Consider the following 57,671-nt stretch of genomic DNA (forward strand, 5'->3'; position numbering starts at 1 on the left):
AAGCCAGTCACTAAGACTTCACCTGCTTTTAAGCCTTGACTGCGTAATGCTTCAATCGCACCTAGCGCCATATCATCATTCGCTGAAATAATCACATCTGGTTTTTCTTTTAAAGTTGGCAATACGCTTTCTACAATACGTAAGCCTTCTGAACGTAACCAGTTACCAGTTTGATCGACGACAATTTTGTATTTACCGTCACCCGCCGCTAACTCATCACGAATCCCTTTGGTACGCTCAATGTTTGATGTTGAACCTGGCTGACCAGTTAATAAAATCACTTTCGCACCCTCTGGGTATTTTGCTTTCACCGCTTTCGCTACTTCTTGGCCACCAGTGTAGTTGTTCGCACCAAAGTGTGGAACTGGTTTACTGCTTTCCACTTTACGGTCAAGCGTTGCCGCTGGAATTTTCTCAGCAATAATTTCTTCCACCGCAGCTGAAATTGCATTCACATCATTTGGCGAAATGATCACACCTTTTGCACCACGAGTAATCGCATTTTCTAAGTCAGACGCCTGTTTGGTTGAAGAGCTCTGACCGTCTAACACTTGCAGTTTCACGTCCAGTTTTTTACCCGTTTCCAACGCTACTTTTTGGAGCTGCACTTCAAATGGGCTGGATAAATTCGGTAAGCTAAACACAACCAATTCATCTTTGGCAAAGCTGCTTATCGCTAGGCCCAGTGTTAAAGCACTTAATGCAAATTTCAAACGCTTATTCATCATAAAAATCCTCTTGTTAGATGGGAATTGGTGGCAAGAAATTGCCAACTTTACTTCAAACTTAGAAGGAAAAATGAAGTTTCATTTCAAAAACATTAATAAATGAAATAAATTTTTCAAAATAAAATATAGCATTCGGAATTTTTCGCTCCAACAACTTTGTTTCAATTTTGTTAATCAGATCACACTTTTGCCCTAAATTTCTCGTTTTAGAACAAATCGGGCATTGCAAGCGGGCAGAATAGAAGCATTTTTTGCAAAAAATTGGGGAAATTTGACCGCTTATCTCCCTTATTATTTAGCTGATAGAGAGCACAAAAAAAGCGGTGATTTCTCACCGCCAAATACTCAAAAAGGAAGAATACTTATTATAAAGTTGGGAAATTAAATGCAGCTTGGCTGCGAACACTGCTGTCTGGCCAACGGGTTGTGATGGTTTTCATACGAGTATAAAAACGTACACCATCTGTACCATATACATTAAGTGGTCCGAAAATAGAGGCTTTCCAACCACCAAAACAATGAAATGCCATCGGCACTGGAATTGGGATATTCACGCCCACCATACCGGCTTGTACATCTTGGGTAAATTGACGGGCAGAATCGCCATCTGCGGTGAAGATCGCACTGCCGTTGCCGTATTGGTGGCTATTGATAATCGCCATACCTTCGGCGTAATCTTTTACACGCACCACGGACAACACTGGTCCGAATATCTCTTCTTTCCAAATCGTCATTTCAGGGGTGACGTTATCAAATAACGTACCGCCAACAAAATAACCATTCTCGTGTCCTGACACTTTGTAGCCACGACCATCAACACAAAGTTTCGCCCCTTGTGCCACACCTTGATCGATATAGCCTTCAATTTTTGCTTTATGTTCTTTTGAAATCACAGGTCCCATATCGTTCTCGGTTTGACCTTCTGGTAATAAGCCTGCACCAATTTTTAGCGCTTTCACTTTTGGAATCAGCTCTTCAACAATTTTATCCGCCAACTCATTGCCCACGATCACCGCAACCGACAACGCCATACAACGCTCACCAGCGGCTCCAAATGCCGCACCAAGTAAAGCATTTACCGTATTTTGTACATCCGCATCTGGCATAATCAACGCGTGGTTTTTAGCACCACCTAAGGCTTGAACACGTTTACCATTTGCTGAGCCTTTTTCGTAAATATATTGAGCAATTGCTGTTGAACCGACAAAACTGACCGCTTGAATACGAGGATCAGTTAAAAGAATATCTACCGCTTCTTTGTCACCTTGTACAACGTTAAATACACCATCAGGTAAACCGGCTTCTTTTAGTAATTCCGCTAAACGAATAGAAACACTTGGATCTTTTTCAGAAGGTTTTAAAACAAAGGTATTACCACAAGCAAGAGCAACAGGAAACATCCACATCGGCACCATTGCTGGGAAATTAAACGGCGTAATACCAGCTACCACACCTAATGGCTGTTGAATTGAGTGAATGTCGATACCACGCCCTGCATTCGCTGAAAATTCACCTTTTTGTAAATGTGGAATACCCGTTGCAAATTCCACAACCTCTAAACCACGTGTTAATTCACCGATAGCATCAGAATAAACTTTACCGTGTTCAGCACTAATAAGACGAGCTAATTCATCAAAATTTACTTCAAGTAACTCTTTGAATTTAAATAAAATTCTAGCACGACGAAGTGGAGATTGCTGAGACCAGCTCTTGAATGCAACATCAGCTGCAGCAATCGCTAAATCTACTTCGGTAGCAGTACTTAATTTCACTTTTTTTGTTTCTTCACCCGTTGCTGGATTAAATACAGAAGTAATGCGTTGGCTTTGGCTTTCAACCGTTGCACCATTAATAAAGTTTTGCACAAATTGGCTCATTGAAAACTCCTTATCAGATTATGAATCGAGGATAGACAAAATACAGCCCATAAATTACTCCCAAAAATAGAAAATATCAATACAAATAGAACAAAAATGAAAAATTTATTTCATTTTTGTGATCTGGATAACAACTTTGAAGATTGCTTATCCCCAAAAACGATCATCTGAGTTATAGTAGATTATCGATCTTATGAATACACACAGGAGATATTATGAGCGTTTTACTTTCTAAACCCCAGGCACAGCCAAACGGTTTAATTCAGGATATCACACCGCAAAATGCTAACTGGGAATATGTTGGCTTTGCAGCTTACCAGTTAGAGAATCAATCTATTACATTAGAGAGTGGCGAAAATGAGCTTTGTCTTGTTTTAATAGCAGGTAAAGGTTCAGTGTTTGTTGATGAACATCGTTTTGAAAATATCGGCAACCGCACTAGCCCGTTTGAAAAAATCCCGCCTTATTCAGTCTATGTTCCGCCACGCAAAAAAGTAAAAGTGGAAACAAGCGGTCAATTAGAGCTTGCAGTGTGCAAAGCACCAAGCCAAGGTAACTATCCTATACGTCTGATAACCCCAAATGATGTGGGTGTTGAAAAACGTGGCGTGGGCAATAATCAACGCTTAGTACATAACATTCTTCCTGAAACCGAGCCAGCAGACAGCCTACTCGTGGTCGAAGTTTTCACGGATGAAGGCAATACCAGCTCTTATCCAAGCCATAAGCACGATAACAAAAACTCCGAACAAGAAACTTATTTAGAAGAGACTTACTACCACCGTTTCGATCCACCGCAAGGTTTTGCTCTACAACGGGTTTATACCGACGACAGAACGCTTGATGAATGTATGGCAGTGTATGACAAAAATGTGGTCAAGGTGCCAAAGGGCTATCATCCTGTAGCGACTATTGCTGGTTATAACAACTATTATCTCAATGTAATGGCAGGCCCAGTTCGCCAATGGAAATTTACTTGGGAACCCGATCATTTATGGATCAATAGCGAAGCCTATAAATCCAAATTTAAATAGAAAAAATAAACAATGAAAAATCAAACATAAACATAACGCCTCTTTTCTTTTCACAAAAAGAGGCGTTATCTCATCACTTTATTACTTATTACTTCGACTAAGTACTAACTTCTTACCCCCAAATTCCACCGTTATCCATTTCGGTGCCGACACCTTCTCGTGAGATATCGCTATCAAATTTCCGTGCTTCTCCATTCGTTCAAACTTCCCTTTCACATCAAAATCTGACACGTCCATCTCTTGATTAAATATCAAAAATGTCCCTATCGGCGTTACCTTCACCGATTCCAATCCATCAAACTCTTTCTTGCTTAATTTGTATTTCGGCGCTTTCTTTCGCTTGTATTTCGACAGCAACCCTTCATCTGTCGCCCTTGCCACAAGCTCATTCAATCCCTTCTCTTCCTGACTTATCTCTTTTGTCTCTTCCTTTTTCGCTGTTATATCAGCTTCTACGGCTTTTTTACTTCGCTCACCTCTTGAGCGGCTTGAATAGCTTGGGTTGGCGCTTTCTTTACCTCTTCTGGCATAGCCTCTTTCGTCTCTTTGATTACCTCTTTAGACTCCGTCTCTTCAAAGATAACTTCTCCTACCTCACTTTTACTATTTGTACTATCTGTGCTATTTGTTGTATTTGTGCTATCTTCAAATATCACTTCGCTCACAAATTCCTCATTCCTTAATTTTAACGGCTCTTTGTGGCTTACCGCATTGATAAATATATTCTCACCTATACGTTCAAATTTTATCTCTAAATCAGGCACCTGCGATTCAATATTATCTAATAAATCCGATACCCTTATGAACTCTCCGCTCTTGATGCTCACTGGCTTCTTAAAGTCTATTTTGTATGTGAGATAACCCACGCCTAAACGGTTCGCCAGTAATTGTAATAAATTACCCACCTCACCTTCATACGTTAACTTTAATTTGGCTTGTTCATAACGCTTAAACTGCGCCGATTTGTCTACCTCGCTAGCAAACACATTGCTCGTGATACCATACGCCAATAACGCGCTGATGACCGCTTTTCTTAAATACTTCATCTTTAACCTCAATTCCTGTTATTTCATTTAAAAAAAGACGCTTGTAAGCCATCTTTCTCTCCTTTGATTGCTTACAAGCGGTCTTATATACAGACTTCTTTGCACATCAATTAGAATTTAAATCCAACTGATGCCCCTCCGCCTACATCGCCTTTATTGCTCGCTGAGCCTATCAATTTCAGCGATACTTTACCATTATCTGATACTCTTGAATACCCCAATGCCACTGCCGTTGCCCCATTAAAGGTACCTGTACCGACCGATAGCATACTGTCTCCTGCACCCGGTGCATTGATTAAACTTGCCGCCGCATACGCCCCAGCAATCCCTGAACTCATCCGTTTTTCTGTGCGGGCTATCTTGTTCTCTAACTGATTCACTTGCCCCCCTAACGCATTCATCCCTCGGGTGAATTGCCCCATATTAACCGCATCGGTCTCCGATACCCCCTCTGCCACATTGGTGATTCGGCGTGTAACATTGGCATTGGCATTACCTACCGAGAATTCATTGTCGCTCATCGCCACCGAACCAGCGCCTACTGCAACGCTATTGCTGCCTTTCGCGACACTATTAGCACCGATTGCAACACTCTCCGCACCCTCTGCCTTCGCACTATTGCCTGTGCTATTTACAGAAACATATTTCGTATTTTGAGCTGCTGCATTTAACGCCGTTTTCACATTATTCGTCGTCTTCTTCTGCCCTTTCTCGTAGTAGTCGTATTCCGCTGTCAGTAAACCATCTGTCGTCACCGTCGCACCTAATATCTCTGCCACACGGGTTAACTTAACATTGACCTTCTCAGCTTCACCATCTAACTGACCTTTGTTGACGGCGTCATTTTTCGCTAAGCCGTCTGATACCTGAGTGATTCGTCGCGTTAACTCTAGCTCCGCATTACCCACTGCAAATTCGTTCTCTCCCAATGCCTTTGAGTTTGAGCCTACCGCAACGCTGTTTCTGCCTAATGCCTCGCTATTACCCCCCATCGCTACGCTCTCTTCTCCCGTCGCCTTTGAACCTTGCTCCGCATTCGTCTTCGCATTAAAGTGCTTGCTATTTTCCGATATGCCTGACAACGCCGATTTGACATCATTTACTGTCTTCTTCTCGCCTGCTTGGTAGTAATTGTATTCCACCTCTACCAACCCGTCTGCGGTTACACTCGCACCTAGCACCTTCGCAAGATTGTTCGCTTTCGTGTCTACTTTCCCTACTTCTGAGGCTATTTTGTCGTTCACTTTACCAATTTCAGCATCTACTTTTTGAGCAACGCCATCAATGCGAGTGTTTACTTTGCCAATTTCCGTATCCACTTTTTGGGCAACGCCATCAATACGAGTGTTTACTTTGCCAATTTCCGTATCCACTTTTTGGTCAACACCATCAATGCGAGTGTTTACTTTGCCAATTTCCGTATCCACTTTTTGAGCAACGCCATCAATTCGAATATTTACTTTTTCGGCTACACCGTCAATACGGGTGTTTACATTGCCAATTTCCGTATCCACTTTTTGGTCAACACCATCAATGCGAGTGTTTACTTTGCTAATTTCCGTATCCACTTTTTGGTCAACACCATCAATGCGAGTGTTTACTTTGCCAATTTCCGTATCCACTTTTTGGTCAACACCATCAATGCGAGTGTTTACTTTGCCAATTTCCGTATCCACTTTTTGAGCAACGCCATCAATACGGGTGTTTACATTGCTAATTTCAGTGTCTATTTTTGTATCCACCGCTTGGATTTGGTCTTTCACGTCTTTCAGTTGTGAAACGTTTACCGCATCTGTATCTGCCTTGCCTGCTGTCACATTCGTGATTTTTCGGGTAAATTCAGCTTTACCTAAATCATTTTCACCCACGCCCACCGAAACCTCATTCTCGCTAACTGCTAAAGAACCTGCACCTAACGCAACCGAGTTTATGCCTTTAGCCATTGCATTGCTGCCAAATGCGACTGCGTTTTCAGCTGTGGCTTGAGCTTCATTGCCTAAGGCTACCGCATTGTTACCTGTGGCTAAGGTATTTGCCCCATACGCAATCGCGTTTTCACCTGAGGCAAACGCATTTGCACCTTCTGCGAGCGAATTTTTACCGATATTTTTAATCGGTGAATTCGCTAACTGTTGGTTTAACTGCGCTAATTCCGCTTGTTTAGTAGCAAGATCTTCGTTTTGCTTTTCCAGTTCAGCTCTACGCTGATTTAACAGTTGCTCTTGCTCTCGTTTGCGATCTGCTAATGTTTCATCATCTGGCGATAAACCTAAACGGGAAATTTGTTCAATAAGTTGGTCAATATCGTTCTGTGTGCGATTTACTTTATTTTGAGCATCTGTTACCGCTTGCTTTAACTCTTTAGATTTTTCTCTTGTTAATTTAATTAACGTATTATTTTCATCATAAGTTCTAATATGATCTCTTGTTTGATTATATAACTCCTCCATTATATGTTGAACTGTGCTAAAGTCTTTTTTAATTACTTCATTTTTATATTCTAGAGTAAAACTACTAAAGTACCTTTCTTCATTAGATTTTTCTTTATCTATAAATTCTTTCCTTATCAGTAGATTTTTATTAATTCTATCTATTTCTATCTTGTTTTGCTCACTTAAAGGCTTCGATAATTCTGTTTTTAGCTTTGCCTGTAAGTTTAAGAAATCTTCAACAGCATTATTAAATTCTATAATCCTATCCATCTTTAACTTATAGTCACTTAAATCAAACCACCAATTATTATTAGAATAATCTACATAAGTAAGAAAATCTTTTAGAGATTTATTTGTAGAAATAAACCGATCTACATAACTCTTTTCTCCGCTTAAAACATTTTCAATGGAATACTTACTAATACGATTATCAAATAAATTTGAACTAAATGAATACACATATTTTCTATTTACTGGTGGTAGTCTCTCAAAATGATCATAACGAATATTTTGGTAATTATTAATAATATGATGAGAATTTGTACCACTAACTTTTGCTGAAAAATAAAAATAAAGTAACGACTTTAATTCTTTAACCGATGAAGGATCAGCTCTATTTGCGACATCTAAACCAATTAAATAAAAACCGTAGTCTGTATTAAATTTTGGTAACTCATTCGGGAGTTCAAGATCATCTTTAGTTCTGAAAAGATTTCTATATACACTTGGCTTTGATAGTATATATATACCATCCCCGTTATCCTGTACTGAATAGCCTAAGTTATCTTTTATTACCTTATTTAAATATTGAGCACTCACATCTGCTGTTACATTTCTAGCAACATACCCATCAATCAACTCTTTATATTGTAAATCTGTGAAACTGCCTTTTAATTCAGGAAAATCAGCTTCTATAATGGCTTTAATATCAGTAGTTAATTCATTTCTCCCATTACCTGACGGTTCGTCTAATTTTTTCCAGTCTAATTTATTAAATACATTATCATAATTAACATAAATACTATTGCCGCTACTATCTTTTGATAAACGATTATAGGCATTATTCGCTTGTTGTAATTGGTTTTGCTGTTCAATTAAATTATCTTGAATAACTTTTTTCTGGTTTTGCAAAGCGGTACGCCGCTCAATTAAACGAGCAACCTCAGTTTGGCGTTGGTTGATATCCGTAATACGACGTTCAATACTATCAATGAGGCTTTGAACAGAGGAAATTTGAGCATCAATTGTGTTGATTTCATTCTGTTTTTCGCCTAGTTGGCGTTCAATGTCTTCCACTGCTTTACGGCGTTCAGTAAATTGTTCACGGCTCATTCCCTCGCCTGTCGCAATCGCATTATGCCCTGTGGCAACACCATTTATTGAGGTGGCATAACTGCCCGGCCCATTCGCCGTTGAATTTGTGCCTACAGCGTAACCATTGCCAGACGCATACGCCGAGCCTGAAATCAGCACCGTAAGTAGCAACGAGGCTACACTACGCCGTGAGTGAGTGAGTGAGTGAGTGAGTGAGTGAGTGAGTGAGTGAGTGAGTGAGTGAGTGAGTGAGTGAGTGAGTGAGTGAGTGAGTGAGTGAGTGAGTTCATCATATAATCTTTTCTTTCTCTGTAAATAAAAAAATGCGATTTTAATCTATTTTTTGTGCTATTAACACTAAAATTTTAACCTGTGGATGGGAATTCTAGCGATAAAGCTCAAATTAAACAAGCGGTCTTTTTCTAGCCACTATTTGCAATATTTTTACTAAAAAAGACCGCTTGTTTATTTTTATTTACTCGTTCATATTTACATCAGATAAATGCAACGCCATTTCCATTGATTTTTTTAGATTATTGAGCATTTCATAACGCTTACGGTACATTGAACGTTTTTTGCTCGGAATATCTTCCATTGCCTTACTTTCCAATTCAAGCGGTAATTGCCAATATTTCCCTAAAATGCCATTAGCCTCAGCAAAAATCGCATCATAATCTACAACATAACGTTTACTTTGTACCCAGCGAGATTTATTTTGATATTTTTGCGGAATACCAAGTAAATGCTGATAACCTAATACGGCCGTTAAGGCTTTCATTGCTTCTACCATTAAATATGCAGGACGTAAGCCATAGCAATCTTTGGTTAATTGCTTAACAAGCTCTTTTGAATTTTCAAAATTAGGCCCTTGAATAACGGCAATTAGTAATGCATCATCTAATTTGCCAAAAGTCAGCAAATAAACTAATTGTTGGCTTGGCTTATAACGAAGTTCTAAAGCCCAAAAACCTTCCATTGGCTGGTGTTCATTAATGTTTAAAAGCAATTCAAAATCGGGAATGATTTCGCCAAAATTTACCGATTGTTGCCATAATGGTGGTAAATGGCTGAGTTTTTGCGGTAAAAACAGTAAATTTTCACAAATCTGCGCTAACCGTTGCGTTGCGGTAAAACGCTTATCTAGAAAGCGGTGAGCAAGCGGGTAACTATAACTAGGTCTTGCATTTAAAAGCGAGATTAGTTGGGGGTTCTGGGCAATAAATTGTTCAAATTTTTTAATTTGAATATGGTGCAGCCAAGAGCGGAGTTTATAACGCAAACGTTTTCCTGCATACGATTTTTTGCCACGATTAGGGTAAAGAGAGCTTGCAGCTGGCCATTTGTATTGATTTTTCATTTTGTCACTACCTTAATTATAAGAATGACAAGCGGTCAAATTTACAAAAAAATTTGCAAAAATAACCGCTTGTAACACTTACAACACTTATAAAATAAACCGACTTAAATCTTCGTTTTCCACCACCTCATTTAACGCCTCGTTCACATAATGCTCATCAATCACGATTTTCTCGCCTCGTCGTTCACTCGCATCAAAAGAAATGCCGTCCATTAAACGCTCCAGCACCGTGTGTAAACGTCTGGCTCCGATGTTTTCCGTTTTTTCATTCACCCGAAACGCACTTTCCGCAATGCGACTAATGCCTGCTGGCGTAAATTCAATCTCCACCCCTTCCGTTTTCATCAGCTCGCTATATTGTAAGGTTAATGACGCATTCGGCTCCGTTAATATACGCTCAAAATCCTCTTTCGTTAGCGAGTTTAATTCCACTCGAATCGGTAAACGTCCTTGTAATTCCGGTAATAAATCTGACGGGCGAGAGACTTGAAATGCGCCCGAGCAGATAAACAGAATGTGGTCGGTTTTTACCATTCCGTGTTTGGTATTAACCGTTGAGCCTTCAATAATCGGCAGTAAATCTCGCTGCACCCCTTCTCGAGATACCTCCCCGCCTGAGTGTTCACCTTTCTTACAAATTTTGTCAATTTCATCAATAAATACAATGCCGTGCTGTTCCACCGCTTCAATCGCTTGCTGTTTGAGCTCTTCAGGATTAACCAGTTTTGCCGCCTCTTCGTCTAACATCAACTTTAACGCCTCTTTAATCTTCAGTTTGCGTTTTTTCGTTTTGTTTGGCGACATCCCCTCAAACAGTGATTGCAGTTGCGAGGTCATTTCCTCCATACCCGGTGGGGTCATAATTTCAACGCTGACTTGTGCAGCCACATCAATCTCAATCTCTTTATCGTCAAGCTGACCTTCTCGTAATTTTTTCCGAAACGCTTGGCGTGTGGTTTGATTGTCCGTTTCTTGCACATTTCCCCATTGGTCTTTTGCTGGCGGCAGTAAAACGTCTAATATACGGTCTTCCGCTGCATCTTGTGCACGCATTTTGTTTTTTTCGACCGCTTGTTGGCGAACCAATTTCATCGACACATCCGCTAAATCACGAATAATCGACTCCACCTCTTTGCCCACATAGCCCACTTCAGTAAATTTAGTAGCTTCTACCTTAATAAAAGGTGCATTCGCCAATTTTGCCAAACGGCGGGCAATTTCTGTTTTGCCCACGCCCGTTGGACCAATCATTAAAATATTTTTCGGGGTCACTTCTTGACGAAGGGCTTCGGGTAGCTGCATTCTTCTCCAGCGGTTACGTAATGCTATCGCTACCGCACGTTTTGCCTCTTTTTGACCGATAATATGAGCATCTAACTCTGAGACGATTTCACGAGGGGTCATTGACATAAATTATTCCTTAAATTGATTACCCCCTCCCACAAGGGGAGAGGGTATTAAATGATTAAACTTCTTCAATTACGTGATGGTGATTGCTATAAATATCAATATCTCCCGCAATCTTTAAGGCTTCAGACACTATCTCTTTTGCCGATAAATCATTCTCGGTGCGAAGTAACGCCAAGGCTGCCGCTTTTGCATAATTACCGCCTGAACCTATCGCTAGCACCTCTTGCTCGGGCTCAATCACATCCCCTGAGCCTGATATTAATAAACATTCACTCTTATTCGCGACTATCATCATCGCTTCCAAACGGCGTAATGCTCGCTCTGTTCGCCACTCTTTTGCCAACTCCACCGCAGCTTTCACTAAATGACCTTGATGTAATTCAAGTTTCTTCTCAAATAAATCACGCAAAATAAACGCATCTGCCGTAGAGCCTGCAAAACCTGTCACGACGCTATCTTTATACAAACGACGCACTTTTTTCACGCTCCCTTTCTCAATGCTGTTGCCTAGCGTTGCTTGTCCATCACCGCCTAATGCGATTTTTCCGTCTTTGCGGACGCATACAATCGTTGTCATTTTATATCCTTTATGTTTAAACACTTTCGCTTATATGGGTATCATTATTGCGTTTTCAATTACAAGCGGGTGGGATTGATTAAATAATGGCAATGTTGATTTAATCGCATACCTTGTGGTTTGCCGTTTTCTAAAATCATTTCTACTTTATAAGTTAAGACTTTAACCTGTTGATTTTTCGCCACTTCCAACAATTCAGCGTAGTTAGGATCGATCTGTTTTGCCACTTCAAATGCCTGAATGCCAGTATGCAAAATAGCGAAAAAAATGACCGCTTGTTGCCCTTGCTGTGCGATTTTAGTCAGCTCTCGTAAGTGCTTCTGCCCCCGCTTGGTTTTAGCATCGGGAAACATACCGATGCCATTTTGGGTTAAGAGCGTGGTAGATTTCACTTCTACAAAACAATCCTGCAAGCGGTCAGATTTCAGTAAAAAATCGACACGGCTGTTTTCAGTGCCATATTTTTGTTCAGGTAAAATGTCTAGGTAAGCCGAAAGCTCCTTAATCCATTGATTTTCCAACGCTTCTTGCACAAGCTGGTTTGCCCTTAACGTATTTACACAAATAAAATCTCCAGCTTGGGTTTGGGTCAGTTCCCAAGTATGAGCATATTTACGTTTTGGGTTATTAGAAGTTGAAAACCAAACTGTATCGCCTGTGTTGGCACAGCCTGTCATCGCCCCCGTATTCGGGCAATGAATGGTCATTTTCTCGCCATTTGGGAGCTGAATATCAGCCAGAAAACGCTTGTAACGGCGAAGTAAAATGCCACTAGAAAGAGGAGGAAATTGCATTTCATTTTTCTCAATATGTAAAATTTTTGGCAAAAACAACCGCTTGCAGTATGATGATTTCTTTTTTCAATTTCAAGATTTTTAATGAGTAAGGATTCTGCACAATATCCATTGGCACAAGCGAAAGTGTCTGACCCATTTGCACAATCTGTATTGGCTTGGTTTGAGCAATATGGACGCAAGCATTTGCCTTGGCAACAAAATAAAACATTATATAAGGTTTGGCTATCAGAAGTGATGTTGCAACAAACCCAAGTGGTCACAGTTATTCCTTATTTTGAACGTTTTATTGAACGATTTCCAACTGTTACTGACTTAGCTAATGGCTCTATTGACGAAGTGTTACATTTATGGACGGGTTTGGGCTATTACGCTCGAGCGAGAAATTTACACAATGCGGCAGTGCAAATTCGAGATAAATTTGGTGGCGAATTTCCCACTCAATTTGATGATGTTCTGGCGTTGTCTGGCGTGGGAAGAAGTACAGCTGGAGCGGTGTTGTCTTCAGTGTTAAATTCCCCACACCCCATTTTAGACGGCAATGTAAAACGCGTGTTAAGTCGCTACTTTGCCGTTGAAGGCTGGGCTGGCGAAAAAGCGGTCGAAAATCAACTTTGGCGGTTAAGTGAACGTGTTACTCCCACCAAACAAGTGGCCGATTTTAACCAAGCAATGATGGATTTGGGGGCGATGATTTGTACTCGCACTAAACCGAAATGCCTGCTCTGTCCGCTACAAGAAAATTGCCAAACCAATGCAAGACAAGCGTGGGATAAATTCCCCGCAAAGAAACCGAAAAAAACCTTACCCGAACGCAAAGCCTATTTTTTAATTTTAAAAGCTGGCTCAAAAGTATTATTACAAAAGCGTGAAGAAAAAGGCATTTGGGGCGGATTATTTGCCTTTCCGCAATTTTCTAGTTTGGCAGAATTAGAAAAATGTGAACTTATGAATGATTTGAGCATTTCACAGCAATTAACTACATTTAGGCACACATTTAGCCATTTTCATTTGGATATTACTCCGATTTTAGTCGAGGTCAATTTGCAAAAAAAAGATAAAAAACTACCGCTTGTTGCCCAGGAAAACGCAGGAAATTATCTCTCGAGTATATCTTCAAAGGCTGATTATTGGTATGATTTCGGCCAACATAATGAAATAGGTTTAGCCACGCCAGTTAAACGCATTTTAGATGAGCTGGCGTTTAGCGTAACAAACAAAAATTAAGGATTAAATTATGGCTCGTACCGTATTTTGCGAATACTTAAAACAAGATGCCGAAGGCTTAGACTTTCAACTGTATCCAGGAGAACTCGGCAAACGTATTTTTGATACTATCAGTAAACACGCGTGGTCTGAATGGATTAAAAAACAGACGATGATTGTGAACGAGAAAAAACTCAATATGATGAATCCTGAGCATCGCAAGCTGCTTGAAGAGGAAATGGTGAATTTTTTATTTGAAGGTAAAGAAATCATTATTGAGGGCTATAAGCCAATCGCATAATTCAAGGTTAAATTCAAAATGAAAAAATATGCAAAATATTTGCCAATGCTGGCAATTATTCCCTTTCTTGTGGCTTGTGGTAGCAATAAGTCCTCAAGTGACAAGAGAACAAAATCTACCCGCATAGATTATTCAAAAGATACAAATGGCTTAGATATTTTAACAGGTCAATTTTCGCATAATATTGATGATATTTGGGGAAGTAGTGAGCTATTAGTTGCAAGTAAGAAAGACTATGTAAAATATACCGATAAATTCTACACACGTAGCCATATTTCTTTTGAAGAAGGGGTGATTACGATTGAAACTTTAGGCAATCAAAACCATCTTCGCAACTCCATTGTTCATACATTATTAATGGGTAGGGATCCTAGAGGGATCGACTTGTTTTCATCAGGCGATGTGCCTATTAGCACAAATCCTTTCTTAAAAGGCCAGGTAAGAGATCAATTTTCGCGTGATATTACGAATGTAGCACTTGCAAATGATTTTGCTACCTATTTGCTACAAAATAAACTACAAACTCGCCGTTTAAAAAATGGTCAGACGGTAACTTATGTGACCATCAAAATGGTGGCGTGGCACGTTGAAGTACGTGCAAGACAATATTTACCACTTGTGCGTAGAATGGCTAAACGATATGGCATTGAACCAAGCCTCATTTTAGGGATTATGGAGGTGGAATCTTCTTTCAATCCTTATGCGGTAAGTTATGCTAATGCAATTGGTTTAATGCAAGTAGTACCCCGCACGGCAGGGCGTGATATTTTTGTGCGTAAGGGTATGAGCGGACAGCCTAGCCGTGAATACCTCTACAATCCATCAAATAATATTGATGCAGGAACACTCTACTTAAAGATTTTACGTGATGAATATCTAGATGGTATTGCCGATCCATTAGCGAAACGCTATGCGATGATTTCAGCCTATAATAGTGGTGCAGGAGCGGTATTGCGTGTGTTTAATTCAGACAAATACGCTGCAATCAATAAAATTAATGATCTTTCAGCCGATGCGGTTTATCGAATTTTAACGACCGCCCATCCTTCATCTCAAGCACGTAATTATTTAAGAAAAGTAACAACTGCGAGAGAGAAATATCAAAATATTCGATAACACATAAATTATGCTGTTTTTTAGCCGAAAAGTATAAAAAAAAAACACTTAAACCCAAGTTTTTTTAAATTCAGTAAAAAATGTTTGACGTTAGCAGGTGAAATCAGCATAATGCACTCCGCAAATGACGAGTTGCCTCGATAGCTCAGTCGGTAGAGCAGGGGATTGAAAATCCCCGTGTCGGTGGTTCGATTCCGCCTCGAGGCACCATCTATTCCTCCTTAGTTCAGTCGGTAGAACGGTGGACTGTTAATCCATATGTCGCAGGTTCGAGTCCCGCAGGAGGAGCCATATTACAAGCCCTGATGAGCAATCATCAGGGTTTTCTGTTTAGGAGTTTTGAAGCAAATTGCTCAATTTTTAGTATGATGTAGTCAAAAGTTAAATTTCCATTTGACGAAGCCTAAAAAAATCAGCATAATGCACTCCGCAAATGACAAGTTGCCTCGATAGCTCAGTCGGTAGAGCAGGGGATTGAAAATCCCCGTGTCGGTGGTTCGATTCCGCCTCGAGGCACCATCTATTCCTCCTTAGTTCAGTCGGTAGAACGGTGGACTGTTAATCCATATGTCGCAGGTTCGAGTCCCGCAGGAGGAGCCATATTATAAAGCCCTGATGAGAAATCATCGGGGCTTTAGCTTTTCTCTCGTTTTATAAAAATTTAAATCATTTTGTGATTTACTTCTCATTTCTAATACAAATTTGCAAATATCACTTCACTTTTATCTATAACTCGGAGTATCATTAACACACATTATAACAAGTAATAATGATTCCTCGAATATCGTCAAATTTTACGGCATAGCGTTAGGTTATGCCGTTTTTTTATCTCTATAATCCACTCACTTTTTTCTGTATAATGTTCGCAATTTATCGCTTACAAGCGGTTCTTTTTTCTAAAAATTTGCAAATTGAGACAATAATCATGTTTGAAAACTTATCCGATAAACTTTCCAAAACGCTACGTCAGATTACAGGTAAAGGCCGCCTAACCGATGATAATATTAAAGATACGTTGCGTGAAGTGCGTATGGCATTGCTTGAAGCAGATGTGGCTCTCCCTGTGGTGCGTGATTTTATTAACAAGGTTAAAGAGCGTGCGTTAGGCGTTGAAGTTAATAAAAGTTTAACCCCAGGTCAAGAGTTCTTAAAAATCGTTCAACGTGAATTAGAAGTCGCAATGGGCGAATCAAATGAAGAACTTAACCTTGCTACACAACCGCCAGCTGTTATCTTAATGGCAGGTTTACAAGGTGCAGGTAAAACAACCTCTGTTGGAAAATTAGCAAAATTCTTAAAAGAAGGTCACAAGAAAAAAGTATTGGTGGTTTCTGCCGATGTTTACCGCCCTGCCGCAATTAAACAGCTCCAAACCTTAGCTGAAGCGTTAAATGTTGATTTCTTCCCAACCGAAACTAGCCAAAAACCAGTGGCAATTGCAGAAGCGGCACTTAAGCACGCAAAACTAAATTTCTTTGATGTATTGATTGTCGATACGGCAGGTCGCTTGCACGTTGATGGCGAAATGATGGCAGAAATCCAGCAGATTCACGCCGTCCTTAATCCAGTAGAAACGCTCTTTACTGTTGATGCAATGACAGGTCAAGATGCGGCAAATACCGCCAAAGCCTTTAACGAAGCCCTGCCATTAACTGGGGTAATTTTAACCAAAGTTGATGGCGATGCGCGTGGTGGTGCGGCACTTTCTATTCGTCAAATTACAGGCAAGCCAATTAAATTCTTAGGTGTGGGCGAAAAAACCGATGCTTTAGAGCCTTTCCACCCTGATCGGGTGGCTTCTCGCATTCTAGGTATGGGCGATGTGATGTCTTTAATTGAAGATATTCAGCGTTCAGTCGATCAGGAAAAAGCCGAGAAAATTGCGGCTAAATTCAAGAAAGGCGATGATTTTACCCTTGAAGATTTCCGCGAGCAGCTTATTGAGATGAAAAAAATGGGCGGTATGATGTCAATGCTGGATAAGTTACCTGGTGCAAAAAATCTGCCCGAACACGTTAAAAATCAAGTTGATGATAAGATGTTCGTTAAAATGGAAGCCATCATCAACTCTATGACGTTAAAAGAACGTGCTCATCCTGAGATTATCAAAGGTTCACGTCGTCGCCGTATTGCATTAGGTTCTGGCACACAAGTGCAAGATGTGAATAAACTGCTCAAACAGTTTGACGATATGCAACGTATGATGAAAAAAATGCGTAAAGGTGGAATGGCTAAAATGATGCGTGGTATGAAAGGTGCTCTCGGCGGACTTGGCGGTGGCGGTTTGGGCGCACTCGGCGGAATGTTTGGAAAACGCTAATCATCAACAAGCGGTTGATTTTGTAAAAAATATTGCAAAATCGACCGCTTGTATTATATAAATTAGAAAATTGCTTCTAAACGTAAAAATGTGTGAGCAAAGTGCTTACGATTTCCATCTTTATTATTGTAGAAGCTGATTTCTGGTTGAACAAAAACCCAATTACTCCAGAGTGGCTGGCGATAGGTAACAAATGGCCCCCAATAATTCAGTTTGGATACATTTTTATCTAAACGCCCCCCCATACCAATACCATAAGTGATATGTGTAAGTGGCTTTAAGCTGTGCTGGCGGTAGAGACTATTTCCCCAGCTTTTCTCTTCATCTACATCGTGACGATATTCAAAATTAGTATGATTCATAATGAAAGTCGTCTCATTTTCTGTATATTTATTTTCAAAGTTGGTGCGTAAATAATGCTTACTTTCCGTACCGTAACGGTAGATTTGTTCTAGGCGAGTGCTAAATTGATCGGTAATTTGCCAATTTTTGCTGATGCGTAAACGTCCGAAAATATCACTACCTGAACGAATTCCCGCATCTAAATCAGTATCAATTCCTAACGATTTAATACCATCAGACCAGCGTAGTCCAATTGATGCGTTGGAATCACGTGCTTCGCGAGAATTATAATGTTTTTTAGGATCCACATTTTTGTATAATTTTCCAACGTAGTTTTTATCTGTTAATTCGTTATCCAGCTCGTCATCACCAAATACCACATTTAAATGTTTCTTTAAAACAGGCAGTTTGATTTTACCACGCACACGAGGCTTAGCTGAAAATTTATCGAATTTATTCCAACTGCTATCTAATATCACACGCAAAGAAGCCGTGCCAGGTTTATCCGGATCGGCATCACCTAGCCAACTATTAATATTATTTGCCCAATGATCTAATGTATTGCTGGCTTTGGTATGTTGTTTGTCTATCCAAGTTGTATTATTTTGTGCAGTGGCAAACACTGGTGCCAGAGCAAGTAATGAAACAAGATATTTTGTCTTCATTGTAAGTCCTCCTTTAAGGTAGCCACATCATAATCCAATTTATTTGCTATGACAAAGGAAATCACACCTCAACTTGAGGGTAGTAAACTTCACTTAACTTAACAAATTCTGATAATGAAATGGTATGAAATTCAGAAAGTAATGGTTGCAGCCCTCTTGCGATAACATCTTTCTCTAAAAGATAACAACGGGGCAAATTTGCAAAAAATTGTGGATTTTTGACCGCTTGTAACACGCCATCTTGCCATAAAATAACAGCATCGTTGTCATTTACATAATTTAATAAACTCAGCGTTTCATCATTATATTGTGCTTTGGAGAGCGTATAAAGCATCGGTATTCCTTAAAAAGTCATCACTTTTTCTGCTTGGCTAAGTAATATAAGTATTTCAGATTGTGTTTTAAATTGAAGATGTGGCAATACCCAATTCGCATGCTCTAATCTACGCAAATTCACGCTCTCTTGGCATACAAAACACTCATTAAGATCGTAGAGATCTAATAATTTAAAAGTAGAAATATGATCTTTTTGCAAAATTTGCTCTGGCTGCTGGTTTGAAACCAAATTAAATACACCATCATTTATAAAGCAGATAGCGATCTCTTGCTCATCACAAAACGCACTCGCCGCAAGTAGGGCATCTAATCCTTCACGGCTCATTGCCGATCCAAAAGGGGGCCGTGTAAATAGAAAAGCGATTTTATATTTTTTCATTTTAAAATGTGAGCACTCTGTCGGCTTTTAATACAGCTTGGCTGAATTCGCCCAGTCCTGCAAGGGTAAATCCTTGAGCTAAATTGGTTGTTGAAATAGCTGTAGTTTGTTCATCCACCACGCCCCTACGTTGAGCAGCAGCAATACATAAATGCAGTTGCAAGCGGTGTAATTCGGCTAATTTTTTCCATTTTAGGACTAAATTAATTTCATCACTTGCTGGATTAACCAACGCATTAGCATTGCTCACCCCTTCTTGAAAAAAGAATACTTGGCGAATGATATGTTTTGCTTGCAATAACTCTTCCGCCACTTGATAGGCTAAAAACGCCCCTTGCGATCCATAAACGGGTGATTTTACCGCTAGAACATACTCCATTAATCGCTATCTCCATTTTCTGGCTGCTTGATTTGGCGAATATAGAGATAAACCGTATGGCGAGAAATCGCTAATTTTTCTGCCACTTGGTTAATTGCATCTTTAATATCAAAAATGCCTTTTTCAAACAGCGAAATCACAATTTGGCGATTTTTATTATTGTTGGAAGTATTGCGATCTACCATAACATCATCAATGGTTGTTTGAATCGTTTGAGCAACTAAATCTTCTATTGAGCTTGCAAAAGTCACATCTGCAGCTTCATCTTGTGGGGCAATAAAAGAAGCCAGAAATTGCGAAGTCGGCACGTCTAAATTGATATTAATGCACAATAGTCCGATAACGTGCTGCTTACCGTTACGAATAGCCACCGTGATAGATTTCATCAACACACCACCTTTCACCTTCGTGAAATAGGGTTTAGAAACGCTATCGGTTGCCATATGATGCAATGATTTTAGTGCTCGATCGTTAATGGGCGAACCAATTTTACGATTGGTGTTATGTCCGTTTGCTATGTAAATAGCGGAATGTTCAAGAAATTCTAATGAATGCAACACTATCTCGCAATGCTCACCAATAAGCGCGGCAATGCCATCTACAATCGGAAAATAGGACGCCAGAATGGCATGATCTTCATCAGAAAAAGGGGTGAATTTTTTGGTCATAATACAAATTACAAGCGGTTAGTTTTATTACATTTTTTGCAAATCTTATAATAAATCTAACCGCTTTTGTAGGTTCAATGATTAGGCTTTTATGCCAAATTATTTTTTAGCTTCTGCTGCTTTGAAATCTAATAATTCAATTTCAAATTTTAAGGTTGAATTTGCTGGAATTTTGCCAGCTGTACGCTCGCCATAACCCAATTTAGGTGGAACAACAATTTCCATTTTGCCACCTTTTTTCAACATTGGGATGGCTTCAATCCACGCAGGAATTAATTGATTTAACTGAAATTCAATCGGTTCGCCACGCTCATAAGAGCTATCAAAAACAGTGCCATCTGTTAAAGTGCCTTTATAGTGAACTTTAACCACATCTTGTGGTTTTGGCGATTCGCCTTCGCCTGCTTTTTCAATTTTGTATAACAAGCCCGAAGATGTTTCTTTCACACCTGACTGTTTTTTATAATCTGCACGGAATTTATCACCTGCGGCAACAGTTACTTTAGTTTTTTCTTCATTAATTTGAGCTTCTTTTGCTGATAAATAAACATCTAAAGATTTTAACTGCTTTTGTAAATCTTCATCCGTCAATTTACCTGTTTTCTTTAACGTATCTTGTACACCATCTAAAATTCTATCTTGATTATAGGTAAAAATTTCTTTTTGTGATTCAATTACACCATCGATATTTTTACCCATTAATACGCCAACCGCATAAGATGACTCATCAATAAACTTTGGGTTAGCTTTTTCTTCAGCCATTGCATTTGTTGCCAAAACAGCACTTGCAATAACGGCAATTGCAGATAACTTAGTTTTTAACATAATTTTTCCTTATAAAAATAACTGTTAAGAAGACGCTAGATAGGGTAAAGTGTAATTTCATTTCACACAACCTTTTTTTCACTAAAATGGATAATAATCGTACATTATCGGCAAGAATTACCGAGTTGGAAACGAAAGTTGCCTTCCAAGAACAGATTATCGAGGAATTAAATCAAGCATTAATTGAGCAACAATTTTCGATAAATAAACTACAAACCCAAATTCGCCATATTGCTGAAAAATTAAAAGGGGTACAGATAAGCCCAGTTGCCTCAAGAGCCGAAGAAACGCCCCCGCCTCACTATTAATATGGTTAAAGTAGCATTTTTAATTAAATAAGAAGTATAGAGAAAACGAAATAATGAAAATTGGTATTATTGGTGCAATGGCACAAGAAGTTGAAATTTTACGCAATTTAATGGTCGATCCGAAAACGACTGAATTAACCAACTGTAAAATTTATGAAGGAAATATAAATAACACTTGTATCGCATTATTACAATCGGGCATTGGTAAAGTATCTGCAGCAATGGGAACAACCTTACTTATCCAACTTACTCAACCCGATATAATTATTAACACAGGATCTGCTGGTGGCTTGAATCCAACCTTAAATGTGGGTGATATTTTAATTTCAACCGAAGTACGCCATCACGATGTTGATGTAACCGCATTCGGCTATGAGATCGGACAATTACCACAAAATCCCGCAGCATTTAAACCAAATGAACAATTAGTCAAATTAGCCCAAAAAGAAGCCAAAAAAGCAGGCTTTAACGTCGTTTCAGGTTTAATTTGTAGTGGCGATGCCTTCATTAATGGCAACGAAAAAATCAACGAAATCCGCCAAAATTTTCCAAATGTGGTGGCAGTGGAAATGGAAGCCGCAGCAATTGCACAAGTTTGCCACGGCTTTAATGTGCCATTTGTCATTGTTAGAGCTGTTTCTGATGTGGCAGATAAAAAATCTCATCTTTCCTTTGAGGAATTCTTACCTTTAGCCGCAGAGAAATCATCTGCTATTGTGCTGGCAATGCTTAACGATATTGATTAACTATTTGCAAAACTTTATTAAAAAATAACCGCTTGTTATCGCTATTTGCGGCAAATTTTTGTAAAATCTCGCTCGTTTTTTGCCTACAAGACAAAAGTTGTAGGCATTTTCTTTTTTAATTGTTGAGAGTTATATGAGTGATTCCCCAAATATTGGTTTTATCAGCTTAGGCTGCCCTAAAAATTTAGTTGATTCCGAACGTATTTTAACCGAGCTACGTGCTGACGGTTACAACATTATTCCAAGCTATGAAGACGCGGATTTAGTGATTGTAAACACCTGTGGTTTTATTGATTCTGCAGTGCAAGAATCACTTGAAAGCATTGGCGAAGCATTAGAAGCAAATGGAAAAGTGATCGTAACTGGCTGTTTAGGGGCAAAAGAGAACCAAATTCGCGAAGTTCACCCCAAAGTGTTGGAAATTACAGGCCCACACAGCTATGAAGCGGTAATGACTCACGTCCATAAATATGTACCAAAACCTGAATTTAACCCATACACCAGCCTTGTGCCAAAACAGGGGGTGAAGCTCACGCCGAAACATTACGCCTACTTAAAAATTTCAGAAGGCTGCGATCATCGTTGTACTTTCTGCATTATTCCCTCAATGCGTGGTGATTTGGCAAGCCGCCCTATCGTGCAAGTGTTAGATGAAGCCAAACGCTTGGTTGATGCTGGTGTAAAAGAGCTGTTAATCGTCTCTCAAGACACTTCAGCTTACTCATTAGATCGTAAAAAAGAGGCTGCAACCAAAACCGTTTTCTGGAATGGTATGCCAATAAAAAGCAACTTAATGACACTGTGTGAGCACTTAGGCTCAATGGGGGTTTGGGTACGCTTGCATTATGTTTATCCATATCCCCACGTAGATGATTTAATTCCTCTGATGGCGACAGGAAAAATTTTGCCGTATTTGGATATTCCACTGCAACACGCTAGCCCGAAAATTTTAAAAGCGATGAAACGCCCAGGCTCAATTGAAAGAACGCTTGAACGTATCAAAAAATGGCGTGAAATCTGTCCAGAATTAACGCTACGCTCAACATTTATTGTCGGCTTTCCAGGTGAAACAGAGGAAGATTTCCAACTGTTACTTGATTTCTTAAAAGAAGCACAGCTTGACCGTGTCGGTTGCTTTAAATTCAGCCCTGTAGATGGTGCGGTTGCAACCGATATGCAAGATCAAGTGCCCGAAGAAGTAAAAGAAGAACGCTTTCACCGCTTTATGCAATTACAACAACAAATTTCAGCCAAACGTTTACAAACAAAGATCGGCAAAACGTTACAAGTCATTATTGATGAGATTGATGACGATGGTATTGTAGGACGCTCAATGGCGGATGCCCCAGAAATTGATGGCATGGTCTATGTGGATAACCTTGAAAATAAAGCGGTAAGCGTTGGTCAAATTATATCCGTCACTATTACCAATGCAGATGAATATGATCTATGGGGAACGCTTAACTAAAAAGAAATGATGAAGATTGTAATTGCTCCCGACTCATTTAAAGAGAGCCTGACCGCTTTAGAGGTGGCGAAGGCTATTCAAACGGGGTTTTCCCGCATTTTCCCGAATGCTGATTATGAGCTTGTACCGATGGCAGACGGTGGCGAAGGCTCGGTACAATCGCTGATTGATGCTACCAACGGCAATTTGCAAAAAATCAGCGTAAAATCACCGCTTGTAAACCAAGTTGAAGCCTTTTTCGGGCTATCAGGTGATAAAAAAACGGCTTTTATTGAAATGGCCGCGGCAAGTGGCTTACATCTTGTGCCAAATGAACAGCGAAATCCACTGATTACCACCAGCTACGGCACAGGCGAGCTGATTAAAGCAGCGCTCAATTGTGGCGTGGAAAAAATCCTTCTCGGCATTGGTGGCAGTGCGACAAACGATGGCGGAGTAGGCATGTTGCAAGCCTTAGGGGTAAAATTCCTCAATGCGAAAAAGCAAGAAATCGACTTTGGAGGCGAAGCATTAAGTCAAATCCAGCAGATTGATTTAAGCGGCTTAGACAAACGTTTATCTCAAGTCGCTTTTGAAGTCGCCTGTGATGTAGATAATCCGTTATGTGGCGAGCAAGGGGCTTCTGCCATTTTCGGACCGCAGAAAGGGGCAACGCCTGAAATGGTGGAAACCTTAGATAATGCTCTCCGCCATTTTGCTGAGCAAGCTCAAACACAACTTGGCGTTGAAATTGCGGATAAAGCAGGAGCAGGGGCAGCAGGTGGAATGGGTGGCGGTTTATTACTGCTACCAAATGTTACACTTCGCTCAGGCGTGAACATTATTATTGAAACCACTCATCTTGCCGAAAAAATAGCTGATGCGGATTTAGTGATTACAGGTGAAGGCAGAATGGATGCCCAATCCATCGCAGGTAAAACCCCGATTGGCGTTGCCAAAATCGCCAAGCAGTTTAATAAACCTGTAATTGCGATTGCAGGCTCACTGAGAGAGGATTATCCTGTGGTTTATCAACACGGCATTGATGCGGTTTTCCCGATTATTCGCCAACTCAATAGCCTTGAAGAAACCCTCAAGCTCGGTAAAGAAAATCTGATTTCAGCTAGCGAAAATGTAGCAAGAGTATGGAAAATGGCAACTGCTAAATAAGCCCATTTTCAAGGAATAAAAAATTGAGTTCTAGCAGATAGTTAGAACTCAATTTCTTTTATAGAGTCTCATTAACTCCAGTATTTATTGATTTCAGCACGAATTGCCTCGGCAGTTTGTTTACCCTTTTCACCCACTAAAGCACGACCTGCAATAAAGGCTTTGGCATTTTTGATCTCTTTGAATAAGTGAATATCTTCTGGCACGATACCGCCAGTAATAGAGACTTCAATGCCTAAGTCAGACAACTGTTTCATCAATTCAATATCTTCATCTGTCCAGCTTTTACCTGCAAGCTCTGCATCACGGGAACGGTGGTAGATAGCTTGAGTAACACCTAACTCCACCCACTCTTTGGCGTCTTTTTCGACTGTCCAGTTACCATAGATTTCAATTTGGATCTCTTTTTTCACTTTAAGTTCTGGGTAATAGGTATTGAAGCTATTTGGTGTTTTTTATTAATTTTTTGTTTAAGAAATGTAATTTTTATGTTGATTTTTTGTTCCTCTGGTATTAGCATCTTGGTACTATCGCTAATTAAGGGAACAATTATGAAGAAAATACTTATTATTGATTCTATTTATGAAAAACATTTTAGTGATTTACAGATAGAGAAAGACATATTACATGGTTATGATTTAGATTTATTACATGTGAAAAGTTTAATGGATATACCAATAAGTTTACTTTCCCAAGCTGATGCATTATTTTATGGGGTTGTGCATCTAGTATTGATTTGAATAGTAAAATTATTGATATGTTGGAAAAATGTAAGATTATTGTAAAAGCAGCAGTTGGGTTTGAAAATATTGATATTGATTATGCGAGATTCAAAAATATTCCTGTTTATAATATTCCAGATTATGGTACAGAAGAAGTTGCTGATCATGCAATGGCATTACTACTTTCATTAAATAGAAAAATTACTTTATTAAACTCTCATGTTAAAGAAAATATTTGGGAATGGATAAATGCTAAAGAAATTCCAAGGTTAAGAGGGAAAAGTCTAGGGATTATCGGTTTTGGTAGAATAGGTTAAGCTCTTGCATTAAGAGCGAAGCCATTTGGATTAAAAATAGGTTTTTATGATCCTATTGTAAATAGTGGTATAGATAAATCTCTAGGCGTATTTAGATACGAGAATATAGAGAATTTACTATCAGAGTCAGATTTTATATCTATTCACTGCTCTTTGAATCAAAGCTCATATCATTTGATAAATACGAATAATATAGAATGTATCAAAAAGGGGGCTGTTCTTATAAATACTGCTAGGGGTGCTATAGTTTCAACAAGTGCATTAAAATTGTTATTAGAAGAAGAAATTATTTCTTTCGCTGGTTTCGATGTACTAGAGAATGAACCAAATGTAGATCTAGATATTGTTAATCATAAATCTGTAGTAGTAACTCCACATTCTGCATTTTATTCTTCGGAGGCGTTTTTAGAAATGAGACAGAAATCATCAAAGTTATTACTTGATTTTTATAATGGTAAATGTCTTAGAGATAAAGTTAATTAAAAAATAGGTATGTATGAAAAATATTGATGTTAAATTTTTAGATGATACAAGATTTGCAGAAAAATTAACTCCTTATCTTAAGAAGCTGTCTGAAAAAAGTGAAGCTATTCGAGAAATGTACTATTTTAATGCTGAATATGAAAATATTCATGCTGATCTTAGTGTTGATTTATTAAATGAAAAGAAATCATCTCCTGTATTTGGTACAGTGAAAAAATATGATGGGCAAATATTAGTACTACTATCGTATACTTGTGCAGCTAACTGTAGATATTGTGAGAGGCAGGATCGAGTTGGTGTAGGATTAGATGTCGAAGGACGGCTAAGATTAGAGCAAATAGATGATATTGTAGAATATATCAAAGACGATCCATCAATTTATGAAGTTATTGCTAGTGGCGGAGATCCTTTAACTAACCCACATGGATTAAAATATTTATTTGAGAAATTAAAAGATATTGAGCATGTTAAGGTTCTTAGAATACATACTAGATTCCCTCTACAAAATCCAGATAAAGTTAGGTTAGATATATTAAAAGATATAGCTAATTGCAAACCAACAATGTATTTAAGCTTACATATTGATCATCCTGATGAGCTTCAACCAGAGGTTATAGAATTAATATCACAATTTAGACGTATGGGATATATATTATTATGCCAAACTGTCTTTCTTAAAGGCATAAATGATAGTGTTAGTATATTAAAAAAGCTATTTTTGACACTTTTCCAATTAGGAGTCAGACCATATTACATATATCATGGTCAGGAAGTTACTTCAACTACTAGATTTGTAATGTCTATTCAAGATGAAATCGATATTATGACTGTATTAAGAAATGAGTTATCTGGTTTAGCATTTCCTCAACATGTAATAGATATTCCAAATGCCTCAGGAAAAGTTGTTTTTCCTAGTAATCATTGGAAATATGATACAAATACTGTTGTAGATTTTTTAGGGAAAAAGATCAGTACTTTGAATTGGCAAGAGGAAAAATAGCATGAAATTAATGATTGTTTTGCAAGATCTTGTGATTTTCCGCTCAAATTGGGCAAATCTGGTTTCAGAAGATCAGCACATCTTGTTGATTACAAGTAATACAGGGTTATTATCTTTAGGTAGTAATAAACCTTATTTTAATAATATTATCGTTGCTGAACCTTACTTATTTGAAAATATTTCACAAAACTTATCGGATTTTTTATCTACCCATTCTTATTCTCTTGATAATATTCGTATTCTCTGTAATGACGAATATTTACTCCCTTTAGCTGCTAGAGTTAGAGATAATTTTAATATTATCGGTGATAAATTAATTGATATTTTAAAGTTTACCAATAAAATTACAATGAAGGAGAAAATTGCTGATCAGATTAAATTACCTAAATATATTCAACATACCTCACAAAAATACCATTCATTAGAAAGTTATCTCACTGAAATTATTAATTATCTTTCTTTGCCAATTATCGCAAAACCAACAAACTTAGCCGCTTGTGATGGTGTAGTTAAGATAACCTACAAAGAAGAACTTGAAAAATGGCTATTAGAAAATAAAGAGTCTGAAAACTATGAATTGGATGAATATGTTGATGGGACGCTTTATCATATTGATTCGATTATTCAAGATAATAAGGTTTTATCAGTCTTTATTGGTCAGTACTCTTCACCTGTTGCTGAATTTTTAATGGGTAAACCAAATGGTACAATTCTACTTTCTTATGAAGATAAAGATTACTTAAAACTTATTAAGTTTAATCAGTCAGTTTTAAATGCAATGGGAAATTTGCCAAATTGTGTTACTCATTTAGAAGTATTCATTAATGATAAAGGAGAGGCTATTTTCTTGGAAATCGCAGCAAGGGCTGCTGGAGGAATGATTCCACAAATGTATCAAAAAGCCTTTAATATTCATATTGAAGAGATTCATTTTAAACTTCAGATGGAAAAAGATATTTATATTCCAAACAGTTTGAATAGTTATGTTGCTTGGTTATGGTTCCCTAAAAAAGAAGGAAAGTACTTAAATAAATCAGCAGAATTGTTGATTAATAGTGACTATACAACATTTTGGGATGTTGATGAAGAAACACCTCAAACAGAAGTAAACTCTATTAGAGATAGAATAGGGGGTGTTATGATAGAAAATAAAGATTTATATCAATTAAAAAAAGATTTCTATTGGTTATGTCATCACTATGAACCTTATAAATAGTATAAATTTAATTAAGCTATGGTTGCCTAGTGCTATAAGTATTCTATTACTTAGTATTGAATTGCCTCTTGTTGCATTTCTAATGTTAGATAACCCTATAGATATTACTCATAATTATACGGTTGCAATTGCTTACCTAATGTTCGCAAATGCGATTATTTATCCTATAGCTCCTTTTATTGTAAAAAATGGTAATAATAGTCATTCACTAAAATGGAGTGTGGCAATTATTATTTCTGTTTTTCTTATCTTTAATGGTTATGTTTCTTTATTTATTGATAATCATTCTGTTAAAGAAGTTTCTCATTTTTTATCTATTTCACTCATATTTATTGGGTTGAAAAGATATTTACAGGCCTGTTTGATAATTAATAAATATACTCTCCCAGTTTCTCAATCTGCTTTTGTAAGAGTATTTATTACTTGCACAATGAGCATTCTACTCCTAAATCAAGAACTAAATACTCGATATGATATATTAGTAGTGTTTTCAATCTTATCTGGGGGATTCGTAGAAGTCATTCTTTTAGGTCATTATTTATACAAAAGGAATATAAAATTACTGGAAAACAAAATTCAAGTGATACAGCATAAAGAGAATATCTCTTCATATCTTGCACTTGTACTATTATTTGCCTCTTATTTAGCAAGCAACTTATTATTAATGATTTTTTTTAAAGATGATGAGTGGGTTACACAGTATTGGACTATGATATTTACTCTTTCATCACTTTCTATTTATCCTTTACTTGATGTTGATAGTATTTTTATCAAAATAAAACAAGATTACTCGAGTGATTTATATGGATTTTGTATAACTGTATCAATTGTTACATCAATATTTTCATTAATTATTTTATTTGCTTTATCAACTCTAATTAAGTCAGAGAGTCTTATTCAATATATCTATACGCCTTATGTTTTTGGCTCTTTTCTAATCACTCCATTTCTATGGAGTACTAGGAGTGTTATGAGGATTGAGTATATTTTATCTAACAAGAGTATCATTACGATATTTACTATCATCGGTGCATTTGTTTTATCCTTATCTTTAGGTAGATTACTGAATATTTCTTCTCCTGTTATTTTATTTAATATGATTATCTTGTCAGAAATTCTTATCTACTTTTTATATAAATGGACTAAAAAACATATTAAATCCATCGTTAGCTAATAAAAAATAAGCGATTGACGTTGGTAAATATCAATCGCTTATTATTTTTAATTAAGAATAAATCACTATACCCAATACTTATCAATTTCTGCACGAATCGCTTCAGCGGTTTGTTTACCTTTTTCACCCACTAATGCACGACCGGCAATAAAGGCTTTGGCATTTTTAATTTCTTTGAACAAGTGAATATCTTCTGGCACAATACCACCCGTGATAGAGACCTCAATGCCTAAATCAGACAGTTGCTTCATTAACTCGATATCTTCTGCTGTCCAGCCTTTACCTGCTAATTCTGCATCACGAGAGCGATGATAAATTGCTTGCGTAACCCCTAATTCCACCCACTCTTTGGCGTCTTTTTCAACTGTCCAGTTGCCGTAGATCTCAATTTGAATCTCTTTTTTCACTTTGAGTTCTGGGTGAGCTGCATTGAACTCATCAGCCACTTTTTTACAAGCAGCTTTGGTTGCTGGGTGAGCAGCGGCAGAAACAGTGAGCCAATCTGCACCTGCTTCAAACGCCATTTTAGCTAAAATTGCACCACCGTCGGTGGTTTTTAGATCGCACACAATGATGTGATTTGGGTGTAATGCACGTAAGGTAGAAATGGCTTTCATACCTTCTGCAAAGGCTAAAATTGTGCCACACTCTATGATTTCTACTAAATTTTCAGCTTGTTTTGCATCCGCAACGGCTTTTTCTAAACTGAGTGAATCTAATGCGATTTGTAGTAAGGGTTTTGACATATTAATATTCCTCTGTGGATTTTAAAATTTGTTAGTACTAGCCGTTCAATGCGTTATCAATCATTACATAAACATCATCAGCAGTTTTACAGGCTAAGACTTTTTCTAAATTTACCCCTGTTTCACTCTCTTCATCGTCTAAAACTTGGGTAATTTCCATCAAACCTTGCATATGGCGGTCTGAATCGCTCCCTGCCAGGGTAAATAACACAGAAACAGGCTCATCTTCGCCATCGAAATAGACAGGTTCTACCAAAGTGACTAACGCAAATGACGTTTTAACCACACCTTCTTCAGGACGTGCGTGTGGCATTGCCAGTCCTGGAGCAAGAATGATGTAAGGTCCCATTTCTTCAATTTTGCTGATAATGTTATCGTAGTAACGAGGTTCAATAGCCCCAGATTTTTCAAGTAGATCTGTACCTAGTTTAATTGCTTCTTTCCAGTTTGCTGCTTTTTGATTAAGAAGAATTGAATTGTTTTCAATAAGAGATTGTTTTAAGTTCATTTTCTTTCCTTAAAGATAATTACTATACAAATCATAACAGATTAATAACTAGAATTAATTAAAACCTCTTCACCATATCCACCTGCTTGTGGGAACGGTAAATAAGTTGAATTGGTTGCACGCAATAAACGAATACCACGAATACCCGCCTCTTTTGCTGCAAGAATATCATCATCACTATCGCCATAATGTAACTGTACATTATGTTTTAAAATGCCTGCCGTTTTATTAAATTTAGTTTTAAGTTGATCTACGCCGTGTCCACCCATAAAATTCACGGGCTGCATATCTTTAATGCCAAATGTTTTTGCTAACAATGGTGTTAATTGATCATCTTTACCGGCTGTACGTCCTGTAATAAAGAAAATTTTATCTCCTCGCTCTTGATGCATATTAATAAGTTCACGGGCAGCCTCTTTTGGAATAGAGTACTTATCACAACCTGAATTGATTTCATCCCAGAAATCTTGATTTTTCAGATAACTGTAATCAGTTGGTGAATATTTTTCTTTACCATAATAGAAACAACCGCTACTTGCCAATACAGTATCATCAATATCAAAACTAACATTCATTGGCGGCTTTCCTTCAAGGCTTGCTTTGATTTGCTCGACTGAAACCCAATGAATTGGTGCTTGTTGTTTTTCAATGCTACGAGTGTCAAAACCTGGTTGAGTGTATGGTTCTTTTGGTGCTGCTTGAACAGTACATACTAAGGCGGTTGATAGTAAAGTGAATAGAAAAGTACGAGAGAATTTCATATATTATTCCTGTTAGTAAATTTCCCCTTACAAAGTAAGGGGAATTAGGATTATTTTGCCTGATGTTTGTTGATTAATTCAACTAATTCATCGCCGAATGAGTTCGGGTTTAGCATATTTTGCACGCCGAGTACCGCTTTACCCTCCGGCACATCGATTTCATTGGCTAAATGTTTGCTTGATACAATAATATCTACTTCACTTAATTTGCCTTTGTAATCAGTTACCGCACAAGAGTCCATAATATTTGGAATACCGCGTTTGTCTAAATAGCCTTTGATCTTCATTTTCATCATCATTGATGAGCCTTGACCTGAGCCACACACCGCAAGAATACGAATCGGATTTGCAGAATTTTCAGCATTTTCGACCGCTTGTTGTACTGCTTCCGCTTTTGACTTTGCTTTTACGTCATCTAAACCGTAGCCGTCAAGCTGTTCAAGGTTTAAACCTTTCGTAGCGGCTTCTGCTTCTTCTGCACGAAGTTGTTTAGATGCGAAGAACATATACACCATAGCTGCTGCCACAATCACGAAGAAGAAGCCTGGAATACTAATAATACCTTGTAGGATTGGAGGGAAAAATAATGCCCAGTCTGCCATACCCATCCAGCCGTTGAAGGTTGTGCCTTGGCTCGCTAACATTTGGATTACCCATGCAGAGCCTAACACTTCGATGATACCCATCACAAAACAGATTTTCATCACCGCTTTCCAACCACCGAATTGGTTTGCAAACACACCAATAGTTGCGTTAGAGAAGAACATTGGAATAAAGCCTGGGATGATTAATACCGGTGAACCAACGGCTAATAATCCACCTACTGCCACGAACTGACCGATTGCCCCCCACATAAAGCCGAATACCATCGCATTTGGTGAGAAAGCGTAAATTGCTGCACAGTCAATAGCTAACACTGAGTTTGGAATTAAGCGTTCTGCGATACCTTTGAAGGCTTCAGAAAGCTCTGCTACGAACATACGTACACCCGTTACAATAATTTGAATTGCCACCGCAAATTTCAAGCCCATTTCAAGAATATACATAAACCAGTTGGTTTTGCCTGCTAGCTCTTTTAAGTTATCTAAGCCGAAAGAGAGTAAGATAATGCCGAAGAAAACGGTCATCACTAAGGCAGTGGCAGAGATACTGTCGTGGAAAATGTTTAACCAGTTCGGTAATTTCATTTTATCCACAGTATCGTTTTTATCACCAAGTTTTGGAGCAAGTTTTACCGCAATCCAAGAAGCAATTTGTTGTTGATGCCCGATAGAGAAACCTGCACCGCCTGTAACCGCTTGAGTTGGTTTATACATAATGTTGGAAGAAATACCCCAATAAAGTGCCATTAATACAGAGGTGTAAATGATAGTTTCCCACATTGATGCACCAATAATCATATAGAATACCGCCACCAAGCCTGCTTGTTGGAACATAATATGCCCCGTTAGCATAATGGTACGGATACCCGTTAAACGGCGAAAAACAACTAATAAAATATTGAGAAATAACGCCCCAATTACGGCATAACCTACCCAAGAGTAATTGTCACCCATTGTTTGAATGGTAGATTGCATACTGGTGTAAGGGTCAATAACCGCTCCTGCAAGTTGATGGTATTTTGCTAAACCCTCAATAACGGGTTTGAAGTTGGTTACAAGAAAGCCTGAACCAGCTTGTACAATCATAAAACCAACAATGGTTTTTATCGTACCTTTAAGAACAGTAGAAGTATCTTTTTTAAGAAGAATGTAACCTAAGCAAGCTACAATACCTAACAAGAAAGGGGCTTTATTCAGCACTTGATCCTTTAAGAAAAGGAGAATATCAGTAATAAATTCCATAAGAGAACCTCTTATTTTTGGTGAATCAAAACAGAGAATAAATTTCACAGGGAAATTGTTAGGCTGAATAATAGCAACAAAATTAGATTAAAAAAGATTTTATTTGATTATTTGTGAGAGAGATCACAAAATTTTTTCATTTTGCCCTGTAGAGTTTATGATTAACTCACCGCCCAACGCAATTTTAGACACAGCGGCTTTACTACAAGCGGTCAAATCTTTGCCATCTTTTACCGATTGCGTGATAACCCTGCCAGTCTTGCTTGTTTCTGAAAGCTAAGAAATGATTAAACAAAATGAACAAAATTTACACACTATTTTTGAGCAGTACCTAAAAAATTAGACGCAGATCACATTTTCAAAAAAATTGTTTGACGATTTTTCTTGATTATGTATGATTGCTTTTGATTATTTTATTTCAATCCTGAGAGCTAGGAGTTCGCAATGAGCAAAATTTCAGAAATTACCCATGAAAGCTGGATTTTATCAACCTTCCCAGAGTGGGGGACTTGGTTAAACGAAGAAATTGAAGAGGAAGTTGTGCCAGAAGGCAACTTTGCAATGTGGTGGTTAGGTTGCGTTGGTGTATGGATAAAAACGCCAGCAGGTGCCAATATCTGTATGGACTTATGGTGTGGTCGTGGTAAATCAACTAAAAAAGTGAAAGATATGGTACGTGGTCACCAAATGGCGAATATGGCAGGCGTGCGTAAATTGCAACCGAACCTGCGAGCCCAACCGATGGTACTTGACCCTTTTGCGATCAACGAAGTGGACTTTATTTTAGCTTCTCACTACCATTCAGACCATATTGATGTAAACGTAGCTGCAGCAATAGTGAATAATCCAAAACTGAATCACGTGAAATTTGTCGGTCCGTGGCACTGTGCCGAATTGTGGAAAAAATGGGGCGTACCAGAAGATCGCATCATTGTGGTTAAACCAGGCGATGTCGTCAAATTAAAAGACGTCGAAATTCACGCATTAGATTCTTTCGACCGCACCTGCTTAGTCACTTTGCCCGTTCAAGGAGCAGAAGAGCGTGATGGCGAATTAGCAGGCTTATGCCCATCTGATGAAGAAATGGGACGTAAAGCTGTCAACTATGTATTTAAAACGCCTGGCGGTAATATTTACCACGGTGCAGATTCGCATTATTCCATCCAATTTGCTAAACATGGTAAACAATTTGATATTGACGTTGCATTAAACAACTATGGCGAAAATCCAGTAGGTATTGCTGATAAAATGACTTCAATTGATTTATTACGTATGGCAGAATGTTTACGTTGTAAAGTAATCATACCAGTGCATCACGATATTTGGACAAACTTTATGGCAAGCACGCAAGAAATCATTGATCTATGGCGTATGCGTAAAGATCGTTTACAATACAAGTTCCACCCATTTATTTGGGAAGTGGGTGGCAAATATGTTTACCCTCGTGATAAAGATTTAATTGAATACCACCACCCACGTGGCTTTGATGACTGTTTTGAGCAAGAACCTAACATTCAATTTAAATCAATGCTGTAATGGCTAACTAGGGGCGAATTGCAATTCGCCCCTAGCTTTTACTGTTCATTACAACATTACAATAAACAAGGATGGAATAATGAACGAAAGCTACAGACACAAAGAGTTATTAGCACTACTGGCTGAGCGAAAAATTCTCTCAACCGCAGACATTATGCAGCGGCTAAATATTTCCCCAGCCACCGCAAGGAGAGACATTAATAAATTAGATGGACAAGGTAAATTAAAAAAAGTCAGAAATGGTGCTGAAGCTATTTTCTCTCCCTCACATAAAACCCCTAAAAAAACCAACAATGCTGAACAAAAAAGACGCATCGCTGAAATAGCTGGGGGGTTATGCAAAGAAGGAGAAAGTTTAATTCTAACCTGCGGTTCTACAATGGAAATGCTTGGCAATGTGCTATGTGGGAAAAAATTGCAAATTATTACCAATTATCTACCGCTTGCAAATCAACTGATTGAAGGCTCTCACGATGATGTAGTCATTATAGGCGGACAATACAATAAAAATAAAAAAGTGATGCTCTCACTCAATACACAAAATGAACTCAGTTATGCTGCAACAACTATGTTTACCAGTGGCAAAGGCTTAACCACTGAAGGTTTATTTAAAACTGATATGATTATTGCCAATGCCGAACAACAAATGGCAAAACACGCTGAACGTTATGTTGTCTTATTGGATAGCACTAAACTGGGTAAAAAAGTCGGTATGCTATTTAAAGAATTCAATAAAATTGATTTATTGATTACAGGAAAAGAAGCTGATCCAACCATTATTCAGGAGTTGAAAGCAAAAGGATTAGAGATTATTTTGGCGTAATGGCGTTACATCAAATCTCCCCCTCCCCTCTTTTCTAAAGAGGGGTGACCCATCGGAGTAAATTTAAAGTTCATCTGGGCTTTTTTAAGCTAAATAATAAAAGATGAATAGAAATTTTATGGAGATCAGTTCCCCTCTTTAGCAAAGAGGGGTTAGGAGAGATTTGGCAGAAGTAATTTACGCTCATACTCAATTTTAATATCATATCAAATAAACAAAATATTATTTCAAGGAAAACTTATGAGAAAACACAAACTCGGTATTTACGAAAAAGCCTTGCCAAAAAATATTTCGTGGCAAGATAGACTTTCCATCGCCAAAGTCTGCGGTTTTGACTTTGTGGAAATGTCGATTGACGAAACGGACGAGCGCCTTTCCCGCCTTGATTGGAGCAAAAAAGAGCGTGCTAAATTAGTGAAAACAATCATTAATACGGGTGTAACCATTCCATCAATGTGCTTATCAGGACATCGCCGTTTCCCATTCGGTTCTCGTGATGAAGCAACACGTCAAAAAGCCTATGAGATTATGGAAAAGGCTATCCAATTAGCGGTTGATCTCGGCATTCGCACCATTCAGCTTGCTGGCTATGATGTTTATTACGAAGAGCAAGACGAAGGCACAATCCAACGTTTCCAAGAAGGCTTAGAATGGGCTGTAGAGCTTGCGGCAAGCAACCAAGTTACTATTGCAGTTGAAATTATGGATACCAAGTTTATGAGTTCTATCTCACGCTGGAAAAAATGGGACGATATTATTAAATCCCCTTGGTTTACCGTGTATCCCGATTTAGGCAATCTCTCTGCGTGGAATGATAACGTAGCGGAAGAACTTAAATTAGGCATAGATAAAATTTCAGCAATCCACTTGAAAGATACCTACAAAGTCACTAAAACTTGCAAAGGACAATTCCGTGATGTGCCGTTCGGTGATGGCTGTGTAGATTTTGCCGCTTGCTTTAGAACACTGGCTGAATTAAATTATCGTGGTGCATTTTTAATCGAAATGTGGACAGAAAAAGCAGAAGAGCCAATTGCGGAAATTATTAATGCCCGCCGTTGGATTGAACAAAAAATGACAGAAGGGGGCTTCACGCTATGACTCAATTAACTGAATTAACACCGGCATTACAAGCATTAAGAGAACGTGTTTTAAAAGCAAATTTAGCATTACCAAAACACGGTTTAGTTACTTTCACTTGGGGCAATGTAAGTGAAATCGACCGTGAAACAGGCTTAGTTGCGATTAAACCATCTGGTGTGGAATATGATGCAATGACGGTTGAAGATATTGTGCTTGTCGATTTACAAGGCAACCGTGTATATGGGGATAAAAAACCCTCTTCTGACACCGAAACTCACTTAGCACTTTATCGTGAATTTACAGATATTGGTGGCGTAGTACATACGCATTCACGCAACGCTGTGGGTTGGGCTCAAGCGGGTAAAGATCTGTTAGCACTTGGTACAACACAAGGCGATTATTTCTATGGTGCGATTCCTTGCACTCGTAAAATGACGCCTGAAGAAATTGCGGGTGGATATGAGCTAGAAACTGGTCGAGTGATTGTGGAAACTTTCCGCACACGAGGCATTGAGCCAACCGCTATTCCAGGCGTATTAGTGCATTCACATGGTCCATTCACTTGGGGTAAAAACGGACACGATGCGGTGCATAATTCTGTCGTATTAGAAGAAATTGCTTATATGAATTTTATCAGCCATCAAATTCGCCCTGATATTCAGCCAATGCAACAAGAGCTTCTCGATAAGCACTACCTCCGCAAACACGGTAAAAATGCCTACTACGGACAATAATTCAAACGGAAAAATCAGCACAGCAATGTGCTGATTTTTTATAACTAATTTCTATAAAAAAGTATTTCTAATTCTTTCCCTTTTTATTTTACCTCTCGCACAATAGCCATCATTATCCCCAGAATGTTTATGCGATATGAACTGGACTTATATTTATAACAGTATCCCCAAATTTTTAGATGCCGCTTGGCTGACCTTGCAGCTCTCATTCTGGGAGATTTCTCTTTCTCTCCTTTTCGGGCTGATTATTGCTGTTATCACCACTTACAAAATGCGACCGCTTGATAGCATTGCAAAAGGTTATATAGAGCTTTCCCGTAACACACCTCTGCTAATTCAGCTCTTTTTTCTTTACTATGGCTTACCGAAAATCGGGATTAAGTGGGACGGTTTCACTTGCGGTGTGATTGCTTTAGTTTTTCTAGGTTCTAGCTATATGGCAGAAAGCCTACGAGCAGGTTCACAAGCCATTCCGAAAGGGCAAACAGAGACTGCAAAATCTATCGGCTTAAAGCCTTACCAAATCTTCCGATATGTTATTTTCCCTCAAGCGTGGGCGGTTTCAATCCCTGCCGTTGGAGCAAATATACTCTTTTTAATTAAAGAAACCTCTGTCATTAGTGCTATTGCCGTAGCAGAGCTATTATTCGTCACTAAAGATATTATCGGAATGGATTACAAAACTAACGAAGCGTTATTTATGCTATTCATTGCCTATTTAATTATTTTGCTACCAATATCGCTTTTAGTTCGTCATTTTGAAAACAGAGTAAGGAAGGCAAAATATGGGATTTGATTGGTTATGGGAAGGGCAAAATGCCGCCCGATTGGCTCAAGGATTATGGCTAACAGCGAAAATCTCTTTTATATCCGTTGCACTATCATTGGTTTTCGGCACATTATTTGTGCTTGATTATGCGTTCAAATAGCCTAATTGTGCGTGGATTTGCTCGTTTTTACCTTGAAACAATACGCATTGTGCCAATCTTAGTTTGGCTCTTTATGCTCTATTTCGGCATATCTACTTGGTTAGATATTCACATTAGCGGTGTTTGGGTGTGTATCTGGGTGTTTACCTTATGTGGAACGGCTGAAATGGGCGATTTAGTACGAGGGGCTTTAGCTTCAATCGAAAAACACCAAATCGAATCAGCCAAAGCAATCGGCTTAACCCGTATGCAGATTTTCCGCTATATTGAACTACTGCAAGGCACTCGCCGACTACTGCCAAGTGCGATTAAGCTATTTACTAGAATGATTAAAACCAGCTCACTCGCTGCACTCATTGGCGTGATTGAAGTGGTAAAAGTGGGGCAACAAATTATTGAAAACTCACTACTAACCAGCCCAAATGCGTCATTCTTCGTTTATGGACTTATTTTTGTTCTGTATTTCTTAATTTGCTAGCCACTTTCATTATTGGCGAATAAATTAGAACATAGGTGGGAGAGTTAATTACTGTGCAATATTTAGTTTAACATCAAGCCCTTTAAGAGCATCTTGCACGTTTCCAAACAAGCCGTTATCGCAAATAATTTGATCAAATACGGTTAAAGGACAAACAAAAAACGTAGCCACTTTGCCGTATTTTGATGAATCAGTTACTAAAATATTTTCTTTTGATGATTGTAATATCGCCTTTTTTACAGGAATTTTATTTTCATTTGGCGTTGTTAAACCTTTCAAGCTCCAAGATGAAGTTGAAATAAAGGCAATATCAATAGAAAGATTTTTAAGAAACTCCGCAGCAAGAGAGCCTGTGGTTGAGAAATTTTCTTTGCAAACACTCCCACCTATATGAATTAAATCACATTTTCCTGCATTACTAAGATAATGAGCGATTACAAAGTCATTTGTAATAACCAGTAGATCTTTTCTCTCGGCAATTTGATGAGCAATTTCTAAGGTTGTTGTACCCGCATCAAGATACACTGTTGTGTGGTTTGAAATCAGCTTTGCGGCTAAAGTACCGATAGCAGATTTCTCATCGTGAAACAAAGTTGATTTATCAATATGTGGCAATTCAGCCGCTAATCGCTCAACAGATTGAGCTCCTCCTGAAACTAATGAAATTCTGCCTTCATCTTCAAGTTTTTGAATATCACGGCGGATAGTCATATGCGACACATTTAACTTATCCGCCAAAAATTGAATGCTAGCCACCCCATTATTATTAATAAATTGCAATATCTTTTGTTGTCGTTCGATAGGAATCATTTTTTCGCCTAATTTTAGTTGTTGTAACAAATTATATCAGATTTAGCCCCCAAACTTAAAATAACAAAATTTAACATTTATTGTTAATATTTGTGATCTTTATCACAGATTTTATCTTTCCTATTGGTTAATATACGCCCATCAAGTTCATTAATTTATTTGAGGGAATAAACAATGAGTCAAAAATATAGCGTAGCCGTCATCGGCTTAGGTGCAATGGGTATGGGAGCAGCAAAATCTTGTATCGCTGCAGGCTTAGATACCTACGGCGTGGATTTAAATCCAACCTACTTAGAAACCTTAAAAGCAGCCGGTGCGAAAGGCGTTGGCACAAGTGCGGTGGATTTTGCGAAAGATTTAGATGCCGTTCTGCTTTTGGTGGTGAATGCAAACCAAGTTAATGCGGTGTTATTCGGTGAAAATGGTTTAGCACAACATTTGAAGAAAGGCACAGTAGTGATGGTTTCATCTACCATTTCTGCACAAGATGCGAAAGATATTTCACAGAAATTAACAGAACTTGGCTTGGTTATGTTAGATGCACCGGTGTCCGGTGGTGCAGCGAAAGCGGCACAAGGCGAGATGACCGTGATGGCATCAGGCTCTACGGAAGCATTTGAGAAATTAAAACCGGTTTTAGATGCGGTTGCAGGCAAAGTGTATAACATCGGTGAAGAGATCGGCTTAGGTGCAACCGTGAAAATTATTCACCAGCTGTTAGCGGGCGTGCATATTGCCGCCGGTGCAGAGGCAATGGCATTAGCTGCTCGTGCAGGCATTCCGCTTGATTTAATGTATGACGTAGTCACCAACGCCGCAGGCAACTCTTGGATGTTTGAAAACCGTATGAAACACGTGGTTGATGGCGACTACACACCGCTTTCAATGGTCGATATTTTTGTGAAAGATTTAGGCTTAGTGAATGACACCGCCAAATCGCTCCGCTTCCCACTCCATTTAGCAAGCACTGCGTACTCAATGTTTACTGAGGCAAGCAACGCAGGTTACGGTAAGGAAGATGACAGTGCAGTGATCAAAATTTTCAGCGGTATTGAGCTGCCGAAAAAAGGAGGCAACTAATGTTAGGCATTATTGCAGATGATTTTACAGGTGCGAGCGATATTGCCAGCTTCTTAACCGAAAACGGGCTAAAAACGGTGCAAATGAATGGTGTGCCGAAAGCTACACTCAACAGTCAAGTTGATGCGATTGTGATTAGCCTGAAATCTCGCTCTAACCCTGTGGAAGAAGCAATCCAACAATCATTACAAGCCTTAGATTGGCTGAAACAAAACGGTTGCTCGCAATTCTACTTTAAATATTGCTCTACCTTCGACAGCACGGAGAAAGGCAATATCGGGCCGGTAACCGATGCGTTAATGGCGGCATTAGACACCGATTTTACGGTGGTCACACCGGCTCTGCCTGTTAATGGCAGAACCATTTTCAACGGCTATTTGTTTGTGGGCGATGTGCTACTAAATGAATCCGGTATGCGTAACCACCCGATTACCCCGATGAAAGATGCCAACTTGGTGCGTTTAATGGACGCACAATCCCAAGGCAAAACTGGCTTGGTCGCCTATGCGGAGGTGATTCAAGGGGCAGAGCGTGTGAAAGCTCGTTTTGCTGAACTGAAACAGCAAGGCTACAAATATGCGGTGGTAGATGCTGCCGATAATTCACAACTTGCCGTGCTTGCCGAAGCCGTTGCCGATTTCAAATTAATCACAGGCGGTTCAGGCTTAGGGGCTTATATGGCGGCTTACCGTTCAGGTGGTAAAAAAGGCACGAATGCGTTTGTGCCAAGCAAAGGTAAAACCGTTGTGCTTTCAGGTTCTTGCTCAGTAATGACGAATAGCCAAGTAAATGCTTATAAGCAACAAGCTCCAAGCTATTTCTTAGAGGCAGAAAAAGCGATTAACAATCCGAACTATGTAGAAGAAATCTACCAATGGGTGCTTGAGAATTTAGATAGCGAACTAGCTCCTCTGGTTTATGCCACCGTTCCCCCTGAAAAATTGAAAGAGATTCAAACCCAATTCGGCGGCGATAAAGCCAGCCACGCCATTGAAAATACCTTTGCCAAACTAGCAGAAAAGCTGCAAGCAGCAGGTGTAACTAACTTTATTACCGCTGGTGGCGAAACCTCAAGCATTGTGGTTCAACAGCTTGGATTTAGCGGTTTCCACATCGGTAAACAAATTGCACCGGGCGTACCCTGGTTACAAGCGGTCGAAAAACCGATTTTTCTTGCATTGAAATCCGGTAACTTCGGTAAAGAAGATTTCTTCAGTTTTGCTCAGGAGATGTTTGTATGACAGAACAAGAACAAAAGATTGAAATGGTCAATCTTGCCCGCTCGCTGTTTGAGCGAGGATATACCGTAGGCGGAGCGGGCAACCTTTCCGTTCGTTTAGATGAAAATCGTATTTTAGTTACGCCAACAGGCTCATCACTTGGGCGACTACAGGCGGATCGCCTTTCAGTCCTTGATATGGAAGGAAATGTTCTTGAAGGCGATAAACCTTCTAAAGAATCGATTTTCCATTTGGCGATGTATCAGAAAAATCTGGCTTGCCAAGCGATTGTGCATCTACACTCCACTTATTTAACCGCACTTTCTTGCTTGGAAAATTTGGATACCGACAACGCTATGCGTGCTTTCACCCCTTACTATGTGATGCGGGTGGGAAAATTGCCGGTCATTCCTTACTACCGCCCGGGAGACATCAACATTGCCCGAGAGCTGGGGGAACGAGCCTTAGACGGTAAGGCCTTTTTACTGGCAAATCACGGGGTGGTAGTCACAGGTTCAGACTTGCGTGATGCGGTGGATAATACCGAAGAGTTGGAAGAAACCGCCAAGCTCTATTTTATTCTACAAGGTCAAAAAGTCCGTTATCTCACCGATGACGAAGTCAATGATCTGAAAAACAGAGGAAAATAAAATGCCTAAATTTGCAGCAAACCTTACGATGATGTTTAACGAAGTGCCGTTTTTAGATCGTTTTGAAGCGGCAGCAAAAGCAGGTTTCAAATATGTTGAATACCTTTGGCCTTACGATTATCCGGCAGCAGAACTGAAAGCCAAACTTGAGCAATATGGCTTAAAACAGGTGTTATTCAATACCGCAGCCGGCGATGTTGCTCAAGGGGAATGGGGCGTTTCCGCCATTCCGGGGCGTGAAGCCGATAGCCATCGTGACATTGATTTGGCGTTGGAATACGCCCTCGCATTAGGTTGTAAAAATGTGCACGTGATGGCAGCGGTCGTGCCAAAAGGCGAAGATCGTGAAGCCTATAAACAAACCTTTATCGAAAACGTGCAATATGCCGCCGATAAATTCAAACCGCACGGCATTAACGTTTTGCTTGAAGCCCTAAGCCCGGAAGTGAAACCGAATTATCTGCTTAAAAGCCAGTTTGATACGCTGGAAATTGTAGAAGCGGTAAACCGAGACAATGTGTTTGTACAGCTTGACTACTTCCACGCACAGAATGTGGACGGCAACTTATCTCGCCTAACCGACAAACTCAAGGGTAAATTTGCCCACATTCAAATTGCCTCTGTGCCGGATCGCCACGAACCGGACGAAGGGGAAATCAACTACGAATATATTTTCAATAAACTCGATGAAATCGGTTACGAAGGCTATGTGGGTTGTGAGTACAAGCCGAGAGCGGAAACAACTGCTGGATTGGGTTGGTTTGAGCAATATAAATAGAGGGATAGACAAAATGAATATCGTCATTACAGGTGGAGCAGGCTTTTTAGGACAACGCCTTGCAAAAACCTTATTAACTCAGCATTCAGACAAAATTGAAGAATTAGTATTAGTTGATGTTATTAAACCCACAGCTCCAAATAATGACTCCCGTGTACGTTGTTTAGAAATGGATCTAAGAAATCCTGAAGGTTTAGATGCAATTATTACCGAAAAAACAACCGCTATCTTCCATTTAGCGGCGATTGTAAGTAGCCACGCAGAGCAAGATCCTGATTTAGGTTATGAAATCAATTTCTTGACCACTCGTAATCTATTGGAAATCTGCCGAAGAAATAATCCGAATATTCGCTTTATTTTCTCCAGCTCGTTAGCGGTATTTGGAGGCGAGCTCCCAGATGTGATTACTGATGGGACAGCAGTGACACCACAATCGACTTATGGCTCACAAAAAGCAATGTGTGAATTGCTCATCAATGACTATTCTCGCAAAGGTTTTGTTGATGGCATTGTACTTCGTTTACCAACCATTTGTATACGTCCGGGTAAACCAAATAAAGCGGCTTCCTCTTTTGTTAGCAGCATTATTCGTGAACCACTAAACGGTGAGGAAGCGGTTTGTCCGGTTTCTGAAGAATTACGCTTGTGGATCTCCAGCCCGAATACGGTGATTAACAACTTTATTCACGCTTTAACTTTGCCTTCATTGCCACAACGCAGTTGGCATGTCATCAACTTACCTGGCTTTACGGTCAGTGTAAAACAAATGTTATCTGACTTAGCTTCAATAAAAGGAGAACAAATCTTACAAAAAATCCGTTTTGAATTTGATGAAAATATTAACAACATTGTCGCAAGTTGGCCGGTTGAAATTGATAACTCAACGTCACTGAACTTAGGTTTTACGGCAGATGTTGATTTTAAGGAAGTGATTCAACGATTTATTAAACATGATATGTAACTTAGGAGCAACAGTATGTTTGGCTTACCCATTCCAATCATAGGGCTATTGATTGCCGTATTTGTCTTAGTCTATTTAGTATTAAAAACACGTGTTCATGCATTTATTGCAATGTTAATTGCCTCCGCTATTGCTGGTCTCGTTGGTGGTATGTCCGTCAATGATACATTAGGTGCAATCAGCAAAGGTTTTGGTGGCACATTAGGTGGTATCGGTATCGTGATCGGTTTAGGGGTCATGATGGGAAGTGTACTGGAAGTTTCCGGTGCAGCAGAAAAAATGGCTTACAGCTTTATCAAAATGCTAGGCAAGAAAAAAGAAGAGTGGGCATTAGCTATCACAGGTTATGTGGTGAGTATTCCAATTTTCGTAGATTCTGCTTTCGTTATTCTTTATCCCGTAGCTAAAGCCTTAGCGAAAAACGGAAAACGCTCACTTTTAACCTTAGGGGTTGCACTTGCAGGTGGTTTGGTCGTTACACACCACACTGTGCCACCAACACCGGGTCCACTAGGCGTGGCAGGATTATTTAATGTCGATCTTGGCTTAATGTTGTTAGTGGGTATGGCACTTGCGGTGTTACCTGTGATCGGTATTGTGCTTTATGCGAAATGGTTGGATAAAAAATACCCTGAGTTTAACCAAGAAGTCTTCACCCAAGAAGAATTAAAACAAAAATATGATGACTACATTGAAAGCCGTGAGAAGAAAAACTTACCAAGTTTGTTCCTTTCCATGTTGCCAATCGTGTTGCCTATTGCACTGATCTTCATTAAAGCTATGTTTGATTTAGCTGTAAAAGGCAATGCTGAATTATCACAGTCAGTGGTTTATCAATTCTTCGCTTTCGTCGGCCACCCAATGATCGCACTGGCATTGAGCGTATTGGTTGCCGTTTATACTCTTCTTCCGAATACGGGCAGAAATGAGACCGCACTTCATCTTGAAGAAGGTGTGAAAACTGCAGGAATTATTTTATTAGTAACAGGTGCAGGTGGTGCATTAGGTGCAGTATTGCGTGATAGCGGTGCAGGCAAACAATTGGCAGAACAAATTGCCCAATTACCGATTTCACCGATCCTCATTCCGTTTATTGTTTCAACCCTTGTTCGCTTTATTCAAGGTTCAGGCACAGTAGCAATGGTGACAGCAGCCTCTATTTCAGCCCCGATCTTAGCTCAAATTCCAGGGGTGAATATGTTACTTGCTGCACAGGCAGCTACTATGGGATCGCTCTTCTTCGGTTACTTTAACGACAGCTTATTCTGGGTAGTAAACCGTATGATGGGCATCAACGATGTGAAGAAACAGATGATCGTTTGGTCTGTACCAACCACTATTGCGTGGGGTATCGGCGGCATTAGCGTAATTTTAGCCAACCTTGTTTGGGGTAACGATGGTTCATTATTTGACCTCGCCTTCCCTGTTGGTGTGATGGCAATTATTGCAATCTATATCAAATCACAAAACAAAACATTAAATAAGTAATGCAATCATAAATAGACTATGGGATCTTCTCATAGTCTATTTTTTTATATACAAGGAAATACTATGAAAAAACCTCTCTCCCTTCTTGCAGGACTAGCGTTTTCCACTTTCCTATACGCTGCCGATGAAATTAAACCTAACGAGGCAGTCAATATTACTCTGCTGGCAGAAATCACCGCTCAAGGGCAAAAAATTAACGGATTGGCGTTGGAATACCCTGAAAATGTGCTGTCGGGTAGCGATCTTCGCCAACTTTACCAAATCCAAACCAGTTTAGACAATGCGGAAAAGGAAAGCCGTTCAGTATTGAAAGCCTATGTGAATGCCGAGCCAAAAACGACCGCACTTCCGCAAGCCGGTAAATTTGTGATTGTTGAATTGGATACGGCAGATAAAAATGCGGCAACTTATAGCGTAAAAGATGCCAATAAAGCACCGATGAAGTTTAAATCCAAAGATGAAAACGGCAACATTGTAGAAACAGAGAAAGTACAAGCGGTCAAAATTCCTGAATTTTTTGCAAATCGCTTAGCCTATTCGGTAGAACAAAAAGGCTTACTCAAATTAACTAATGGCACAACCTTAGGCAAAGCAGAGTGGACACAAACTGCCGAGCCTGAAAAAATCAAAACCACTTACCTTGACGATTTCAAAACAAAACAAGTGAACTTAGATAAGCCTGAAAATAAGCTGAACTATCGGCTCTATTCGCCTTTGCAAAAAAATGGCGAAAAATACCCGCTTGTGATTTTCCTACACGGTTCAGGGCAAGTGGGTTCCGATAATCTTGCTCACTTAATTTCCAGTAAAGGGGCGATTGCAACCTCACCTTATGAGCCAAGTTTTGTGCTGGCACCGCAATATGACCAAGTCTTTGACCCATTTGATAATGCTGCCAAAGGGCAAAAAGGCGGTATTCATTGGCAGACAGACAACCGTATCAACCTTGTATTCAAAATGATTGATGAAACCATCAAAGCCAACCCACAAATTGATATCAACCGCATCTATGTGAATGGCTTATCTCGAGGAGCAGAAGGCGGATTAAATCTGTTGCTGGCTCGCCCGAATTTCTTTGCAGGAGCATTATTAATGAGCGGTCGTGAAGCCTACACCAACGAATGGGTGGACGGCAACGCAACCAAAGAGAACTTAGCGGCAATTAAAGATTTACCGATTTGGTTCTTCCACAGCAAAGAAGACAAAGTCTCGCCTGTAAAAGGCTCTCGCATCAACTACCAAATTCTACACGAGCAGCTTAATGCCCCAAATGTGAAATACACCGAATTTAGCTTTGAACAAGCCGGCGACAACGGTATTGTCAATAACAACCCTCACAACACTTGGGACGCTGTGTATAACAGCCCTGAAGTGATTGAGTGGTTACTTCAACAAAAACGCCCATAGAGGACTTTATTATGACGTATCAATATCTTTCTTATCCATTAGATGTGAATGACCCTGGTTTTCCCAGCGAGCCGACATTGAGCTTAGAAACTTGTACGAGTACTGATAAAGGTGATGTGTATAACAGTTCCAAAATTCATCTGTTTAACCATTTTGGATCGCACTTTGATGCCCCTCGCCATTTTAATCCGAATGGCGTAACAATTACGGAGCTGCCGCTTTCTCAATTTATCTATGAAAAACCCTTGTTGCTAGATATTCCGAAACAATCAGGGCAGATGATAGAACCTGAGGATCTACAACCACATTTAGCCGCTATTCAACAAGCTGATTTGTTATTGATCCGTACAGGTTTTGAACAGCTACGCAAGGAAAATCCGAGCGAATATGCCCATAATGGTGGAGCAGTTAGCATTCAATGTGCCGAATTTTTGATTAAAAATGCAGCAAATTTGAAAGCGATTGGATTTGATTTTATTTCGCTGGCTTCCCCAGCTCACCCTGATCACGGTGTAAAAGCCCATCAAGTTATGCTTGGAATGTATAGCTCGAATTTTATCTGCATTATTGAGGATTTAATGTTATCGGAAGTAAAAGCTGAGCAACTCAAAAAAGTGTTTGCTTTACCTTTACGAGTAAAAGGCGTTGATAGCTCGCAAGTTACAGTCTTGGCAGAAATCCAATAGGAAAAAAGATGAAAACAAGTAAATTTAGCTTAGTGTTAGCCATTATTTTCTTAGCATTGAGTTTTATCAGTAGTTATATTGGCTCATTGATTGAGCGGGATTTCGGCAGAATTGATGTTTCAACCGTGAGCTTTATGACGGAGCAGAATCAACCGATGATAGCCAAACTCTATCGTCCGATCTCTGCAACTGAAAACTCGCCTAAACCTGCCCTCTTGGCATTGCACGGTTATCAAAGCGATAAAGAAGCCACCAATACTTTTGGTGCATTAGAACTGGCAAAGCGAGGTTTTGTAGTATTAGCCATTGACCACTTTGGTCACGGCTACTCAACAAAATTACCAGCCTCGAATAAAACGATCAGCGGTGCAAATAATGGCTATCAATATTTAAAAACGCTTCCTTTCGTTGATAAGGAAAAACTGGGGATCTTTGGGCATTCCACAGGGGCATTAAATGCGATCCGAGTAGCAAAACTAAACCCTGATCACAAAGCAGTAAATGGTTTAAGTAGCAATGGTGGCGATAAAGAGTTAAACAACTACTTATTAACACAGGGGTTATATGAAGAAATTGGAATTTATCGGGAAAAAACGTTCCCGGTAAAAGATCTTGTAAATAATGAAGCAAGATTGACCGCTTTCTCATTGCCTAGTGGTGAAAACTTGAAATGGGATCATACTTACGGCAACTTCAATGATGGTTCAGCACGCCGAGCAGCCTTAGTTGATGGCACGCATTTAGGTGTAATGATCGCAGAACACAGTAATAAAGAAGCAATTCTTTGGTTTAACCAAGCTCTCCAAAATGGCGAAAAAGGAGAAGGCTGGATTGAGCCTGAGCAACAAACCTATTGGTATAAAGAGTTTAGCGGCCTATTTGCCCTATTTTTTGCTGTTATTTCTGCATTGTTTTTAGCAAATCATTTACTAAAAGCCCCTTATTTTGCTGCGGCAACACAAACCGTTACTACCAAGATGGCAATCACACCAAGCCGTTGGCGGTTATTTGCAGTAATTAATATTGCAGTTACTATCGTACTTTATCCTTTATTAACCCAATGGGGTGGAGCGAATGAGCCCATTGCTGCAAAATTGAGCTTTATGCCTTTAGAGATGGGGAATGGAATTATCACTTGGCTGTCGGTTAGTGCTGTGATTAACTTCCTGTTTTTCTTCCTTTGGAAAAAAACAAGCACGATTTCATTAGCAGAATTTGGCGTATTAAGCCACTTTAGTACAAGTAAAGCTATCGGACGCAATTTAATGCTAAGTATAGTGTTAGTTATTTGGCTCTATGCTATCGCCTTTATTGCTCATTCAATTTGGGGGACGGAATTACGCTTCTTATGGCCGTTACTAAAACCATTAACGATAGAACGCTTTGAACTATTTTTCATTTATTGGATACCAATTTTGCTCTTCTTCCTCAGTTTTAATGGTTTAATTGTATCTGTACAAATGAAACAGCCATTATCAAGCAGTTTTTCCTCAACCCTCTTGAGTTGGTCATTCAAAACCATCTTATTTGCTGCAGGTGGATTAGTCATTTTATGGTTATTCCATTTTGTACCGAACTTTATGCAAATAGGGCCGGGTTTTGACATACTCGGATTGCCTCAATTTGGTGGTCGATGGATGATGATGTTAGCAGTTATTATTCCACAGTTTGTGGTATTTACGATTATCAACCACTGGTGTTACCTTAAAACTGGCTATATCTACTTAGGGGTGTTTTTTACCTCAATGTTGATGGCTTGGATTATGGTTGGTGGGCAAGTAATCGGACGGTTTTTAGCCTAATTTACTAAATATATACCAAGAGCTAATCTTATGATGATTAGCTCTTTTTTAATCTTCTTATTAAAAACATTCCTTATAATCAAAAGTTATACAAAATAGCTTCTTATGATTCCCTTTCTTAATTATTTTTCTGCAAAATGCTTTCATAAATAACTTAACGTTACGCATATATGCCTTTACTTTCTATTCAAAACTTGCATAAAAAATATGGCGAGACTGTCGCAATTAATAATCTGAGTTTAGATTTGCATAAAGGCGAAGTTGTTGTGCTGCTTGGGCCTTCTGGCTGTGGTAAGAGTACCTTGCTTCGCTGTATTAATGGCTTGGAAGATAAACAAGGAGGTACAATTTCAATGCAAGGTGTTGGCGAATTTGGCAAAGATTTGAGTTGTGAGCAATCTCGGCAAAAAGTGGGAATGGTATTCCAAAGCTATGAATTATTCGCCCATTTAAACGTTATTGAAAATATTTTACTTGGCCCATTAAAGGCTCAAAAACGCAGTCGGGAAGAAGTGGAAGCTCAGGCAGATTTACTCTTAAAACGAGTTGGTTTATTTGATAGAAAAACCGCTTTTCCACGAGAACTGTATGGCGGGCAGAAACAACGGATCGCCATCGTACGAGCGTTGTGTATGAACCCTGAAGTTATTTTGCTAGATGAAATTACAGCAGCACTTGCCCCTGAAATGGTACGAGAAGTGTTAGATGTGGTACTTGAATTGGCAGGTGAGGGAATTTCAATGCTCATTGTTACTCACGAGATGGGCTTTGCAGAGAAGGTTGCCGATCGCATCGTCTTTATGGATAAAGGAGAGATCATTGAACAAGCTCCTCCACAGATCTTTTTTAACGCTCCCAAAACCGAACGAGCTAAACAGTTCTTACACGGTTTAGATTATTAACTACTATTTGAGGAATGATTATGAAACGTTCAACCTTTTTAAAAACCTTAATTGCCACTGCCTTTGCTGCCTTGACATTAACCGCTTGTGATAACGGCAATACTACTCAAAATACACCAGCAAAAGACAGCATGGCTCAAATTAAAGAAAAAGGCGTGATTCGCATCGGCGTATTTAGCGATAAACCACCATTTGGTTATATTGATGCCAACGGTAAAAGCCAAGGTTTTGATGTGGAAATTGCAAAAGAAATCGCCAATGACTTACTCGGTAGTCCTGACAAAGTGGAATTCGTACTCACAGAAGCAGCAAACCGTGTGGAATACTTAAGTAGATTTAGTCTTAGCCAACTATACTAAAACGCCTGAGCGTGCAGAAGTAGTGGATTTTGCTGAACCTTATATGAACGTAGCATTAGGTGTGGTTTCGCCGAAAAATGCCCCAATTACAGATGTAAAACAACTCGAAGGCAAAACCTTATTAGTGAATAAAGGCACAACGGCTGATGCCTATTTCAGCAAAAATCACCCTGAAATTCAGTTATTAAAATTCGACCACAATACTGAAACCTTCAATGCCTTAAAAGATGGGCGTGGTGTTGCCTTAGCACACGATAACGCTCTGGTTTAGGCATGGGCAAAAGAAAATGCGGATTTTGATGTTGCTATTGGTAACATTGGCCCGGCAGAGCAAATTGCTCCGGCGGTACAAAAAGGCAATAAAGCATTGCTTGATTTCATTAATCAAGAAATCAGCCAATTCAAAACCAATGGAAAATTAAAAGCAGCTTATGAAAAAACCTTAATGCCGGTGTATGGAGAGAAAGAAGAACTATTAGCCAAGTAACCGATTTGCAACGGATGGTAGCTAGCGGTTAGTAAGTATATTTGCAAAAAATTTTACTTTTTTGACCGCTTGTAAACTTCAAGGAAGAAAAAACCTTATTCATTGCTGAATAAGGTTTTTCTTTTATCGTTACTCTACGGTTACCGCTTTCGCTAAGTTACGAGGTTGATCCACATCGGTGCCTTTAATTAATGCGATATGGTATGAAAGCAGTTGTAACGGCACGGTGTAGAAAATCGGTGCGGTTACTTCATCTACTTTTGGTAGAACGATGGTTTTGAAGTCTTCAGCCTCTTCAAAACCGGCATCGTGATCGGCAAATACATATAATTGACCACCACGGGCACGCACTTCTTCGATGTTTGATTTCACTTTTTCAAGTAAATCATTTTCCGGTGCAACCACCACAACAGGCATATCGCTGTCAATTAACGCTAACGGACCATGTTTTAATTCACCTGCTGCGTAGGCTTCAGCATGAATGTATGAAATCTCTTTTAATTTCAATGCTGATTCCATTGCGATTGGATAATATTCGCCACGTCCTAAGAATAAAGTGTGGTGTTTATCAGCAAAATCTTCCGATAATTTTTCGATTTGTTTATCGAACACTAACGCACTTTCAATTTGAGCTGGTAAGCGTTGCAAAGATTGCACGATGTGATGTTCTTGTTCTTCGCTCATATTGCCTTGTAAACGACCGATTGCCACATTTAATAATAATAAACAGGTTAATTGTGTGGTAAAGGCTTTCGTTGATGCTACTCCAATTTCCACACCAGCTTTGGTTAAGAACGCTAGATCAGATTCACGCACTAAAGATGAACTTGCCACGTTACACACCGTCATTGCCGCCATATAACCAGACTCTTTAGCTAAACGAAGTGCGGCTAAAGTATCCGCCGTTTCGCCTGACTGAGAAAGCGTGATTAATAAGCTGTTCGGGCGTGTGACAAATTTACGGTAGCGGAATTCTGAGGCAATTTCCACATCACAGCTTACGCCAGCTAAAGATTCAAACCAATAACGAGCCACCATACCAGCATTGTATGAAGTACCGCAAGCCACAATTTGAACATGTTGCACTTTAGAGAGAATCTCAGTGGCATTTGGAGCAATCGCTGAAAGATCCACTTTACCGTCTTTAATACGGCCGTCTAGGGTGTTCATAATCGCCACCGGTTGTTCAAAAATCTCTTTTTGCATATAGTGGCGATATTGACCTTTATCCGCAGCATCGGCTTCAAAGTGACCTTCGTGAATTTCACGTTCTACTTTGTTGCCTTGACGGTCATAAATCTCAACAGAACGGCGGGTAATTTCTGCTACATCACCCTCTTCCAAATAAGCAAAACGGCGAGTTACGCTTAATAATGCCAATGGATCTGATGCTAAAAAGTTTTCACCTACACCATAACCGATCACAAGTGGACTACCTGAACGAGCCACAATTAAATGCTCTGGCTCTGCTTCATTTAATACAACCGTACCGTATGCACCACGTAATTGTATAACGGTTTTTTGCACTGCTTCTAATAATGACGAGACAGAACGTAGCTCCCATTCCACCAAGTGAGCGATAACTTCAGTATCGGTTTGAGATTGAAATACATAACCACGCTGTTGTAACAGCACTTTTAACTCTTCGTAATTTTCGATAATACCGTTATGCACTACCGCAATTTTACCACTACGATGTGGATGAGCATTCGTTTCCGACGGCTCACCGTGCGTTGCCCAACGAGTGTGAGCGATACCTGTGCCACCTAATAATGGCTGTGCTTCTAATGCATCATCTAATGCTTTCACTTTACCGACACGGCGAACGATCTGCATTTTTTTCTCATCGGTATTTAATACTGCCACACCAGCTGAATCATAGCCACGGTATTCTAAGCGGTGTAAACCATCAACTAAGATTTCAGCCACATTACGTTGTGCTACTGCACCTACAATTCCACACATAAATTTACATTCCTAATTTAAACTAAAAAATCATCTACTTTAGTACGGCAGCCGTACAGGAATTTAGGTGCGTTACTCAGCAATCACCACTTCAACCCCTATTTTTTCGATTTGTTCTTTCGTCTCAAAACTTAACTGGTTATCGGTAATGATTTTCGTGATCTTTTCCCATCCCAATTCAATATTCGGCATTTTTCGCCCAATTTTTTGTGACTCAATCAACACAACCACTTCTCGGCTGACTTCCGCCATCACCTGGCTCAAACCAACCAATTCATTGAAAGTGGTTGTGCCACGAGCTAAGTCCAAACCATCCGCACCAATGAAAAGTTGGTCAAAATCATACGAACGTAGCACTTGTTCAGCCACTTTTCCTTGAAAAGATTCTGAACGGCTATCCCAAGTACCACCTGTCATTAATACCGTGGGTTCACACTCAAGAGAAATTAATTCCGACGCTAAATTTAACGAGTTAGTCATCACAACCAAGCCTATTTGGTCTAAGACTTTAACCAACGCACCTGTAGTACTGCCGCTATCAATAATGATACGGTGATGATCTCGAATACAATTATGAGCTGCTTGAGCAATCATTTTCTTTTGAATCGAAAGTTTCTCAATAAATTCTTCTTCCATCATCTCCGACGGAACTTTTACCGCACCGCCATATTTTCGCAATAAAAAACCACTTTCTTCTAAAGCGGTTAAATCTTTTCTAATGGTTACCTCAGAGGTTTCAAACCTTTCGGCGAGTTCATCAACACTTACTTCCTGTTGCGATTGCACCATCTGCACAATTAAATGGCGACGTTGTTGTGTATTACGCTTTGACATTACCCACCTTCCATTTAAGTTTCGATTCAAAAACAAAATATATTATAAAGAAATATAATCAAAAGAAAATAGAGAAATAAAGGATTTACAAAATCTATACAAAATAAAACCGCTTGTTTCAATCATTCTCACGATAATATGAACAAACGCCATATTCACCTTAGCGAAGATGAGATATTCCTGCTAAATAATAAGCAATAAAATACAAGCGGTCTTATTCTTGCAAAATTTTGCAAAAATAAGACCGCTTGTTATTCAACTAATTAATTATTTTTGTTTTTTCAAAAACTCAACGGCTGTATCAGGGAAATCGGTAAATACACCTGTTGCACCGGCTTTATTTAATAGTGCGTCATACATTTGATCCACATCGACAAAAAATGGAGCTAGTGCGTCTTTACGTACCGTGTAAGGGTGTACTTCCAGTTTATATTTGGCAAGTTCTTCTACCAGTGGCGTATATTTAATATCGCCTACTTTTGAATTCTTATCGTCAATCAACATATACCAGCCTGGCCCAACACCGTCAGCATATTTTGCCACTTCTGCCATTGCACCTTCTTTAAACATCCAATCGTAGTCGTAATTAATCCACTTACCGTCTTTGTCTTGTTCTTCAGTCTCTTTCCAATCAGTATAAGCAATTAATTGAACTAATTTTAGCTCCATTCCTAACTGGGGAAGTAATTCGGTTTTAATGCGTTTTAGCTCATTAAAATCAAAAGTTTGTAAATAAACTGGCGATGATTTTTTATCATAGCCATATTTTTTCAACACTTTTAAGGTTTCTAAAGCAATATCTTTCCCTTCTTTATGGTGTAACCACGGTGCTTTAATTTCAGGGTAGATACCAATTTGCTTACCTGTTGATTTTTCTAAGCCTTGAATAAATTCAATTTCTTCTTCAAAAGTATGAATTTTGAAACTAGATTGCCAGAGAGGGAAGCGATTTGGATAAACTTGAACTTGTTTATCTTCTTCAGTTTTAAAGTTTTCTGTCATCTCAAGAGTACGGATTTCTGCTAAGGTGAAATCAGCCACATAATAACGCCCATCTTCACGTTTACGAGCTGGGAATTTTTTTGCAACATCCGTTAATCCGTCTAAGAAATGATCGTGAATCACGATAATGTGGTTATCTTTAGTCATTGCAAGATCTTGCTCTAAATAATCCGCTTGTTGCCCAAAGGCTAAAGCTTTTGACTCTAACGTATGCTCTGGCAAATAACCACTCGCACCACGATGAGCAATAACTAACTTATCTGATTGCTGTGCGTATGCACCGAATGTTGCAGCAGAAAGTGCCAATGCAGCTACAAACGTTTTGAATTTAAATTTCATAGAAATCCTCATTATAGAAAAATAAAAGGAAGACCATTTCCGTTCTTCCTTTGTTAGTAATCATTATTTACCGTAGTGATCGCCTAATTTCGCTTTGTGTTTGCCTTCTTCAATCATTACGATGAATGTTAAGATAACGGCTAAAACACCACCTGCGATCATCACATAGAAACCGCCGTCCCAGCCAAATTTATCCGCTGCCCAACCTACAACCGCTGAAGCTGCAACAGTACCACCTAAGTAACCAAATAAACCGGTGAAGCCTGCTGCTGTACCTGCTGCTTTTTTCGGTGCAAGCTCAAGTGCGTGTAAACCAATTAACATTACTGGACCATAAATTAAGAAGCCAATCGTGGTCATCCAAACGAAGTCCATTAGCTGATATGGATTTTCATACCAAGCGTGGCCTGCATATTGTGCCACTTCAGACTCTGGTGTTGCTGGATTGAGCCATAAAGCGATAACAGCTGCTGTCGTTAAAATCATAAAAATGAAGCCCGTTAAACCACGTTTGCCTTTAAATACTTTGTCTGATATCCAACCACATAATAACGTACCTGGAATCGCAGCTAGCTCATAAATAGTATATGCCCATGCCGTGCCTTTAATGTTAAAGTGTTTTACTTCACCTAAGTAAACAGGAGACCATTTTAATACGCCATAGCGGATTAAATAAACAAATACGTTAGCAATTGCGATATACCATAACAATTTGTTTTTAAACACATATTTCACAAAGATTTCTTTGGTTGTTAAATCGTGTTCATAGGTTTTTTCATTATAGTCTTCTGGATAATCGTTACGCCATTTTTCTACTGGCGGTAAACCACAAGATTGTGGCGTATCTTTCATAATTAAGTAGATTGGAATAGCTGCAACCATTGCCGCAATACCTGGGAAGTAAAGTGCTTGTTGCCAAACATCTTTAGCTTTTGCCTCAACACCAAACTCACTAAAGTATAATGCACTCGCTAGCAATACCATTGCGCCTGGCACCATCCCCCCTAAATTGTGAGCCGTATTCCAAATTGAAACTATTGTTCCACGTTCAGATTTAGACCACCAGTGAACCATCGTACGACCACACGGTGGCCAACCCATACCTTGGAACCAACCGTTTAAGAAGATCATCACCCACATAACGAGAATACTTGATGTTGCCCAAGGCATTAAACCCATTAAAGTCATACATAAGCCAGAAAGTAGCAAACCCGTTGGTAAAAACACCTTCGGATTTGAACGGTCTGACATCCCTGCCATCACGAATTTTGATAAACCATAAGCAAGACCTGCAGCGGTACCAATGACACCAAGATCGGTTTTAGTGTACATTCCTGCTTCAATCAAACCTTTTTGTGCTAAATCGAAGTTAGCACGAACGAAATAATAAGCGGCGTAGCCGAAGAAAATTCCTGCAAACACCTGCCAACGCAAGAATTTATATCTTGCATCAACTTTGTCCGCTGGGAGCTCCGCAATATGAGGAGCGGGTTTAAATGGACCAAACATAATATTCTCCAATTCCAATATAACTTAGTAAAAACCTCAAATAATTCTCTTTTAGAGAGTTAAAGGCAGCCCATCATAAATGAAAATAAAAAATTACAAAGTAATTTTTTATAAAAATGTGATTTATTTCACAAAAAATTTACTTTCTTACGCACAAAAATGTTTGAAAAAGAAAAAATCGCAACAACTTTTATTAAACTAATTTTTATTAAATCCTCATTAAGAACAATAGATATATGTCATAACACAAAGGCATTTTGT

General features: G+C 39.1%; 52 protein-coding genes, 4 tRNA genes and 4 pseudogenes (1 of these 60 only partly in view). 35 read left to right on the plus strand and 25 right to left on the minus strand.

Features of this window, described 5'->3' with window-relative positions; translation table 11 throughout:
* Nucleotides 1-728, minus strand: partial view of a sugar ABC transporter substrate-binding protein gene (locus GM698_RS04390; RefSeq protein WP_236650871.1) — the 5' portion only. It extends 214 nt beyond the left edge of the window; 728 of the gene's 942 nt are visible here — the first part of the coding sequence; it begins with the start codon at nt 726-728; the stop codon falls past the left edge of the window.
* A 365-nt stretch (nt 729-1,093) separates the two neighbouring features.
* A complete protein-coding gene (locus GM698_RS04395) occupies nt 1,094-2,605 on the minus strand; it encodes a CoA-acylating methylmalonate-semialdehyde dehydrogenase (RefSeq protein WP_159628925.1) in 1,512 nt (503 codons plus the stop codon).
* Nucleotides 2,606-2,820: 215 nt separating this feature from the next.
* On the opposite strand from GM698_RS04395, the gene iolB reads away from it, so the two are divergent.
* Nucleotides 2,821-3,639: a 5-deoxy-glucuronate isomerase gene (gene iolB / locus GM698_RS04400; protein ID WP_209289711.1), complete on the plus strand. Its 819-nt coding sequence runs from the start codon at nt 2,821-2,823 to the stop codon at nt 3,637-3,639.
* An 81-nt stretch (nt 3,640-3,720) separates the two neighbouring features.
* Here iolB and GM698_RS04405 read toward each other — a convergent pair whose 3' ends face one another.
* The 7 genes from GM698_RS04405 to sfsA form a co-directional block, all read right to left on the minus strand.
* Nucleotides 3,721-4,032 carry a hypothetical protein gene (locus tag GM698_RS04405; protein WP_176807685.1) on the minus strand — a complete coding sequence of 104 codons (312 nt, stop codon included), beginning with the start codon at nt 4,030-4,032 and terminating at the stop codon, nt 3,721-3,723.
* A gap of 59 nt (nt 4,033-4,091) precedes the next feature.
* Nucleotides 4,092-4,685, minus strand: a complete 594-nt coding sequence (locus tag GM698_RS04410) for a hypothetical protein (protein WP_209289712.1) — start codon at nt 4,683-4,685, stop codon at nt 4,092-4,094.
* Nucleotides 4,686-4,795: 110 nt separating this feature from the next.
* Entirely contained in the window at nt 4,796-8,602 is a 3,807-nt protein-coding gene (locus GM698_RS04415; RefSeq protein WP_209289713.1) for a YadA-like family protein, read from the minus strand.
* A 304-nt stretch (nt 8,603-8,906) separates the two neighbouring features.
* Nucleotides 8,907-9,788 carry a VirK/YbjX family protein gene (locus GM698_RS04420; protein ID WP_209289714.1) on the minus strand — a complete coding sequence of 294 codons (882 nt, stop codon included), beginning with the start codon at nt 9,786-9,788 and terminating at the stop codon, nt 8,907-8,909.
* Nucleotides 9,789-9,875: 87 nt separating this feature from the next.
* Complete coding sequence (hslU, locus tag GM698_RS04425) at nt 9,876-11,198, minus strand: HslU--HslV peptidase ATPase subunit (RefSeq protein WP_176807897.1); 1,323 nt, start codon at nt 11,196-11,198, stop codon at nt 9,876-9,878.
* Between the two features lie 55 nt (nt 11,199-11,253).
* Nucleotides 11,254-11,775 carry an ATP-dependent protease subunit HslV gene (hslV, locus tag GM698_RS04430; RefSeq protein ID WP_209289715.1) on the minus strand — a complete coding sequence of 174 codons (522 nt, stop codon included), beginning with the start codon at nt 11,773-11,775 and terminating at the stop codon, nt 11,254-11,256.
* A 59-nt stretch (nt 11,776-11,834) separates the two neighbouring features.
* The gene (sfsA, locus tag GM698_RS04435; RefSeq protein ID WP_176807896.1) at nt 11,835-12,569 is read right to left on the minus strand and encodes a DNA/RNA nuclease SfsA; all 735 of its coding nucleotides are present in this window, start codon (nt 12,567-12,569) and stop codon (nt 11,835-11,837) included.
* An 84-nt stretch (nt 12,570-12,653) separates the two neighbouring features.
* Here sfsA and mutY point away from each other — a divergent pair, with 84 nt between their 5' ends.
* The 8 genes from mutY to ffh all read left to right on the plus strand — a co-directional run bounded on the left by mutY (nt 12,654) and on the right by ffh (nt 17,512).
* Nucleotides 12,654-13,796, plus strand: coding sequence for an A/G-specific adenine glycosylase (gene mutY / locus GM698_RS04440; RefSeq protein ID WP_209289716.1), 1,143 nt, complete (start codon nt 12,654-12,656; stop codon nt 13,794-13,796).
* Between the two features lie 10 nt (nt 13,797-13,806).
* Entirely contained in the window at nt 13,807-14,076 is a 270-nt protein-coding gene (locus tag GM698_RS04445; protein WP_209289717.1) for an oxidative damage protection protein, read from the plus strand.
* An 18-nt stretch (nt 14,077-14,094) separates the two neighbouring features.
* The gene (mltC, locus tag GM698_RS04450) at nt 14,095-15,192 is read left to right on the plus strand and encodes a membrane-bound lytic murein transglycosylase MltC (RefSeq protein WP_159628915.1); all 1,098 of its coding nucleotides are present in this window, start codon (nt 14,095-14,097) and stop codon (nt 15,190-15,192) included.
* A gap of 134 nt (nt 15,193-15,326) precedes the next feature.
* Nucleotides 15,327-15,402 (plus strand) — tRNA-Phe (locus GM698_RS04455).
* A gap of 5 nt (nt 15,403-15,407) precedes the next feature.
* Nucleotides 15,408-15,483 (plus strand) — tRNA-Asn (locus tag GM698_RS04460).
* Nucleotides 15,484-15,635: 152 nt separating this feature from the next.
* Nucleotides 15,636-15,711: transfer RNA gene (locus GM698_RS04465), tRNA-Phe, on the plus strand.
* Between the two features lie 5 nt (nt 15,712-15,716).
* Nucleotides 15,717-15,792 (plus strand) — tRNA-Asn (locus GM698_RS04470).
* Nucleotides 15,793-16,117: 325 nt separating this feature from the next.
* Entirely contained in the window at nt 16,118-17,512 is a 1,395-nt protein-coding gene (gene ffh, locus GM698_RS04475) for a signal recognition particle protein (protein ID WP_209289718.1), read from the plus strand.
* Between the two features lie 62 nt (nt 17,513-17,574).
* Here ffh and GM698_RS04480 read toward each other — a convergent pair whose 3' ends face one another.
* The 6 genes from GM698_RS04480 to fkpA all read right to left on the minus strand — a co-directional run bounded on the left by GM698_RS04480 (nt 17,575) and on the right by fkpA (nt 21,106).
* The gene (locus tag GM698_RS04480) at nt 17,575-18,519 is read right to left on the minus strand and encodes a hypothetical protein (RefSeq protein ID WP_176809360.1); all 945 of its coding nucleotides are present in this window, start codon (nt 18,517-18,519) and stop codon (nt 17,575-17,577) included.
* A gap of 61 nt (nt 18,520-18,580) precedes the next feature.
* Nucleotides 18,581-18,853, minus strand: coding sequence for a sulfurtransferase complex subunit TusB (gene tusB / locus GM698_RS04485; RefSeq protein ID WP_176807891.1), 273 nt, complete (start codon nt 18,851-18,853; stop codon nt 18,581-18,583).
* Between the two features lie 9 nt (nt 18,854-18,862).
* Nucleotides 18,863-19,234: a sulfurtransferase complex subunit TusC gene (gene tusC / locus GM698_RS04490; RefSeq protein WP_159628910.1), complete on the minus strand. Its 372-nt coding sequence runs from the start codon at nt 19,232-19,234 to the stop codon at nt 18,863-18,865.
* Between the two features lies 1 nt (nt 19,235).
* Nucleotides 19,236-19,613 (minus strand): sulfurtransferase complex subunit TusD, encoded by a 378-nt coding sequence (gene tusD / locus GM698_RS04495; RefSeq protein ID WP_159628909.1) that lies wholly within the window; start codon nt 19,611-19,613, stop codon nt 19,236-19,238.
* Nucleotides 19,613-20,281 (minus strand): transcriptional regulator, encoded by a 669-nt coding sequence (locus GM698_RS04500; RefSeq protein WP_159628908.1) that lies wholly within the window; start codon nt 20,279-20,281, stop codon nt 19,613-19,615. The genes tusD and GM698_RS04500 overlap by 1 nt, the downstream gene beginning before the upstream one ends.
* Before the next feature lie 99 nt (nt 20,282-20,380).
* A complete protein-coding gene (gene fkpA / locus GM698_RS04505; protein WP_209289719.1) occupies nt 20,381-21,106 on the minus strand; it encodes an FKBP-type peptidyl-prolyl cis-trans isomerase in 726 nt (241 codons plus the stop codon).
* A gap of 86 nt (nt 21,107-21,192) precedes the next feature.
* On the opposite strand from fkpA, the gene GM698_RS04510 reads away from it, so the two are divergent.
* From GM698_RS04510 to GM698_RS04525, 4 genes are all read left to right on the plus strand, one after another.
* A complete protein-coding gene (locus GM698_RS04510; protein ID WP_159628906.1) occupies nt 21,193-21,414 on the plus strand; it encodes a SlyX family protein in 222 nt (73 codons plus the stop codon).
* Nucleotides 21,415-21,467: 53 nt separating this feature from the next.
* Nucleotides 21,468-22,160 (plus strand): 5'-methylthioadenosine/S-adenosylhomocysteine nucleosidase, encoded by a 693-nt coding sequence (mtnN, locus tag GM698_RS04515; RefSeq protein ID WP_209289720.1) that lies wholly within the window; start codon nt 21,468-21,470, stop codon nt 22,158-22,160.
* 133 nt (nt 22,161-22,293) lie between these two features.
* A complete protein-coding gene (gene rimO, locus GM698_RS04520; protein WP_176812115.1) occupies nt 22,294-23,628 on the plus strand; it encodes a 30S ribosomal protein S12 methylthiotransferase RimO in 1,335 nt (444 codons plus the stop codon).
* A gap of 9 nt (nt 23,629-23,637) precedes the next feature.
* The gene (locus GM698_RS04525) at nt 23,638-24,777 is read left to right on the plus strand and encodes a glycerate kinase (RefSeq protein WP_209289783.1); all 1,140 of its coding nucleotides are present in this window, start codon (nt 23,638-23,640) and stop codon (nt 24,775-24,777) included.
* A gap of 71 nt (nt 24,778-24,848) precedes the next feature.
* On the opposite strand, the pseudogene GM698_RS04530 reads toward GM698_RS04525, so the two are convergent.
* Nucleotides 24,849-25,217, minus strand: a pseudogene (locus GM698_RS04530) (orotidine 5'-phosphate decarboxylase / HUMPS family protein); the annotation flags it as partial.
* 111 nt (nt 25,218-25,328) lie between these two features.
* Here GM698_RS04530 and GM698_RS04535 point away from each other — a divergent pair.
* The 5 genes and pseudogenes from GM698_RS04535 to GM698_RS04560 all read left to right on the plus strand — a co-directional run bounded on the left by GM698_RS04535 (nt 25,329) and on the right by GM698_RS04560 (nt 29,689).
* A complete protein-coding gene (locus tag GM698_RS04535; RefSeq protein WP_176809367.1) occupies nt 25,329-25,517 on the plus strand; it encodes a hypothetical protein in 189 nt (62 codons plus the stop codon).
* 17 nt (nt 25,518-25,534) lie between these two features.
* Nucleotides 25,535-26,299: pseudogene (locus GM698_RS10580) on the plus strand (NAD(P)-dependent oxidoreductase).
* 13 nt (nt 26,300-26,312) lie between these two features.
* Nucleotides 26,313-27,299 (plus strand): KamA family radical SAM protein, encoded by a 987-nt coding sequence (locus tag GM698_RS04550; protein ID WP_176807885.1) that lies wholly within the window; start codon nt 26,313-26,315, stop codon nt 27,297-27,299.
* A 1-nt stretch (nt 27,300) separates the two neighbouring features.
* A complete protein-coding gene (locus GM698_RS04555; protein ID WP_176807884.1) occupies nt 27,301-28,515 on the plus strand; it encodes an acetyl-CoA carboxylase biotin carboxylase subunit family protein in 1,215 nt (404 codons plus the stop codon).
* Nucleotides 28,516-28,597: 82 nt separating this feature from the next.
* Nucleotides 28,598-29,689: a hypothetical protein gene (locus tag GM698_RS04560; protein ID WP_209289722.1), complete on the plus strand. Its 1,092-nt coding sequence runs from the start codon at nt 28,598-28,600 to the stop codon at nt 29,687-29,689.
* A 65-nt stretch (nt 29,690-29,754) separates the two neighbouring features.
* Here GM698_RS04560 and GM698_RS04565 read toward each other — a convergent pair whose 3' ends face one another.
* The 4 genes from GM698_RS04565 to GM698_RS04580 are packed head-to-tail and all read right to left on the minus strand — an operon-like array spanning nt 29,755 to nt 33,548.
* Nucleotides 29,755-30,435 carry a 3-keto-L-gulonate-6-phosphate decarboxylase UlaD gene (locus GM698_RS04565; protein ID WP_176807883.1) on the minus strand — a complete coding sequence of 227 codons (681 nt, stop codon included), beginning with the start codon at nt 30,433-30,435 and terminating at the stop codon, nt 29,755-29,757.
* Between the two features lie 37 nt (nt 30,436-30,472).
* Complete coding sequence (locus tag GM698_RS04570; RefSeq protein WP_176807882.1) at nt 30,473-30,943, minus strand: PTS sugar transporter subunit IIA; 471 nt, start codon at nt 30,941-30,943, stop codon at nt 30,473-30,475.
* A gap of 41 nt (nt 30,944-30,984) precedes the next feature.
* Complete coding sequence (gene aphA, locus GM698_RS04575) at nt 30,985-31,704, minus strand: acid phosphatase AphA (RefSeq protein ID WP_209289723.1); 720 nt, start codon at nt 31,702-31,704, stop codon at nt 30,985-30,987.
* A gap of 50 nt (nt 31,705-31,754) precedes the next feature.
* A complete protein-coding gene (locus tag GM698_RS04580) occupies nt 31,755-33,548 on the minus strand; it encodes a PTS ascorbate-specific subunit IIBC (RefSeq protein ID WP_209289724.1) in 1,794 nt (597 codons plus the stop codon).
* A 444-nt stretch (nt 33,549-33,992) separates the two neighbouring features.
* Between GM698_RS04580 and ulaG the strand changes: the two genes are divergently transcribed.
* The 6 genes and pseudogenes from ulaG to GM698_RS04610 all read left to right on the plus strand — a co-directional run bounded on the left by ulaG (nt 33,993) and on the right by GM698_RS04610 (nt 39,131).
* Nucleotides 33,993-35,084, plus strand: a complete 1,092-nt coding sequence (ulaG, locus tag GM698_RS04585; RefSeq protein ID WP_209289725.1) for an L-ascorbate 6-phosphate lactonase — start codon at nt 33,993-33,995, stop codon at nt 35,082-35,084.
* 79 nt (nt 35,085-35,163) lie between these two features.
* Nucleotides 35,164-35,907, plus strand: coding sequence for an HTH-type transcriptional regulator UlaR (gene ulaR, locus GM698_RS04590; protein ID WP_176807878.1), 744 nt, complete (start codon nt 35,164-35,166; stop codon nt 35,905-35,907).
* 240 nt (nt 35,908-36,147) lie between these two features.
* Complete coding sequence (locus GM698_RS04595) at nt 36,148-37,008, plus strand: L-ribulose-5-phosphate 3-epimerase (protein WP_176807877.1); 861 nt, start codon at nt 36,148-36,150, stop codon at nt 37,006-37,008.
* Nucleotides 37,005-37,724 carry an L-ribulose-5-phosphate 4-epimerase gene (locus GM698_RS04600; protein ID WP_176807876.1) on the plus strand — a complete coding sequence of 240 codons (720 nt, stop codon included), beginning with the start codon at nt 37,005-37,007 and terminating at the stop codon, nt 37,722-37,724. Before GM698_RS04595 ends, GM698_RS04600 begins: the two co-directional genes overlap by 4 nt.
* Before the next feature lie 136 nt (nt 37,725-37,860).
* A complete protein-coding gene (locus GM698_RS04605; RefSeq protein ID WP_176807875.1) occupies nt 37,861-38,520 on the plus strand; it encodes an amino acid ABC transporter permease in 660 nt (219 codons plus the stop codon).
* Nucleotides 38,510-39,131: pseudogene (locus GM698_RS04610) on the plus strand (amino acid ABC transporter permease). Before GM698_RS04605 ends, GM698_RS04610 begins: the two are co-directional and overlap by 11 nt.
* Before the next feature lie 48 nt (nt 39,132-39,179).
* On the opposite strand, the gene GM698_RS04615 reads toward GM698_RS04610, so the two are convergent.
* Entirely contained in the window at nt 39,180-39,941 is a 762-nt protein-coding gene (locus GM698_RS04615) for a DeoR/GlpR family DNA-binding transcription regulator (protein ID WP_176807874.1), read from the minus strand.
* A 174-nt stretch (nt 39,942-40,115) separates the two neighbouring features.
* Between GM698_RS04615 and ltnD the strand changes: the two genes are divergently transcribed.
* The 11 genes and pseudogenes from ltnD (at nt 40,116) to GM698_RS04670 (ending at nt 51,761) form a co-directional block, all read left to right on the plus strand.
* Nucleotides 40,116-41,021 (plus strand): L-threonate dehydrogenase, encoded by a 906-nt coding sequence (gene ltnD / locus GM698_RS04620; protein ID WP_209289726.1) that lies wholly within the window; start codon nt 40,116-40,118, stop codon nt 41,019-41,021.
* The gene (otnK, locus tag GM698_RS04625; protein ID WP_176807872.1) at nt 41,021-42,262 is read left to right on the plus strand and encodes a 3-oxo-tetronate kinase; all 1,242 of its coding nucleotides are present in this window, start codon (nt 41,021-41,023) and stop codon (nt 42,260-42,262) included. Before ltnD ends, otnK begins: the two co-directional genes overlap by 1 nt.
* On the plus strand, nt 42,259-42,891 hold the full coding sequence (locus GM698_RS04630) for an aldolase (RefSeq protein WP_176807871.1): 633 nt from the start codon (nt 42,259-42,261) through the stop codon (nt 42,889-42,891). The genes otnK and GM698_RS04630 overlap by 4 nt, the downstream gene beginning before the upstream one ends.
* A 1-nt stretch (nt 42,892) precedes the next feature.
* A complete protein-coding gene (gene otnI / locus GM698_RS04635) occupies nt 42,893-43,669 on the plus strand; it encodes a 2-oxo-tetronate isomerase (RefSeq protein ID WP_176807870.1) in 777 nt (258 codons plus the stop codon).
* A gap of 13 nt (nt 43,670-43,682) precedes the next feature.
* Complete coding sequence (gene denD, locus GM698_RS04640; protein WP_176807869.1) at nt 43,683-44,630, plus strand: D-erythronate dehydrogenase; 948 nt, start codon at nt 43,683-43,685, stop codon at nt 44,628-44,630.
* Nucleotides 44,631-44,645: 15 nt separating this feature from the next.
* Complete coding sequence (locus tag GM698_RS04645; RefSeq protein WP_159628885.1) at nt 44,646-46,118, plus strand: gluconate:H+ symporter; 1,473 nt, start codon at nt 44,646-44,648, stop codon at nt 46,116-46,118.
* A 63-nt stretch (nt 46,119-46,181) separates the two neighbouring features.
* Nucleotides 46,182-47,525, plus strand: a complete 1,344-nt coding sequence (locus GM698_RS04650; protein WP_176807868.1) for an alpha/beta hydrolase-fold protein — start codon at nt 46,182-46,184, stop codon at nt 47,523-47,525.
* Between the two features lie 11 nt (nt 47,526-47,536).
* The gene (locus tag GM698_RS04655) at nt 47,537-48,211 is read left to right on the plus strand and encodes a cyclase family protein (protein ID WP_176807867.1); all 675 of its coding nucleotides are present in this window, start codon (nt 47,537-47,539) and stop codon (nt 48,209-48,211) included.
* 8 nt (nt 48,212-48,219) lie between these two features.
* The gene (locus GM698_RS04660) at nt 48,220-50,013 is read left to right on the plus strand and encodes an alpha/beta hydrolase (RefSeq protein WP_176809378.1); all 1,794 of its coding nucleotides are present in this window, start codon (nt 48,220-48,222) and stop codon (nt 50,011-50,013) included.
* A 170-nt stretch (nt 50,014-50,183) separates the two neighbouring features.
* Nucleotides 50,184-50,915 carry an amino acid ABC transporter ATP-binding protein gene (locus tag GM698_RS04665; protein WP_176807866.1) on the plus strand — a complete coding sequence of 244 codons (732 nt, stop codon included), beginning with the start codon at nt 50,184-50,186 and terminating at the stop codon, nt 50,913-50,915.
* Nucleotides 50,916-50,935: 20 nt separating this feature from the next.
* Nucleotides 50,936-51,761 (plus strand): annotated as a pseudogene (locus GM698_RS04670) (cysteine ABC transporter substrate-binding protein).
* 129 nt (nt 51,762-51,890) lie between these two features.
* Here GM698_RS04670 and glmS read toward each other — a convergent pair.
* From glmS to glpT, 4 genes are all read right to left on the minus strand, one after another.
* A complete protein-coding gene (glmS, locus tag GM698_RS04675; protein WP_176809379.1) occupies nt 51,891-53,726 on the minus strand; it encodes a glutamine--fructose-6-phosphate transaminase (isomerizing) in 1,836 nt (611 codons plus the stop codon).
* 72 nt (nt 53,727-53,798) lie between these two features.
* Nucleotides 53,799-54,560, minus strand: a complete 762-nt coding sequence (locus GM698_RS04680) for a DeoR/GlpR family DNA-binding transcription regulator (protein ID WP_176807864.1) — start codon at nt 54,558-54,560, stop codon at nt 53,799-53,801.
* Between the two features lie 267 nt (nt 54,561-54,827).
* Nucleotides 54,828-55,901: a glycerophosphodiester phosphodiesterase gene (gene glpQ, locus GM698_RS04685; protein ID WP_176807863.1), complete on the minus strand. Its 1,074-nt coding sequence runs from the start codon at nt 55,899-55,901 to the stop codon at nt 54,828-54,830.
* Between the two features lie 63 nt (nt 55,902-55,964).
* Nucleotides 55,965-57,410 carry a glycerol-3-phosphate transporter gene (glpT, locus tag GM698_RS04690; RefSeq protein ID WP_176807862.1) on the minus strand — a complete coding sequence of 482 codons (1,446 nt, stop codon included), beginning with the start codon at nt 57,408-57,410 and terminating at the stop codon, nt 55,965-55,967.
* Between the last annotated feature and the right edge of the window lie 261 nt (nt 57,411-57,671).

This window comes from Mannheimia sp. ZY171111 (genome assembly GCF_017750945.1).
Taxonomy (GTDB): Bacteria; Pseudomonadota; Gammaproteobacteria; order Enterobacterales; family Pasteurellaceae; genus Mannheimia; species Mannheimia pernigra.

What these genes read in the sequence shown, in the direction of transcription:
- GM698_RS04395 (WP_159628925.1), bottom strand. Translation starts at nt 2,605, where the DNA reads ATGAGCCAATTTGTGCAAAACTTTATTAATGGTGCAACGGTTGAAAGC.
- iolB (WP_209289711.1), top strand. Translation starts at nt 2,821, where the DNA reads ATGAGCGTTTTACTTTCTAAACCCCAGGCACAGCCAAACGGTTTAATT.
- GM698_RS04410 (WP_209289712.1), bottom strand. Translation starts at nt 4,685, where the DNA reads ATGAAGTATTTAAGAAAAGCGGTCATCAGCGCGTTATTGGCGTATGGT.
- GM698_RS04420 (WP_209289714.1), bottom strand. Translation starts at nt 9,788, where the DNA reads ATGAAAAATCAATACAAATGGCCAGCTGCAAGCTCTCTTTACCCTAAT.
- hslU (WP_176807897.1), bottom strand. Translation starts at nt 11,198, where the DNA reads ATGTCAATGACCCCTCGTGAAATCGTCTCAGAGTTAGATGCTCATATT.
- hslV (WP_209289715.1), bottom strand. Translation starts at nt 11,775, where the DNA reads ATGACAACGATTGTATGCGTCCGCAAAGACGGAAAAATCGCATTAGGC.
- sfsA (WP_176807896.1), bottom strand. Translation starts at nt 12,569, where the DNA reads ATGCAATTTCCTCCTCTTTCTAGTGGCATTTTACTTCGCCGTTACAAG.
- mutY (WP_209289716.1), top strand. Translation starts at nt 12,654, where the DNA reads ATGAGTAAGGATTCTGCACAATATCCATTGGCACAAGCGAAAGTGTCT.
- GM698_RS04445 (WP_209289717.1), top strand. Translation starts at nt 13,807, where the DNA reads ATGGCTCGTACCGTATTTTGCGAATACTTAAAACAAGATGCCGAAGGC.
- mltC (WP_159628915.1), top strand. Translation starts at nt 14,095, where the DNA reads ATGAAAAAATATGCAAAATATTTGCCAATGCTGGCAATTATTCCCTTT.
- ffh (WP_209289718.1), top strand. Translation starts at nt 16,118, where the DNA reads ATGTTTGAAAACTTATCCGATAAACTTTCCAAAACGCTACGTCAGATT.
- GM698_RS04480 (WP_176809360.1), bottom strand. Translation starts at nt 18,519, where the DNA reads ATGAAGACAAAATATCTTGTTTCATTACTTGCTCTGGCACCAGTGTTT.
- tusB (WP_176807891.1), bottom strand. Translation starts at nt 18,853, where the DNA reads ATGCTTTATACGCTCTCCAAAGCACAATATAATGATGAAACGCTGAGT.
- tusC (WP_159628910.1), bottom strand. Translation starts at nt 19,234, where the DNA reads ATGAAAAAATATAAAATCGCTTTTCTATTTACACGGCCCCCTTTTGGA.
- tusD (WP_159628909.1), bottom strand. Translation starts at nt 19,613, where the DNA reads ATGGAGTATGTTCTAGCGGTAAAATCACCCGTTTATGGATCGCAAGGG.
- GM698_RS04500 (WP_159628908.1), bottom strand. Translation starts at nt 20,281, where the DNA reads ATGACCAAAAAATTCACCCCTTTTTCTGATGAAGATCATGCCATTCTG.
- fkpA (WP_209289719.1), bottom strand. Translation starts at nt 21,106, where the DNA reads ATGTTAAAAACTAAGTTATCTGCAATTGCCGTTATTGCAAGTGCTGTT.
- GM698_RS04510 (WP_159628906.1), top strand. Translation starts at nt 21,193, where the DNA reads ATGGATAATAATCGTACATTATCGGCAAGAATTACCGAGTTGGAAACG.
- mtnN (WP_209289720.1), top strand. Translation starts at nt 21,468, where the DNA reads ATGAAAATTGGTATTATTGGTGCAATGGCACAAGAAGTTGAAATTTTA.
- rimO (WP_176812115.1), top strand. Translation starts at nt 22,294, where the DNA reads ATGAGTGATTCCCCAAATATTGGTTTTATCAGCTTAGGCTGCCCTAAA.
- GM698_RS04525 (WP_209289783.1), top strand. Translation starts at nt 23,638, where the DNA reads ATGAAGATTGTAATTGCTCCCGACTCATTTAAAGAGAGCCTGACCGCT.
- GM698_RS04535 (WP_176809367.1), top strand. Translation starts at nt 25,329, where the DNA reads ATGAAGAAAATACTTATTATTGATTCTATTTATGAAAAACATTTTAGT.
- GM698_RS04550 (WP_176807885.1), top strand. Translation starts at nt 26,313, where the DNA reads ATGAAAAATATTGATGTTAAATTTTTAGATGATACAAGATTTGCAGAA.
- GM698_RS04555 (WP_176807884.1), top strand. Translation starts at nt 27,301, where the DNA reads ATGAAATTAATGATTGTTTTGCAAGATCTTGTGATTTTCCGCTCAAAT.
- GM698_RS04560 (WP_209289722.1), top strand. Translation starts at nt 28,598, where the DNA reads ATGTTAGATAACCCTATAGATATTACTCATAATTATACGGTTGCAATT.
- GM698_RS04565 (WP_176807883.1), bottom strand. Translation starts at nt 30,435, where the DNA reads ATGTCAAAACCCTTACTACAAATCGCATTAGATTCACTCAGTTTAGAA.
- GM698_RS04570 (WP_176807882.1), bottom strand. Translation starts at nt 30,943, where the DNA reads ATGAACTTAAAACAATCTCTTATTGAAAACAATTCAATTCTTCTTAAT.
- aphA (WP_209289723.1), bottom strand. Translation starts at nt 31,704, where the DNA reads ATGAAATTCTCTCGTACTTTTCTATTCACTTTACTATCAACCGCCTTA.
- GM698_RS04580 (WP_209289724.1), bottom strand. Translation starts at nt 33,548, where the DNA reads ATGGAATTTATTACTGATATTCTCCTTTTCTTAAAGGATCAAGTGCTG.
- ulaG (WP_209289725.1), top strand. Translation starts at nt 33,993, where the DNA reads ATGAGCAAAATTTCAGAAATTACCCATGAAAGCTGGATTTTATCAACC.
- ulaR (WP_176807878.1), top strand. Translation starts at nt 35,164, where the DNA reads ATGAACGAAAGCTACAGACACAAAGAGTTATTAGCACTACTGGCTGAG.
- GM698_RS04595 (WP_176807877.1), top strand. Translation starts at nt 36,148, where the DNA reads ATGAGAAAACACAAACTCGGTATTTACGAAAAAGCCTTGCCAAAAAAT.
- GM698_RS04600 (WP_176807876.1), top strand. Translation starts at nt 37,005, where the DNA reads ATGACTCAATTAACTGAATTAACACCGGCATTACAAGCATTAAGAGAA.
- GM698_RS04605 (WP_176807875.1), top strand. Translation starts at nt 37,861, where the DNA reads ATGAACTGGACTTATATTTATAACAGTATCCCCAAATTTTTAGATGCC.
- GM698_RS04615 (WP_176807874.1), bottom strand. Translation starts at nt 39,941, where the DNA reads ATGATTCCTATCGAACGACAACAAAAGATATTGCAATTTATTAATAAT.
- ltnD (WP_209289726.1), top strand. Translation starts at nt 40,116, where the DNA reads ATGAGTCAAAAATATAGCGTAGCCGTCATCGGCTTAGGTGCAATGGGT.
- otnK (WP_176807872.1), top strand. Translation starts at nt 41,021, where the DNA reads ATGTTAGGCATTATTGCAGATGATTTTACAGGTGCGAGCGATATTGCC.
- GM698_RS04630 (WP_176807871.1), top strand. Translation starts at nt 42,259, where the DNA reads ATGACAGAACAAGAACAAAAGATTGAAATGGTCAATCTTGCCCGCTCG.
- otnI (WP_176807870.1), top strand. Translation starts at nt 42,893, where the DNA reads ATGCCTAAATTTGCAGCAAACCTTACGATGATGTTTAACGAAGTGCCG.
- denD (WP_176807869.1), top strand. Translation starts at nt 43,683, where the DNA reads ATGAATATCGTCATTACAGGTGGAGCAGGCTTTTTAGGACAACGCCTT.
- GM698_RS04645 (WP_159628885.1), top strand. Translation starts at nt 44,646, where the DNA reads ATGTTTGGCTTACCCATTCCAATCATAGGGCTATTGATTGCCGTATTT.
- GM698_RS04650 (WP_176807868.1), top strand. Translation starts at nt 46,182, where the DNA reads ATGAAAAAACCTCTCTCCCTTCTTGCAGGACTAGCGTTTTCCACTTTC.
- GM698_RS04655 (WP_176807867.1), top strand. Translation starts at nt 47,537, where the DNA reads ATGACGTATCAATATCTTTCTTATCCATTAGATGTGAATGACCCTGGT.
- GM698_RS04660 (WP_176809378.1), top strand. Translation starts at nt 48,220, where the DNA reads ATGAAAACAAGTAAATTTAGCTTAGTGTTAGCCATTATTTTCTTAGCA.
- GM698_RS04665 (WP_176807866.1), top strand. Translation starts at nt 50,184, where the DNA reads ATGCCTTTACTTTCTATTCAAAACTTGCATAAAAAATATGGCGAGACT.
- glmS (WP_176809379.1), bottom strand. Translation starts at nt 53,726, where the DNA reads ATGTGTGGAATTGTAGGTGCAGTAGCACAACGTAATGTGGCTGAAATC.
- GM698_RS04680 (WP_176807864.1), bottom strand. Translation starts at nt 54,560, where the DNA reads ATGTCAAAGCGTAATACACAACAACGTCGCCATTTAATTGTGCAGATG.
- glpQ (WP_176807863.1), bottom strand. Translation starts at nt 55,901, where the DNA reads ATGAAATTTAAATTCAAAACGTTTGTAGCTGCATTGGCACTTTCTGCT.
- glpT (WP_176807862.1), bottom strand. Translation starts at nt 57,410, where the DNA reads ATGTTTGGTCCATTTAAACCCGCTCCTCATATTGCGGAGCTCCCAGCG.